The following is a 57,671-nucleotide window of genomic DNA, read 5'->3' on the forward strand; positions in this document are numbered from 1 at the left end:
AAACCAACCTGCACCCCAATACCTACCAGCTGACCTATTTCTAAGGCCATACGATCGAGCACAACAGGATCAATACCAAACCCCTGCTCACCCATTAAAGCCTCACCACTGAGCTTTAATAAAATACGTTTGTATTTCCTATCTCCGACCGGACTTTGACTCATACCGACTCCTATATTGGGTTTTAATGATGTGGTTTTTACAGACAAAAAAATAGGCGGCTAAGCCGCCTATTGAAGGTCTTACTTAGAAGCTGCTAACTGCTCAGCAACCTCGGCAGCGAAATCGACTTCTTCGACCTCAATACCCTCGCCAACCTCAAAACGGACAAAACCAACAACTTCAGCACCGGCCTGAGCAGCAAGCTTAGCAACGGTGAACTCAGGGTTCTTAACGAACGCCTGCTCAGTCAAGCTGATTTCAGCCAAGAACTTCTTAATACGACCGCCAATCATTTTCTCGACGATGTTCTCTGGCTTGCCTTCCATATCAGGCTGAGCCTTGATGATGTCAGATTCCTTGTCGATAACGTCCTGCGACACATCGGCAGGAGATACAAACTGAGGATTAACAGCGGCAACATGCATCGCGATATCTTTCGCCAGCTCAACATCACCACCTTTCAAGGTAACCAATGCTGCAATCTTGTTAGTTGAGTGAACATAGCCACCAACAACATCACCGGAAGAGTCAGCGGCGCGACGAACACCAATGTTCTCGCCAATCTTCTGAACCAAAGCCTCACGAGCAGCCTCAAGGTCGCCCGCCATGATAGCAGCAACATCAACTTGCTTCTCAGCAAATGCCTTATCAGCAACAGTATCCACGAAAGCCAGGAAGCTATCATCACGAGCAACAAAATCTGTCTCGCTGTTCACTTCGATTACCTGACCGTAGCTTGCATCGTCAGCAACACGGATAGCAACCACACCATCAGCCGCAGTACGACCAGCTTTCTTAGCCGCTTTCATGCCGCTAGACTTACGCAGGTTTTCAATCGCCTGCTCGATATCACCACCTGTTTCTTTAAGCGCCTTTTTACAGTCTAGTAAGCCCAGACCAGTACGCTCACGAAGTTCTTTAACCATTGCTGCAGAAATTGCTGCCATCAACCTATCCTCGATAAAGAGTTTTAATACTCCCGCCCACTATTCACTGGGGCGAAAGCCAAGTATTCGATTCAAAAAGGGGGGCTAAGCCCCCCTTCTTAGTCGCAAATTAATAAGGGCAAGCCTTATTAGCCTGCTTTTTCTTCGCTAGAAGTTTCTTCTACGAATTCGTTCTTAGCGGCTTCGCCAGCTTCGCTCTCACCCTTGCCTGCAGTCACTGCATCGGCAATAGTTTTCACGTACAAACGGACAGCGCGGATAGCATCATCGTTTGCAGGGATAACGTAATCAACGCCATCTGGGTTTGAGTTAGTATCAACGATACCGATAACTGGGATGTTCAATTTGTTAGCTTCAGCAATCGCGATACGCTCGTGATCAACATCGACAACAAAAAGTGCGTCAGGTAGACCGCCCATATCCTTGATACCACCGATAGAACGCTCAAGCTTATCCATCAAGCGAGTACGCATCAGAGCTTCTTTCTTAGTCAACTTGTCGAAAGTACCATCCTGCGCCTGAGCTTCGAATTCACGAAGACGACGGATAGACTGACGAATAGTCTTGTAGTTAGTCAGCATACCACCCAACCAACGATGACTAACGAAAGGCATGCTAACGCGAGAAGCTTCTTCACGGATAGCCTTGCCCGCTGCACGCTTAGTACCAACGAACAATACTTTATTGCCGTTAGAAGCCAAGTTTTCAACCAGCGCAAGGGCTTCGTTGAAAGCAGGAACAGTGTGCTCTAGGTTAATGATATGAATCTTGTTACGTGCGCCAAAGATGTATTTACCCATCTTTGGGTTCCAGTAACGGGTCTGGTGACCGAAGTGTGCGCCAGATTGAAGCAAAGCGCGCATGCTAATAGTAGTAGCCATAGTTTTACCTAATATATATTACGGGTTATTCCTCCACGTGCCCCATCTTTAAACCCTTACGGGCACCCAAAAAGAATGTGACGACACGTGTGTGACGTTTACCGTTCAATGACGGCGTGCGCTTTATACCACAGCGGCGGCAAAACTGAAAGGCAAAATCGCTGCCACAGCCCACACAGTACCTGACTGTTTTTATCAACTTTCGCCTTTTTCGCTAAAAAATAGGGTACAATGCCGCCATTCGTATTTCTGTCACAGCCTCTGCCGGACGGCCTCAAGCATTCTTCGCCGCCTCCATACAACGCAACAGGCCAACGACTAAAGACCAGTATTATCGGCAGATTGCCGAGGGAATTCATTGGAACCACATATGACTGTTAGCATCAAAACCCCCGAACAAATCCAAAAAATGCGTGTAGCCGGCAAGCTCGCTGCCGATGTCCTTGAAATGATCGAACCCTATGTCAAGGTCGGCGTCACCACCGGCGAACTCGATCGCATCTGTCATGAATACATTACCAAGGAGCGCGATGCCATTCCCGCACCGCTCAACTACCATGGCTTTCCCAAATCTATTTGCACCTCAATCAACCATGTGATCTGCCACGGCATTCCCTCCGACAGCAAAAAACTGAAAGAGGGTGACATTCTCAACATCGACATTACCGTGATCAAAGATGGTTTCCACGGCGACACCAGCAAGATGTTCTATCTCGGTAATGTACCGAACTATATGAAAAAATTGGCCGAGCGCTCACAATTCTGCCTGTATAAAGCACTTGAGATTGTCAAGCCCGGCACCACGCTTGGCGACATCGGCGCAATTATTCAAAAACATGCCGAGAAGAAAGACGCCAATGGTGTCAGCTATAGCATTGTTCAGGAGTACTGCGGCCACGGTATTGGCGAAGTATTCCATGAGGAGCCTCAGGTCTTACACTACGGTGTAGCCGGACAGGGCTTGGCGCTAAAAGAGGGAATGACCTTTACCATCGAGCCGATGCTCAATGCTGGCAAGCGCCACACCAAACTTAACAACAAAGACGGCTGGACCGTCACAACCAAAGACGGAAAGCCGTCCGCCCAGTGGGAACACACCATTGTGGTCACCGCCGACGGCTGTGAGATTCTCACCGCCCGCCAAGAAGAGCTGGAGGCCTTTAGTGGCTGCGCCATCTTCCGCAAAGACTAGCACTCGACATCCGCCCAGCCTTTGCGCTGGGCAATCGGCCAGCAAATTAGCCAGCCCCTCCCAAACATAAATAATGACGGCGATATGACGACCACGTTAATAGATATCTACCAAGTCACCGAGCAACTCATCGACAATCCAACGCCTCAGCTGCCGCTGAAGGCCGCGATAAAAGAAGGCTCCGAGTTACTCAACCAGCAATTTTTAGAGGGTAGAAACGTCACCGAGTTGGTAAGAGAACGCGCCGTACTCATTGACGCTATTATCGACCTCTGCTGGAAAAACTGTCAACTACTCGGCCAACAGATGACCCTAGTGGCTGTTGGCGGCTACGGCCGCGGGGAACTTCACCCCTTCTCCGATATCGACATTCTGGTGCTACTAAAAACCGAGCCCGACGCCGAAGCTCAGGCATCACTGGAAAAGTTTATCACCCTGCTGTGGGATCTCGGTCTGGATATCGGTCACAGTGTTCGCACCAGCGACGAGTGCGTGGCCGAGGCCAGTAAAGATATCACCATTGCCACCGCGCTGATGGAATCTCGAGTACTCAGTGGCAATTGCGAACTGCACGAGCAAATGAAACAAGCCACAGATCCGAGCAACGTCTGGGACAGTCGGGAGTTCTTCCAGGCCAAATGCCAGGAGCAGCAAAATCGACACGATAAGTTTGCCAACACCGAATACAATCTTGAGCCCAATGTGAAGTCATCACCGGGGGGCTTGCGCGATATACAGGTCATCGACTGGGTGACCAAACGCCACTTTGCCACCAGCGATCGCTCGCAATTGGTCAGCAATCAATTCCTCACCGATGAAGAATTCAAAATAATTGAAGATGGTCGCAATTTTATGTGGCAGGTCCGCTGGGCACTTCACATGGTGGCCAACCGAGCTGAAGATAGGCTGCTGTTCGACTATCAGCGCCAGCTTTCCGAAATCTTTGGTTTTACCGACGGCGACGAGCGCCATAACATTGAGCAATTTATGCAACGCTTTTACCGTTGGGCTATTGCGCTATCGGAGCTCAACGATCTAATTATTCAGCACTTCAACGAGGCAATTATTCAGGCCTGCGAGCCCGAAGAAGTAATGGAGATCAACACCCGCTTCCGCATTCGCAACAATCTCATTGAAGCGGCTAACGAAACTGTTTTTCAAAAACACCCCTCGGCCCTGCTTGAGGTGTTCGTACTGCTCGCCAACAACCCCCACATCGAAGGCGTAAGAGCAGCGACTATTCGATTGATACGCGATGGCCGTCACCTGATTGATGACGCCTTTCGCGAGAACCCTAAGAACCGACAACTATTTGCCGAATTACTGCGCGGCAATCACTTGCTGGCCACCTCACTACACCGAATGAAACGCTACGGCATCCTCGGCAACTACCTGCCAGAATTTGGCAAAATTATCGGCCAGATGCAGCACGACCTCTTTCATATTTACACCGTTGACGCCCACACCATTCAAGTAGTGCGCAATATGCGGCATTTTGGCTATGATGAGTATCGCGAGAAGTTTCCCCTCGCCTCCTCTATCCACAACAGAATGGACAAGGTTGAGCTGCTCTATACCGCCGGTCTCTATCATGATATTGCCAAGGGTCGCGGTGGCGATCACAGCGAACTCGGCCAGGAGGACGCCAGACAATTTTGCATCAACCACGGCTATAGCAAATCTGATACCAACCTCGTCGTCTGGATGGTCAAGCATCATCTCACCATGTCGAGTATTGCCCAACGCAAAGACATTTCCGACCCCGAAGTCATCCGCGACTTTGCCAACCTGGTCGGCGATCAACGCCACCTCGATTATCTCTACGCTCTGACAGTCGCCGATATCAACGCCACCAATCCAACACTGTGGACAAGTTGGCGAGCAGCGCTGATGCGTCAATTATATTTAGAGACCAAGCGCGCGTTGCGACGCGGCCTAGAAAACCACGTCGACAAAGAAGAATTGGTTGCCGACATTAAAGAGCGGGCCATCCGGCTATTAGAAGACAAGGGCTTTGATGCTGAAGACGTTCTAAACTTCTGGGACAACCCCGGTGACGAGTATTTTCTGCGTCACTCACCGCGCGAAATTGCCTGGCATACCGAGGCAACCGCCGGCCATGGCGATAGCACTAAACCGCTGATTTTGATTGAAGACACCCTCGATAAACTTTACGAGGGAGCCACCCACATTTTTATTCGCACCACAGAACATAAGTACCTGTTCGCCAATGTCGCCGCCTGTTTCGAGCAGCTCAACCTCAGCATTCAAGATGCCCGTATCATTACCACAGAATCAGGCCTGTGTATGGACACCTTTATCGTTCTTGACGCCAACGGGGAAGCCATCGGCACCTCGCCTCAACGTCTCAAAACCATCCGCAAAAAACTCAACGAATACCTCAGCACGCAACAGCAGGTAATCGATAACGTGTCGCGCTTTATCCCGCGTCAATTGAAGCACTTCAACAACCCAACCAATGTCACCATCATTACCGACACACAAAAAGAACAGACCATTATCGAAGTGATAACACCAGACAGACCTGGGTTACTGGCTCTGGTCGGTTTAATTTTTGCCGAGAACCAATTGATGTTGCAAAACGCCAAGATATCGACGCTCGGTGAGCGAGTAGAGGATGTATTCTTTATCACTGACAACAATGGCAAAGCGATAGAAGATGCCGATGTCAGCGAGAGAATTTGCCAGCAACTGCGCCTTCAGCTCGACCAGAATGTCAACGATCAATAATTTAACCATCGATACTAAACTGCTATGAATAACGACTTACAACATCTGCACCGCTACCCCTTCGAAAAATTGGCTGCGCTCAAAGCCCAGGTAACGGCACCGAATCATCTTGAGCACATAGCCCTGTCGATCGGCGAGCCAAAGCATGCGCCACCTCAATTTGTGCTTGAAAACCTGACTAACAATCTCGATAAAATATCTGGCTACCCGACGACTGCCGGTATTTTACCACTGCGCCAGGCCATCGCTGACTGGGCCACAAGCCGCTTTCAATTAGCACCGCAATCTCTGACTGCGCAATCTCATGTATTGCCGGTCAATGGCACCCGTGAAGCACTTTTTGCCTTGACACAGGCCGTCGTCAACAGAGCCGACAAACCTTTAGTACTGATGCCCAATCCTTTCTACCAGATTTACGAAGGCGCGGCGACGCTGGCCGGGGCAGAACCCTATTACCTCAACTGCCTTGCCAGCAATAATTTTCAACCAGACTACGATACAATCCCCGCCGACGTATGGCAGCGAACACAGCTGTTGTTTCTGTGCAGCCCGGGCAACCCAACAGGAGCAGTCACTGATGCAGAGACGCTTAAAAAGCTTATCGTACTAGCCGATCAGTATGATTTCATCATCGCCAGCGACGAATGCTATTCAGAACTCTACTTCGACGAGCAGCAACCCCCTATGGGTTTATTGCAGGCCTGCGCCGAATTAGATCGTAACGATTTTAAGCGCTGCGTTGTCTTTCACTCGCTGTCCAAACGTTCGAACCTGCCCGGTCTACGTTCGGGTTTCGTAGCCGGTGATGCCGACATCATCCAACCATTTCTGCTCTACCGCACCTACCATGGTTGTGCCATGCCGCTGCATCACCAACACGCCAGCATTCAAGCATGGGGAGACGAAACCCATGTCAAACTGAACCGCGATTACTATCGCCAAAAATTTGACGCGGTCATCGATATTCTGCAAGACGTCATCGATATCGAGCAGCCTGAGGCTGGCTTCTATCTCTGGCTCAACGTCGATGGCAGCGACAGCGAATTTGCCCAGCAGCTGTTTGCCGAGCAAAACATCACCGCGCTACCCGGCAGCTTCTTAGGCCGTGAAGCCAATGGTGTCAACCCTGGCGCAGGCAGAGTAAGAATGGCGCTGGTGGCGGAGCTGGCGCAATGTATAGAGGCGGCACAACGCATCAAAGCTTTTCTCACGCGGCGACAGCAGCCATGACCTGCGCCAAAAAAAATATGCTTAAGGGTGAGCGGGTCAATTATATCTTGCGGCGACTACAAAGCCTCTATCCCAATCCGCCTGTCCCCCTCGACCACAAAGATCCTTACACCTTGTTAGTCGCGGTTTTATTATCGGCACAGTGCACCGATGCACGAGTCAACCTGGTCACACCGGCGCTATTCGACCGTGCCGACAACCCCTTCGATATGGCCAAGGTTCCCGTCGAAGAAATCAAGGCTATTATTCGTCCCTGTGGGCTATCTCCGCAAAAATCAAAGGCAATATCGGTACTGTCACAGATGCTGGTCGATCAATACGATGGCGAGGTACCGGCAGATATGGCAGCACTGGAAGAGCTCCCCGGAGTAGGCCACAAAACCGCCAGCGTCGTCATGTCGCAGGCTTTCGATATCCCCGCCTTTGCTGTCGATACCCACATCCATCGGCTGGCCCAGCGCTGGGGGCTGACCAATGGCAAAAATGTCCAACAAACTGAAAAAGACCTTAAGCGCCTGTTTCCTAAAGAAAGCTGGAACCAGCTTCACCTGCAAATCATCTATTATGCCCGCGAATTTTGCTCAGCCCGTGGCTGTGACGGCCGAATCTGTGAAATCTGTAGCACCTGTTACCCGCAGCGTAAACACCCCAAAAAAGTGTTAAAGCCTTGATCAACAATAGCCTCTAACGCTATGCTTGCCCTTTTTAAATGACCGCGACGATGACTATGACAATACTGTTCGGTATCAACAACTGCGACACCGTCAAAAAAGCCAGAAAATGGTTTGATAGCAACAGCCTAGATCACAGCTATCACGATTTCAGAAATGACGGACTGACAGAGAATCAACTCCAGCAATGGATTGACGCTATCGGCTATGAAACACTGGTCAACAAGCGCTCTACCACGTGGAAACAGCTCGGCGATGACGCCAAGCAGAGCCTTGATGGCGACAGCGCAAAAGCACTGATGCTGGCCAATCCAACACTGATCAAACGCCCTGTTGTTATCGATGACACCGGCGTGGTCAGCGTTGGCTTCAAAGAAGCTGACTTTCAGCAACGCTTTTTATCACTCGATTAACTATTTCACCAGGACTCACCCATGACAAATTCAGTATTCAGCCTCGGCCTCGGTGTCGGCACCCAGAACAATAAAGGCGAGTGGTTAGAAGTGTTTTACGCCCAACCGCTACTTCAGCCCAGCGAGCAGCTCGTCGGCCTTATCGCTGAAGCCGTGGGCTACGAAGGCGGCAACCAAGCCATTACCGTCGCCAAGGCTCAGCTGCAAAAGCTGGCCGGCCTATTGTTTGATGCCGAAGAAAAATCACAGGCTAAAATCGCTGCGACACTGGCAGAAGGCAACCAGCCTGCAGTTATTACCATCTTAGCCAGTGATGCAGCACCGGAAACTGTAGCCGAGTGCTACCTCAAGCTGCACCTACTGTCCCATACTCTGGTCAAGCCACACGGCGTCAACCTCACCGGTATGTTTGGTGTATTGCCTAACGTCGCCTGGACAAACAAAGGCGCCATTGATCTTGCTGAGCTTGACGATGCTCAACTCAAGGCACGCTGCAACGGTGAAATCATCGATGTATTGTCCGTCGATAAATTCCCTAAGATGCTTAACTATGTTGTCCCTGCCGGCACCCGTGTTGGCGACGCCTCTCGCGTCCGCCTAGGTGCTTATCTCGGCGAGGGTACCACCATTATGCACGAGGGTTTTGTCAACTTTAATGCGGGCACAGAGGGTCCCGGTATGATTGAAGGTCGCATCTCTGCCGGCGTTTTTGTCGGCAAAGGGTCTGACCTTGGCGGTGGCTGTTCAACCATGGGCACCCTCTCTGGCGGCAACTCAGTGGTCATCAGCGTTGGTGAAGAATGCCTAATCGGTGCCAATGCTGGTATCGGCTTACCGCTGGGCGACCGCTGCACCGTGGAAGCGGGCCTCTATATCACCGCAGGCTCAAAGCTCAACCTGCTCGATGAGGATCGCAATGTGGTTGAAGTCGTCAAGGCACGTGATCTCGCCGGTAAATCTGATCTGCTGTTCCGTCGCAACTCAATCTCAGGCGCTCTCGAAGTACTGAGCAACAAATCAGCAATCGCATTAAATGCTGAGCTTCACAGCAACAACTAAACCCGTTGTTTTTAGGGGAGAGGCGACAGAGCTCGCCTCCCCCCCCCTATCCCCCCCTCCGGTGTTTTCTCTACAATGACTTTCTTCGAATAAAACAACAGTTATTTTGCACCCGCTATACTGAGCTAATGCGATAGTAAAAAAGGCATTTAGCATAGTGAATATGCAGTCAGATGATGACGACACAATACAGCAACCGCTGACAAGCAAACTGATTAAGTCTGACCTGTATATCATGCTGATCGCAGTCATGACTGCGGCCGTCATCTTTGCCTTTATCGCCAGAATTGAACACTATCAAGAAGAACAAAATTTCAACCGCCAATCAGTCAATATCTATAACGCGATCAGCTATCAATTCCAACGTAACCTCGACGCATTATATTCAGTTTCCGATTACATCAGTAACTCTCAACACGTGAGCCGAGAGGAATTTTCTCGCTTTGGGCTGGCAACACTGGCGCGCTATCATGGGATAAAAGCACTGTCGTGGAATCCTGTTGTAGCGGGAGAAGAGCGTGAGGTATTTATTGAAAACGCGCGCGAGGACGGCCACGACGATTTCGATATTACCGCGCGCAACCATCAGGGAGACTTAATCTCTGCCCCTACCAGCCAACAGCATGTGCCTGTGCTTTACATCGAACCTCTAGCCGAAAACAAGCCCGCCCTTGGCTATGATATAGCGTCCCAGAAAAATCGCCTATCGGCAATCGAGCTCGCCTTCAACAGCGGCCAAACCGTCAGCACCACCCGCATAAAACTCGTGCAAAATAGCGATGAGCAGTTTGGCGTCTTGATATTAAGCCCGGTCTTCTATCCCGCGGCCAACGGCAGCAGTCTTAGCGCCACCCCAAAAGGCGTTGCCGTCGAAGTGTTAAGAATTGGCGACGCCATCAAAAACGCAACGTCAGATTTTGATACCTCTGCCTTAATCATTCAGCTAATCGACCTCGACGCCAAGCCCGAGCAACAATTACTCTTTGCCAACCGCGACCGGGTAAATCATAGTTTGTCGTGGCAACAGGACTTTCAGTTCTCTCAGCGCCAATGGCGTATCTTGGTTGCAAAGGCGACGTCTCCGCCATTCCAGCATATACATGTATTTGCCATCCTCAGTGCGATTACTACCTTGCTGGCATTCTACCCGTTAATTATTTATCGGGTTAAAAGCCGGCGTTATATTGAACATATCGAACACCGGGTTGAACGCCGCACCTGCGAACTGGCCTCCGCTAAAGAGACGGCTGAAGCCGCCAACATGGCCAAAAGCCAATTTCTAGCCAATATGAGTCACGAGATTCGCACCCCTATGAACGGCGTGTTAGGTATGTCTGAAATGCTAGAAGAAACTGTACTCGATGAGGAGCAGCGACAATATTTAAGTATTATTCAGGGCTCGAGTAAATTACTGCTGACAGTACTTAACGACATTCTCGATTTATCTAAAATTGAGGCCGGGAAATTCAACATTGAGCGAAAATCATTTAACCTCAAACAGCTCATCAGTGAATCACTATCCCCCTTTCTTATTACCAAGAATAACGATATCGAGCTGTTGTCCAGCATCGCAGTCAACTGCCCGCTATTTTTAATCGGCGATAAAATTCGCATCCAACAAATCATCACCAACCTACTCAGCAATGCGGTTAAATTCACTCACCAGGGCGAAGTAATGCTATCGGTTCGATGTCTATATAGCAAAGCAGGGATCGCCTATGTAGAGTTCGCAATCCGGGACACCGGCATCGGTATCAGCCCGAACAATCAGGCGCGACTATTTCAAGCCTTCAGCCAAATAGATGGCGGCCACAACTTAGGCGGCACCGGTTTAGGGCTAACCATTTGCCAAAATTTAGTCGAATTGATGGACGGAGAAATACACCTCAAGAGCGACAAAGAAACCGGCACCACGGTTTCTTTTATCCTGCCTCTGCAAATTGATTTAGCACCAAGATCGAGTAATAAAAATATTATTCTTGATTTTAAGCAATCACTACGGGTATTAGTCGTAGAAGATAATAAGGTGAACAGATTGGTGGCGGAAGGCCTATTAAAACAGCTGAACGTCATCTGTGACACAGCCATCGATGGACAGCAAGCAATCGATCTAATTTGCCACCAGCAGCAACGATATGACCTGGTGTTGATGGACTGCGACATGCCGATTGTCGACGGCTATACCGCCAGTAAGAAAATCAGAGACTGGGAGACGCTCAATCAGTCTCCCGCCACCAGTATTTACGCCCTCAGTGCCCATGTATTGTCCGAGCAGTTAGAGAAGTGCTACGACTCGGGAATGAACGGACACCTCGCCAAGCCAATCACTCTTAACATACTCAGCCAAACACTGACTGATCTCTGCCGCTAAAGTGCGTTTAGATATGCCTTCATAGAGGTTAGCCGTACCGTGGCTGCGCCAATGATATCGATAAAGCCAAACAATGGATGGGGCTTTGTCGCAGATACCCAACCCGCGCCCGTGGCGCCGATAGGCACGGTCATCCCCTCGGGTTCCTCAAATTCCAGCACTATTGTACGGCCATGCGAGCCCATATTTTGACCAACATGCTGCCTGACCTGCTGCTCACCGGCAAGCCTTCTAACCTGTGCTTCACCGGTACCGGTAGTCAACGAATGCACCTTGCCGCGAAATACATGACCGGGATAAGCATCGACGTAGAATTCAGCAAACTGCCCTACCTCAATATAGTTATAGGCCTGATCAGGAATACGCATTTCTACAAATTTCTTACTGGTATCGTAGATCTGCATATTACCCACCCGGGTACCCTTGGCAATATTAACAATTGAGATTTGACCGTCAAACGGCGCTCTGATTTCCCGCCTGCTACTCTCCCACACAGCCACATCCTTATCCGCCTGCAGGGCAGATATATCCGCATGCAACTTGGCGATATCGGCCTCGTTTTGCTCGACCTCGGCCCCGAGATCATCACGCTCTTTTTGGCTGGAGAACTGATCGAGCTCGGTCTGACGCTGGAAGTTTAACTGGTTATTCGACATCTTCGTTTCTAACGACAAAATAGATTGTTGATTGGCGAAGATCTTGGCATCGATAGAGTCAATCTTACCCTGGCTGTCGACATCGACCAGGGTGTAGATCAACTCGCCCTTCTTTACCTCTTGGTTGTGATTAACGTAAACATTGTCAATCTCTTGCAAGAAAGCCGGGGATAAAACCGCATGCGGTGCCTTTACCGTCGTTGAGTTGCTCAAGTCAGCGGGGGAATAGAAGCGATGGCTGGTAAACAGCATAAACGACAAGAAGACACCAATGGCCACCGACCAGAAGCCTGACTTCATATTCCACTTAATGACACCAAACTTAACCAACAGCCAAATAATGAGAATATAGGGAATCATAATTTCTTTCATTTGCTCACCTCATCGTTGTTGTTGCCCTTGCGAATACCCTGTGAAATCATGTCACTGATTTGTTGCGATATAATATCCCAGCGTGTGAAAGCAATGACAATCGCCAACACCCACCATGTTTTGTTGATAAATAATCCACACAACGACAGGGCAAAGACCAAGGTGGTTTGCGCCGACTCAGCGGCCATCGCCTTGTGAGTGGCGACCTCATGCAAATCCCACAGCAGCTTTATCACATAAATAATAATAAACAGAGTGACGACGCTGATGACCCCCATAAACAATTCAGAGTTCAACAACCCCAAAATACTGGGCATCGGGCCCGAGAAATACTCAGGTGCCAATTCGACGCCATGAATATGTGCGCCTTGGCTAAAAAACCACGACAGAGCAACAAATAATACGACAAACATCAGTCGCGTCATTATCGTCGCCAGTAAACTTTTTTGCTTAGCCTGCATAGACAAAACTCTCCCCGCCAATAAAAGATCTGTATCGATGATATGTCTCAGCACAAATACCCACAAACTACTTGTGGACATACCACTCATGCATGAAAGTCATAATCAACTGAAATGTATTAGTCACTGTATATACTAGTATTAAACAAGCAGACTAACGTACTTATACGTATACTATCGCAGATAATTTCGAGTAACCTTGAAAGATTATTAACGCTGGTTATCAACGGAAGATTCAACAATGAAAAAAAACAACAAAACTAAAGACCTTTTTACCAGCCTTGATCTCAATTTACTGCGCGTTTTTTTAATCCTCTCACAGGAACTCAATACACGAAAAACAGCAGAACGGCTGCATGTCAGCCAACCCGCAATCAGCCGCTCTCTTCAGAAATTAAGAAACCACTTTGGCGATGAACTCTTTGTCAAAAGCCTCAACGGTATGAAGCCGACAGGCAAGGGGGAGCAATTGATGCAGACCCTCCCCCCCATTCTCAACAGTCTGTCTGATATCGTTAATTACCATAATGACTTCAACCCCAGCGAGTTAACGGGAACGCTAAAAATAGCAATCCACCCACTGCTAAGCATTGCTATGGCCAATACATTATTTGAAGAGATTCAGAAGCAGGCGCCCAAGTTGTGTGTCAATTTCCTCAGCTGGAATAATCAAACGCCGGAACTGTTGATGAAGAACGAGGCCACCTGCGGCATCAATTACTTTCCCATCGACATTTCCAAAGAGATTATCCAGAAGCCTGTTGGCAACGATAATTTCTGTATTTATGTGGCCGAGGACCACCCGCTAAAAGGCCCTTACATATCGCCTCAAGATTTCATCAACTACCCACTGGCCACTATTATTATTCCAGGCTGGAACCAAGCATACCCTCTCGCCGAAGTCGTCCTGTCACGATATGGCATTACGCCGACGATAAAATTGCGCACAGAAGTCCCCAAAGTCGCCTTCGACATTCTTGCTCACAGCGATTTATTACTCCCTGCATCCAGCCTCATCAGCCCTGAGGACACCAAGGGACTGCGCAAACTTAAGATTTCAAAAGAAATTAATATGGAAGATATACCCAGTCAATTTGCCGTTTTTTACCACTACCGCAACCGCCAAAACCCTTATCATCTTTGGCTTACAAAGCTAATCGAGAACGAGCTACGAACCCTTGAGCAGGGTGCTTAGTCCTGACTGTCATCGCCGACCCGCTCCGCTAGTGAGCTGTTGCTTTGTTTGATCTCACCAGACTGCAGCAGCGCTTCAAAGCTATCGCCACTGGCACTGTTTTGATAGTCTTCCATCTGCTTAACCAATAATGATTCATACTGCACTTTGTCATTGCTGCGCTGCCAAAGCACATCGACGGCCTGCTCCTTTTCACGCTCAACAATACGTTTTATTCCACGCTGGCCGAGCACCACGCACCAAGATTTCAAGCTACTGCTCGTTTTGTTTTTCATTTTGACAACAAGAATGACATGGTGAACGCGCTGAGAACGTATTTTTACTGGTGTCAGGCGGCCCATCGCCCAAATATTGTCATCGCTGGGAACAATATTCCTGAGGAATTTTTCGATATTAAAAATATTAATATCGACCAACTGCCTTGGCAATTGCAATAAAAATCCTGAACGAAAGAACTGATTATTGACTGAAATTTTTCGTTTGTAGTGCATAATATTATGCTCTAACCCATAGTCAGCCATATCTCCGATACGACTTCTCTTTGCCATATCGAGTACCTCGCTCTCGCATTTTTCTCTCGCGATAAAGCGAGCCGATTGCCGGCTCTCACCCACTACCGCCCCCCGACCACCTCGCAGCAACTTGGTTCGATAATCACCAATTCGATACATCAAATTACTGTGGGCATAGCTTCGTGTCAGCTCCTTTAATCGATCTTTGAACACATAGGAAACAACCAGTGCAACGAAGAAAGCCTGACTGAAATCACCATATTTCTGTTGAGTGTAGAACGCGATGGTCGTCGCAAAGGTCATCGCCAAGCCCGCTGCCAAACCATATATTAATTGCTGTCGGTACTCGCCTACCTTAGCCGTTAGGTTGGTCATGTTTAATGGTTGTTCTGCAAAACGGCGCAGGCCTTTGAAGCGGTATATAAAGTATTCATTGATGCCATCAGTATCTGCAATAGAGCGATAGCCATGATTGATTCGGTCATAATGCAGGCGATTGACCAGCAACAACAAACAGTTTTGATTGCTCGGATTTTGCCCAAAATGAGACTGCAATAATTGATACGCCTCTTTCTCCGCAACTAAGTTGCAATACTCTCGCAACGAGTGCAGCTCTTCGAACTGACGTTTGCCGTCGGTATCACTATGCTGTGACTCCAACCGCTTCAATGAATTGGCGAAAACACGTAAAAAACAATCAACTTCATCGCTAAAGGCACCACAGCGCGTTTCATTCTCTTTTGGCTCACAATGAGACAGGTAGCGCACCGTCGACTGGACATAACGATGAAAGGCGCAGCTGAGCAATTTTGTTTCGATCAACCGCCTATCATTATCAATAATTTTTTCCGCATCTGTAATTGCATTGTACAAATACTGTGGCTTATCTAATGCTATGTGTGGTGCTCTTCGCCTAACGATACTGTCTAAGTTTCGATAGAAAATCGTTTTAGGATAGTGGTCTGCATCTATACCAAGCTGCTTAGGAATAAAAAAATAGTAATCTACCTCCACGCTATCTTTACGACTTTCATCGCTACGATATACAAACTTACTCTGTAAACGTCTCGGACCATTTAACGTTATACGTAACCAAAACGGTGAGGTTTTAGCCACTAGACGTTGCCGACGAAAGCGCTTAAAGCTCACTACAAAAACTCCTGAAAAAGAATCTAACTACCATTAGCATAGCTATGAATATTACTGACAAAGGTTTAATCATCTGAGCGAATTAAGAAAAATCGCGCCCCAATGACAAAGACCAGCAACAATACCGACACTGTTAACAACTCTTGTAGAAAGTGAACATGGGGCATAAAGACATAAAACACAGCCAGCACACTTATTGCTATAATAAATTGTGGAGAGAAAGTGATGACCTCCATACAATGGAGGCACTGCTGTCGCCAATTGAACAGAATCTTCACCGATAATCGTTCACCACAACAGGGGCAGCGGTACTGCATAGGTATATCCTTTAAAGAGAAATGGGACAATCTTCTACAGGGCTATTATTGATCACAGCACAGGTATAATAAGCCCACCAATACATCGCAACATTATACAGCATGACGACCACACATCTATGACCCAACTTAGCTCTCGATTCCTCAGTGTAATCTTTATTATTCTCCTGCCATTAGATGCCCTAGCGCAGGGCAGCTATCGCAACCTTGACCCTGAAGACCGCAGCGGTGAGCTCTCTCTGGGCTTTAGCTTACGACCCCAAACATCACCCTATCTAGGTGAAGACTATCGCCGCGACTGGCAACCCATGTTCATCTATACCGGCGAAACTTTTTTCTTCAACACCAATGAGGCCGGCTGGCATTTAATCGATAACGATGACTGGCAGCTTGATCTCTACGCCGGCTATTTTTATGGCGGCTATAACGAGCACAGCATATTTTGGAGCGAGACCGGACGTGACGACGACGATGCTCTCGATGGCATGAGCCGAAGAGATGCCTGGGAGTCGGGCTTTGCCCTCACCCGTAAAACCGATTATGGACGTTTTAAATTAGATCTCAACGCAGATATCAGTGGCGCCCACGAAGGCTATACAGCCTCTGCCGAGTGGTCAAAGGTGTTTCGCTTTAACCGCTGGCAGGTCGAACCATGGTTTGCCTATCAACTGTTTAATGATGACAAATCCAATTATTACTTTGGCGTAAGAGAGGATGAGGCAACCGATACCCGTAATGCCTACAAAATTGATGAGGCAACCGATAACTGGGAGATCGGCACCGCCTTCCGCTACCAAGCTGCTCAACACCATTATTTCGGACTAAACCTCTATTACACCATCTATGACAATAAAATCCTCGACAGCCCGATTGTAGAAGAGTCCACCATATTGACGGCTAATATAAACTACCGCTACGAATTTAACGACCTCTCCAACCCTGGACCCGATGGCGATGTTTACAACTTTTTCTTCAACAACCCCAACCCCTGGTCTATGCGTGTTGCATACGGATATACCACCGACAGCTCCTTTATGGATATTGTCCGCGGCGAATTCGAACGTAACGATGATGGTACCAGTATGGGCAGTGTTTTCCTAAGCCGGCAGCTCACCGAACGCTTCATGTGGCTGCCGATAGAGGGCTGGGCTCAAGCCGGTGTCGCACGGCGATTTGAAAATGATATTCAGGGCGATTTTAATGAATACGTCTTTGCCTTTAAGGCCTACTTCACTAAGTTCCCCTGGTCAAATACTGTAAAAACACGATTTGGCTTTGCTGAAGGGCTTTCATACGCGACCAAAGTCCCCGCAGTTGAACAACGACGCAATGATGACAGAGACAGAAACACCAGCCACTTATTAAACTATTTGGATTACAGCTGGGATGTCAGCATCGGTGATATTTTTCGACAAAAAGATCTAAAGGATTGTTTTTTTGGTTTCTCGATACACCATCGCTCTGGCATTTTCGCCAGCTCTGACCTCTATGGTAATGTCAACGGCGGCTCGAACGTTAACACTCTGTATGTCGAATGCATCAGAAGCTAATGATTACAGGGCGTCTATTGCGGTCGCCCTGTACTTTTCAGCATTAGCGGACAGTCTGTGAACCGGAGGCAATAGAGGGCTTGACTGACTTGGCCTTAACCTCAATTTGACGCTTACAATGCCAAGCATATCGACCACATGGGCTTGTTGCATAATTAGGGCTGCCATCACTGCTCAAATTTAGCGTCAACTGCATTTTCATTTTTTATCTCCAACACCGCTATCGGTAAAGTCTAGTAAGACCAAACAATCATCGTTTGCTTGAGATAAAAGTTACTGCAAGTAAGTCATAAATAAAAATTTAAAATATTTATAAAATCATCACCAGAAAAAATGATGATTAAAAACAGTAAGATATAGCACAACCTTTGTTTAACCCCTCAACAAAAGTTGACAAAATCACCTATTTCCAATGATATAGTTGAGCCCCAAAAGACTAAAACAGCCTGTTCACCCCGCTATATCCACCACAAACAGCGCACCAATATCTGGCACAAAAAACGCGGGCGCCAAGTTTTGGCACACATCGCCTCATCATCTTAAGGCCACTAAGCGCCGCCACAACCCATCAACTAACAACAGGGCGACCACGATACATTTTCTGTCTTCTCTGGGGCAGGCTCTCGGACAGCTGACCGGTACGTTCAGAAATTGATAAAGCGCCCAACTCCTGCTTGGACTGTTTCACCACACTTTGCCCCCGATAAGTGCCCGTCTTAGCCAGTTCTTCTTGGTCGAAGCTCACCCCGCGCATTTCCTCGATGTCAGCAACAATGGCCACGGTTTTCTCATCCACAGTAGTGTTCTTCACTCGCGTCAGTTGCTCAGCCAACTCATCGTCTTTAAACCGTAAGGTAAAACCAAACTCTGCTTTAACCCGCTTCCTCAACTGCTGCAATAAGTGCATTGCATTGGGTTTGAAAACCCAATTCGTTGCCAGCGTCATAGCCTATCTCCTATTATCGACGAATGTAAAAAATCATTCTTATAATAATCACTTAGGCAATTTGCAGGCCAACAACAGCACTGAAAAAATTCATTTTTATCAGGCATAAAAAAAGGCAGCCTAGGCTGCCTTTTTTATCCACCGTGTTTTATATAGCAACGTACTCTGGGCCTACACCCGCAGACCATACAATCACCGTGGCAACGCGAAGCGTCACCAGCATCACCAACGCCACCGTAATCACCGAGGATGAATACATAAAAGCCCTCTCCTCGGGGATGTTCATCAATATGGGCATGCCTCGGTAAATCAAGAACACCGAATAGGCACCAGCCACCAGCATTGCCGCGGCATTAAACCAGATAGAGGGAAATGCACCAGCGGCACCAGCCAGCATGATGGGCGTGGTGCTGTACACAGACAGCGCCATGCCGTGATGGCTGTTAATTTTTTCATCCGAATAAGTTTCAGCCATCCAGTTAATAAACATGCCAAAAACCCAGATACCGACGAGCGCCGCACCATAACTTAATACGCAAAGCACCATAGCGCTTTCACTCGACAGGCGAATAACTTCACCGCCTTCCGTCGCCGTCCAACCAACCTGACTAACGCCGTAGTAAAAACAAATGGTGGGAATGAGTACCAACAGCGGTACATGGGTTAAAAACTCGGCAAGCATTGAACGATCCTGCTTTCGTATTGCTGCCCACTCTTTATCAGGGTTGGTGAAAATACCAATTGTGTGATCCAAAATCATAGCTGACCTCCAGTCTTATAATATGCTGGGTAATTGTTGGAATATCCGACCATCAAATTCAGGCGATAGCTAATCGCTTAAATACTGGATCCATCATTACCAATCTTTGTCGCTGCTTATTCCTTGGTTATACGCCGCAGATGACCTGCGATAACCCAAAAGCCATCGTGGCTATGGGAACAAGAACCACCTCGAACAATGCTACTGATTGTAGTTGAGACTACAAATGGTGCGCTGTCACGAGATAACCTCTTACCTATAAATTACTCATGAATAAGGTCTTTTATCAACCTCTTTCTTATACGCAGAAAACAAGAGATTAGACTGCCAGAGCCTGAAAAATAAGCAAAAAGCTGTGATACCAAGGCTTTCAGAGCGGTTGCCACCGAATGAGACCATAAGCGCCGGAGGCTGTTATTCGCATTTATTCTAAAGATAGTCAGGACACCTCCGCCGTGGCGGGCTGAAGCCCGCCGAGTATAATCCTCGAAATCAATTACCGTAGCACCTACATTAAATTTCTGTATAGAACAGATCTGCATATTTTCAGTGACGCTATAACCTGTATTATATGAGCACAATCAAGCCTGTCTTGGCGTCACCGGCCCAACAGGCGAACACATAATAAGAACTGGCTCGGGCTACTGTTTTAACTAGCGATAGACCGGCAGCAACAGCAAGTTGGAGATTGACATGACGGCGCAAGAAACATTGCCTCCTATCGAGCAGGTATATAACCCCACCTCAAAAGAATACTGTGAGAACCCAGTACCGCAGTGCCTGGCTCTGGGTAACAGAGGCCCGTTAGTTTGGTATGAGCCTTGGCAGGCTTGGATTATGACCCAAATGCCTGACATCATGGCCTGCTGGAAGCAGGAATACCTGTCCTCCGATTTCTACGACTGGGAATTTGCCCCCGCCCGCCCGGCAGAAGAGTCCTGGGGGAATTTTGAGCGCGCTCTTATTGGCCACAGCCTGGTTGCCGACCACGACCACCATCGCCTGGTACGACGCGTTACCGCACCCGCCTTCTCGCGCAATGTTGTCGATGAGATACAACGTCGTATTGAGCCGGATATCCAAAAGTTATTTGATGATCTTGGTCAACCTGAAAGCTTCGATTATATCGAAGAAGTCGCCCAGCACATCCCCTTCATCTCGATTACTCGCATGGTCGGCATCCCCGAAAAATATTGGGAGGCCATCAAACCGGTTATCATGAATTTCACCGAGACCTGGAACCCAACGATTTCCGAAGAACGCCGTAACGCCGCCGTTGAACAGAGCAACCAGGCAATTGAGATACTCAAAACCATCATCGATGAACGTCGCAGCCAACCGGCAGAAAACGATTTTCTCAGTGTGCTACTGAAGATTGAAGAAGAGAACGATAAATTTGACGAATGGGATATTATCACGCTGATTCTTGCCTTGATTGGAGCCGGCGCAGATACCACCTTGGTCGGTCAACAGTGGACTATTTATTCGCTGCTGAAGCACAAAGATCAAATTGAAACGGCATTAGCCACCCCCGATGCCTTTGCCAATACCTTCAGTGAAGTCAGCCGTTGGGGCGTGATTTCCAAGATGGGGTTTGCCCGTTATGCACCTGAGACAATGGAAATTTTGGGGCAGCAAGTGCGCAAGGGGCAGATGGTACTGATGATGCCCCACCTCGACAGACACAACCCAGAGCTGTTCCCCGAACCGGAAAAATTCGACGTCACCCGTAAATTTGATCCCGACGTGCTATTCGGATACGGCCCCCGCTTCTGCGTCGGTGCCGCCCTCGCCAAGCGCCAACTCTATCTCACCGCTCAAGAGCTCCATAAGCGCTTCCCCAATGCTGAGCTAGCGTATGAGCCAGAGCGTGATGATACCGACCATAATGCCATTGTTTTTAAGAAGCTGATGATCAAGACTAACTGCTAATAATCATTCAACGATCAAAAGACCGGCTTCATGCCGGTTTTTTTATTGTCGCTGAATACTCAAAAAACCTTTTAACGTGTCGTGACACAAACCTGTTAGACTTAAGAATAAGCCTGAATAACACGGTATTCAGTCAACACCTTACTCTAATGCTTCGTTGTTTTTTGCCATGTTCAATTTTTTTGAAAAACTGATTAACCCGTTCCCCGCTGAGCACCCGACCGAGCCTCCCAAGGGGATGGTGGCTTTTTGCCGGCATTACAGTCGAGGCATGGAACCCTATCTGATTATCATGGCAGTGCTTACCGCCTTTACCGCCATCGGTGAGGCCATGTTATACGGTATTCTCGGCCAGTTGGTCGACTGGTTTAGCAGCCAAGATAAAGAAAACTTTATCGCCAACCAATGGCCACTACTGCTGACCATGGCCATTTTTGTCATGGTCGTCATGCCTATTGCCGTCATATTAAAATCAATGATTGTCCATCAAACACTGCTGGGCAATTACCCTATGCGCATACGCTGGCAAGCGCACCGCTATATGCTGAACCAGAGTTACAACTTCTTTCAACATGAATTTTCAGGCAGAATCGCCACCAAGGTCATGCAAACCGCCCTCGCCGTACGCGAGTCGGTGATGAAACTGCTCGATGTCATGCTATTTGCCATTATCTACTTAACCACCATGGTCATCTTGGTTGCCGCTGCCGACTGGCGACTCAGCATTCCGCTGCTTATCTGGCTGTTGGGCTATATCACCACGCTGCGTCATTTCTTACCCAAGTTGAAAGATATATCAACCACCCAGGCCGATGCTCGCTCGCTGATGACCGGCCGTATTGTCGACAGCTATACCAACATCCTCACCCTCAAGCTGTTTTCCCACCACCGCCGTGAGGCCGATTATGTGAAAGAAGGCATGAGGGGGTTTCTCGACACCGTCCACCCTCAAATGCGGCTGGTCACCAAGCTCAACGCCAGTGTTTGGATCCTCAATATGCTGTTAATTTCCTCAACCACGGCACTGGGTATCCATTTCTGGCTACAGGACCTGATCAGTGCCGGCGCCATTGCTATCGCGCTGAGCCTAGCGCTACGGCTGATGGGAATGTCAAACTGGATAATGTGGGAGGTGAGCAACTTATTCGAACAGATCGGCACCGTGCAAGACGGTATTAACACTTTGTCTCAGGGTAATGAAGTCAGCGATGCAGCCACTGCCAAAGCACTGAAGATCGACGCCGCGGCAATTGATTTCAATCGTGTTGATTTCGCCTATAACGAACAAAACATTGTCTTCAAGAGGCTTAACATAGCCATCGCTGGTGGAGAGAAAGTCGGTATTGTTGGGCGCTCCGGCGCGGGGAAATCCAGCCTGGTCAATCTGCTGCTACGGTTTTACGATATACATCAGGGCGAGATTTGTATCGATGGACAAAACATTGCCGAGGTACAACAGGAAAGCCTGCGCAGCCAGATCGCCATGGTCACCCAGGACACCTCACTGCTGCATCGTTCGGTGCGTGAAAACATATTATTCGGTCGCCCCTCTGCCAGCGAAGAAGAGATGATTGCCGCCGCCAAAAAAGCCGAGGCCCATGAGTTCATTCTCAGCCTCAGCGATAATGAAGGCCGTAGCGGCTATGATGCACAGGTTGGCGAGCGGGGTGTTACCCTTTCTGGCGGCCAGCGCCAGCGCATTGCCATCGCCAGAGTATTGCTCAAAAACGCGCCCATTTTGATCTTGGATGAAGCCACCTCGGCATTGGATTCCGAGGTTGAGAGCTTTATCCAGCACAACCTCAATCAGCTGATGGACGGGAAAACAGTGATTGCCATCGCGCATCGGCTCTCGACCATAGCCGCTATGGACCGACTCATTGTGTTCGATGATGGCGTGATTGTCGAACAGGGCAGCCACCAGGAGTTGATCGCACAACAGGGGATTTATGCCCAGCTGTGGGCCAAACAATCTGGTGGCTTTGTCTAGTTCTGTGACGGTGGTGTAATACAGAGAGCAGCCTCAGCCCTGCAAACTAATCTGTCTTGTTAGACTTATCAGCTTTCTTCTTCAAAATGATAGCAACAACAACCACACTGCCGATGGCAGCAACGGTCAGCCAATGGATAGGGTTTGAAAGCCAGTGACTGTGGTCGTGTCCGGGGTGAGCAAGTGCCAGCTGCGGCAAAGAAAATAGCGCCGCGGTGGCAGCAATCAATTTATTCATTATGTCGTCCTAAATATGAAACCAGCGACCAAACTAAAACCAGTCGTTAGCCTCTTCTATATGTAAGTGATAAAACTTGGCAATAAAGCCGTGCTGAAATATACCATATTGCAGATTAAATGGCGCAAATGCTCTAAAACCAGCCAATATGCTAACTACAAAAAAACTAATTTCATCTTTATTTCACTCTCCCGGGTATTTTTTGACAGCTGTAAAGCACTTTCAGCCCCCTCTATCTCAAGCGCTGAGAGGCAAATGCGATAAAGCAGGCTCGTTGTAGTTTTTTTACAAGCGAAATAACTGGCAAAACCCCCTTAGCGAGCTACCCCTTTTTGGGTATTCTAGGCGTCGATTAAAAAAATATAAGGCTTATAAAAAGTCAGTTTTTAACTGGGAAACACCGATTTTCGTTCGTTAAACACAATTAGGGCAGCACCAATGATAGTTGGAATACCAAGAGAAAATATCGCCGAAGAGACCCGGGTCCCAATGATACCTGATTCGGTTAAACGCCTTGTTAGCCAGGGGGCCAGCGTACAAATTGAAGCGGGCTTAGGCGACAGCCTCGGCATTACCGATGAGCAGTACACCAAAGCCGGTGCCACTGTTAGTGACAGCAGAGCAACACTGCTGGCCAACGCCGATATGGTATTGCGTATTCGCAAACCCGAACTGGATGAAGTACCACTACTGAAGAAAGGCTCTATTCACATCTCGTTCCTTGACCCATTCAATGAAAATGAATTAGTCGACGCCTTTGCCGCTAACAACATCACGGCAATCAGCATGGAAATGATTCCACGTACCACCCGTGCACAAAAAATGGATGCGCTGAGCTCTCAGGCCTCCCTGGCTGGTTACGCCATGGTTATTCTGGCAGCAGAACGCCTCGATAAGATTCTACCGATGATGATGACCCCAGCTGGTACTATCTCCCCCTCACGCGTCTTTATTATCGGAGCCGGTGTTGCAGGCCTTCAGGCTGTCGCCACTGCTAAGCGCTTGGGCGCAAGAGTCGATGCCTTCGATACCCGCCCTGTCGTTAAGGAGCAGGTTGAATCACTCGGCGGCAAGTTTGTTGAGATCGATCTCGGCGATACCGGCCAAACCGCCGGTGGTTATGCCAACGCACTGACCCCAGAACAGATCGAGTTACAGCGTCTTGGCCAGAAAAAAGTGATGGAACAAGCCGATATCGTTATCACCACAGCACAACTGTTTGGCCGCAAGGCACCCGTTGTTGTCACCAAAGACATGATCGAGGTGATGAAGCCTGGCTCTGTCATCATCGACCTAGCCGTTGAATCCGGCGGTAATGTCGAAGGCTCTGTAGCCGGTGAAGAAGTAGATATCAACGGCGTTAAAGTCATCGGCCTAAAAAACATGCCTGGCCGCGTCGCCAACAATGCCAGCCAGATGTACTCAGCCAACCTACACAACCTGGTACTCGATTACTGCAACAAAGAGACAGGCGACTTCGAACTCAACCTCGAAGACGACATTCTCAAGGGCTGTGTCATCACCCATGATGGCCAGCTGGTCAACGAAATGATTATTAATGCGAGGGCAAAATAATGGACGCCATCTATCTTATCTTTATCTTTGCATTGTCTATTTTCTTAGGCTTTGAACTTATTTCTAAGGTACCCGCAACACTGCACACACCGCTGATGTCTGGTTCGAACGCGATCTCAGGCATTACCGTTGTCGGCGCACTCGTCGCTGCCAACCAAGGTAGCAGCAGCATTGCTCTCTGGTTAGGTACTGCGGCTGTTGCACTCGCAACCATCAACGTTGTTGGCGGTTATATGGTTACCGATCGCATGCTTGGCATGTTTAAGAAGAAGAAATAAGGAACGCTCACATGAACGCAGCATTTGTAATCAACCTCGCCTACGTTTTATCGGCTGTCCTATTTATTATCGGCCTGAAAAAACTCAGCTCACCGGCCACCGCACGTCAGGGTAATTTAATCTCTGCCATCGGCATGCTTATCGCCATCGTCGCGACGCTAATCAGCGAACTTAAACTACCCTGGGCCAATATTATGATTGGCCTGGTTATCGGTAGCCTGATTGGTGGTATTGCCGCCAAGCGCGTACAGATGACCGGCATGCCTGAACTCGTCGCCGTCTTTAACGGCTTCGGTGGTGCAGCCTCACTATTAGTCGGCTGGGTTGCCCTCTTCCCCGCCACAGGCCTTGACGGCATAGTCGCAAGCGCACAGGGTATCTCTACCTTTACCGCCATTACCATCGTACTATCGATTCTGATTGGTGGCGTTACTTTAACAGGCTCGTTAGTTGCCTACGGCAAGCTGTCTGAGAAGATGAGCAGCGGCGCTATTCAGTTTGGTGGTCAACAAATCGTCAATGCCTTGATTGTCGCCGGCATTATTGGCTCGGCTATTATGCTCTGCCTGAACCCAAGCCACGACAGCATCTGGCTGTGGTCGGTACTGATACTTTCATTGATCTTCGGCATCATGGTTGTTATCCCCATCGGTGGCGCCGATATGCCCGTCGTTATTGCTCTGCTTAACTCGTACTCAGGCCTTGCCGCCTGTGCCGCCGGTTTCGTGCTCAACAACAACCTGCTGATTGTTGCCGGTTCACTGGTCGGCACCTCAGGTATCATCCTGACCAACATCATGTGTAAGGCAATGAACCGCTCATTGACCAACGTCTTGTTCTCAGGTTTTGCCGCCGCCAAGCAGTCAACCATGGTCATCGAAGGCGAAGTGAAGCCCATCGTTGCCGAAGATGCCTACTTGATTCTTGAAGCCGCTCAGCGCGTTGTAATCGTGCCTGGTTACGGCATGGCTGTTGCCCAGGCACAGCACGTGGTGAAAGAGTTGATGAATCACTTAGAGGCCAACGGTTGTGAGGTGCAGTTTGCCATCCACCCAGTCGCCGGTCGTATGCCTGGCCACATGAACGTATTGCTGGCCGAGGCCAACGTACCTTATGAGCAACTGGTAGAGATGGACGATATCAACCCACAGATGAGCAATATGGATATCGCCATTGTTATCGGCGCCAACGATGTTGTTAACCCGGCCGCTAACGAAGATGAAGGCAGCCCGCTTTACGGCATGCCAGTTATCAACGTGACCGAAGCGCGTACTGTATTCGTTCTTAAGCGTTCGATGGGGGCTGGTTTCTCCGGCGTTGAGAACCCATTATTCTTCGGTGAAAACAGCCGTATGTTGTTTGGTGATGCCAAGGAATCACTGGGCACCATTGTGACCGAGTTTAGCGATTAAGTTGTTAGTTCGATGAAAAAGGCCTGCTAACGCAGGCCTTTTTTTTGTCATTAAATAATCATTGCCACATCACCATAATGGCGGCAACGGCGATTAACACCAAGCCCAGTATATCCTTCACCTTTACCTTTTCTCCCAGCCACAATAACGAAATCAGCATAGTAAAAAAGATCTCCACCTGCCCTAACGTTTTAACATAGGGAACAGCCTGTAACGACATCGCACTGAACCAGCCGATAGAACCAAGACAACTGGCGATGCTGGTTAATAACGTCAGCTTAGGCCGCTGCCAAAGCGCCACGACCGAGGCCTTGTCTTTGAACGTTAAATACGCAAGCAACAACACCGTCTGCAAGCTGATCACTAACAACAGCACCCAGGCAGCACGATGAGGGAACGGTAAATCGAGATTGAGACTGGCCTCGCGCACCCACAGTGAAGTCAGCGCAAACGCCGTACCACTGGCCAAACCAATGGCAACAATATTGACCGACAAGCCCTTAAAACCATTGACGCTGCTGAGCATAAAGACGGCTACACCACCGATCATCACCCCGACCCAGCCCAACAGCGACAACTGGGTGCCAAAGAAAAACACCCCTAATATTGCCGCCACCAGCGCCTCGCTCTTGGCAAGGCCAGCACCGACAGCGTAGTTCTGATACTGAAACAACTTCACCATCAACGCTGTGGCCAATATTTGCATCAGCGAGGCCGAGACAATAAAGGCAAGAAATTTTGCGTTGAAATTCGGCAGAGCTGCCGGCTGCCATAGATATAAACCGATGAGATAACAGAGCGCTATTGGGCTGGCCCATAAGAAACGCGCCAGCGTCACACCTAGCGCACTAACATCCTTGCTTAACTTGCTTTGAAAGGCATTGCGCCAGGACTGCATAAAGGCAGCCAACACTGTAAATCCGACCCACAACATCGTTTATCCCCATCAGACTTGCTGGCCACCGCGGCCAAATCGAGCACAGCATAACGTTTTGCCAAGTCAATATCAGCGGCGACCAATTATACCGGCAATAAAAAAGGCGGAGCCAATGCCGGCTCCACCTCCAATGCGACTACCTGTTTTTGCAGGCGCCTATGACGAGGCGCCGCCAACATACTCCGAGTTGGACAGGTGCAGATAGTGCAGGTATTTCTCATACTGCGTCACTACATCAGCTAAGATTTGCTCCTCGGTAAAGCCCATCACATCGTAGTACTGACCGCCGTGCTCCAGGAACACCTCAACACGGTAGAACTCATCGTCATCACTGCTCTCCTGGGCCTCGGCACCACTGGCCATGCTAAAGGCGCGAACCCGCAGGCCATAGACAAAATCATCGTGCTCATCATTGGCGATAACAAAGCGTAAACGGCCTTCAAAATTAAGCAGCTCGGCGGAGATACCCCGTCTGACAAAGCTCTCACAGACCTTGGTCAGCGCCGGTTGCGCCACATCATCGAGAAAGCTTTGTGCCTGCTGCGGGCTGGGGTGAGAAATCAACACATCGAGGTGATCCTCCCAGCTGACATTAGTCTTACTGAACTGCACACTGGTATTGTGTGACTGCACACTGTTGATCTTCAACCAATCATCCTGCAGCGCTCTAAACAAACCAAAACACATCAGCAGCATCACTAACAAAAACGGTAAGGCACTGGCGATGGCAGCCGTTTGCAGTGCCTGCAGGCCTCCAGCCAACAGCAGCACTGCGGCCACGACACCCTCTAATACCGCCCAAAAAATCCGCTGCCAGACCGGCGCATCGAGGTCACCGCCAGAGGTAAGATTATCGATAACGAGCGAGCCCGAATCCGAGGAGGTGATAAAAAAGGTAGCCACCAAACACAGACCGATAGCGGATAACAGCGTCGACAGCGGCATATGCTCAAAGAAGACAAACAGCGCCACCGACACATCACTCGATACAGCATCGGAGAGATAAGTAGCGCCATGATGCATAATGGCATCGATGGCAGTATTACCAAATACCGTCATCCATAAGAAGGTAAAAGCCGCGGGTACGAACAACACTCCAACCAAAAACTCACGAATAGTCCGGCCACGGGAGATGCGGGCAATAAAGGTGCCGACAAAAGGAGACCACGAAATCCACCAACCCCAGTACAGCAATGTCCAGCCGCCCAGCCAATCGTTCTTGTTCTCATAGGCATAGAGATTAAATGTCTTGCCGACAATCTCACTAAAATAAGCACCGGTATTCTGCACAAACGACTGCAACAGCACCACCGTGGGGCCAAACACCAACACAAACAACATCAGCAGCATCGCCAAACCCAGGTTGACCTCGCTAAGCCGTTTAACGCCCTTATCCAGGCCAGAAAACACCGACAGCGTGGCGATCATGGTAATGACGATAATCAATGCCACCTGCACACCGGCGCCAACGGGAATATCCAACAGATAATTTAACCCGGCATTAAGCTGCAAAACGCCAAAGCCAAGAGACGTTGCCACACCAAACATCGTACCCAACACCGCAAAAGTATCGACAGCGTGGCCGATCGGCCCATAAATCCGTTCGCCAATCAGCGGATATAAACCACTGCGAGGCAACAACGGTAGCTTATGACGATAGGCAAAATAGGCCAAACTCAACGCCACCACAGCATAGATGGCCCAGGCATGAATGCCCCAGTGGAAAAAGGTAATCTTCATCGCCTCTTTCGCCGCCGCAATCGAGGCGGGGTCGGCATCGGGTGGCGCCATATAGTGCATCACCGGCTCGGCAACACCAAAAAACATTAACCCAATACCCATGCCGGCGGAAAACAGCATGGCAATCCAGCTTTTATAGCTGTAATCGGGCTCGGAATGATCCGGTCCCAGCTTAATATCACCAAAACGACTGACCATGACGAAGATAATAAAAATCAGGAAGACCGCCACGCCTAGGATATACAACCACCCCGCCTGAATCTCAAACCACGAGCGAATCGTTTGAAATAATGATTGGGTCTGCTGAGGCCAGATGGCGGCCACAAAAACCAGCAGTACGATAAGAAAAACAGAGGGGTAAAAGACAGCTGAGTTGATACTCGCTTTTTTTGACATATGACTCTCAGTAAGTGGTTGGCGTAGTCGGTTATCACTCTTTACCCAGCAATACACTGAAATACTGCGAAAGAACCGATCACAACCTTTGGCGAACAGTAGCCGATGCTTGGACGCTATAATACTCTCGATACCATAACACTTTTGCGACAGTATTGCTGACCCCCAAAAAATCACCAACGCAGGGACCACCCGCTCAGGGTCAGGTCTTTGATTTAGACCACCCGCTCAGGGTCAGGTCTTTGATTTATGATGCTTCACCAAGCCACTCACGGTGGAATAATGCAAACCAAAGTAATCACCGATGTTTTTTAGCGTATAACCGCCACTGCCATACGCTTCGACGATTGCCGAATTTCTGCTGTCGTTGGCCTCCTCATACTCACTGAGCGACTTCGGCGGCGCACGCCTTTGCGAGGACGGTATTTCACCGAGTGTTTTGTCACCGTCGATCAATGACTGCATGTTTTCAATAAACGGGTCGTCGCCTAGAAACACCTGATTACGTAAGGCGCCCCAAGGTGACGGCTGCCCCTTACCGGCGGCAACAAACACTTTATAGCGTGCTACTGCCGTTGCTTTACGCTTAGCAAAAGTCGATAAGATCCACTCAGTGTATAGGAAGGCGGGGCTCTGAATCTGCCCAACCATGGCTCGATAACTGCTCCAGCGCCAATCCCTGGCTGAACGCACCATGCCCGCTCGCACAGGATTAAGTACGATATAACGCGACAACGCCAACAGATAGCTCTGTTTTTCAACCAAAATAGCCTTATAGCGCCCCTGAAAAACATGCCCAACACGGCCATGTGTACGATTGAACGCTTGCGTATAGACGCCATTCAACTGCCGCATCCCCTTGGCCAGATTTGCCTCAGGGGTTTCGATCAAAAGATGGTAATGGTTGTCCATTAAACAGTAGCCATGACACAACCAATGATGCGCCTGACAGACATCAGCCAGTATCGACAAGAACGCCTTAAAATCAGCCGCCGACTCAAAAATATTCTCACGCCGATCACCGCGAGACGTAATATGATACAGCGCACCCGAGAACTCCAACCGCAGAGGCCTAGCCATGATTCATCACCTTAATATCACTCACATAACCTCAAGACTAGTAGAGCAAAATCATAAATCAAAGACCTGACCCTATTGATGACCTTGAAGCCGCCAGCGATAAGTATGACAAGAGAGCTTGGGCGTGCTTCCCGCCTAAAAGACTATGCAAAAGCCGAAAGATACGGTGCCCGCTATACCAAATTAACGGCAACAGGCAATCTGCAGGCAAATCACAGGCACAAAAAAGCCCACCATGAGGCGGGCTTCTAAGCGGTTGATTTAACAACCTAATTTGGTCGGAGTAGCAGGATTTGAACCTGCGACCACTACACCCCCAGTGTAGTGCGCTACCAGACTGCGCTATACCCCGATAACGTATTGTTAGAGCTTATCGGCTCAACCAAAACGTGGCGGCAACTATAACGCAGCAATGGCCTGTTGTGAAGTATTTTAAAGCGTTAAAGGGGGTTTTACGGATTTTTTTTACCATCGCCAACAACCATAAACAACAGTGGTTATTTATCGTCCAATATCGATAAAATAGACTCTAATTCGTCGATTAATTCACTGTTAGAAAAAGCATCCTCGCCGGCTGTCTTTTCAGACTTTTGCGCAGCCTTCTTATGCCCTCTTAGCCATTGTCGGGCACCACTGATGGTATAGCCTTGCTCATAGAGCAGCTGATAAATAGTACGAATGGTTTCAATGTCGTGCTGTTGGTAGTAACGGCGGTTGCCTCGACGCTGAATGTTGCTCAGCTGGGGGAACTCCTGTTCCCAGTAACGCAGAATATGAGGCTTAATATCACACAGGTCACTGGCTTCACCGATGGTAAAGTAGCGCCTGCATGGTATCTCAGGAAAAAGTCTAGCTGACTTCTGGTCCTTTATAGGTCTCAACACGTGCCTTTAGTTTTTGGCCCGGCTTAAAGGTGACTACACGACGTGCGGTAATCGGAATCTCTTCACCAGTTTTAGGATTACGACCGGGGCGTTCACTTTTATCGCGAAGATCGAAGTTGCCAAAGCCCGAGAGCTTGACCTGCTCGTTATCCTCTAACGATAAACGAACCTCCTCGAAAAATAACTCAACAATATCTTTAGACTCACGCTTGTTTAAGCCTAAGTCATCGAACAGCTTCTCAGCCATATCTGCTTTAGTTAATGCTCCAGCCATATTCATTTACCTTAACGATGCGCCAAACTTTTCAGCCAATGCGGTAACTACTTGATCAATAACGCCATTAATGTCGTCATCGTTAAGAGTGCGCGATGGATGCTGGAAGGTCAAGCCAATTGCCAAACTTTTCTGATTGGTTTCAACGCCTTTGCCCTGATAAACATCAAACAGAGTAAGGTCGACTAGGTTGTCACCCGCATGCTTATGCATCTCGGACAGAATATCTCTACTTTCAATACCCTGCTCAACAATAATAGCTAAATCTCGACGAACTTCCGGAAATTTAGACAATTCTTTGAAAGATGGCAGATTTGCGGCAAGAATAACGTCAAGCTCAACCTCAAAAACATAGGTTGGCTGGTCGATACCCAGGTCTTTAGCCAGGCTGGGGTGTAGCGCACCAATAAAGCCAATGCTTTGACCGTTTAACTCGATGGTCGCCGTTTGACCCGGATGCAATGCTGGGTGCTCACCACGGGAGAAACTGTAATCAGAAAGCTGACCGCCAAGCGACAATACCGCCTCCAAATCCCCTTTAAGGTCGTAGAAATCACTGACCTCACTGTCGCCAGACCATGATTCGGGGCTGCGGCTACCGGTGAGCAAGCCACCAAGGCTACGCGCCTGCCTCAAATCACCGTCGACCTGGGGTACGAAACACTGGCCAATTTCGAACAGACGAACCCGTGATTGCTGACGGTTCAGGTTATGTACTGCTGTGGAAAGCAGCCCTGCCAACAGTGTTGTGCGCATCACACTCATATCGGCAGAGATAGGATTGGTCAGCTTAACCGGGTCAATAGCTGGGGCAACCTTGGCCAACAACGACGGCTCGACAAAGCTATAGGTAATCGCTTCCTGGTAACCGTGATCCACTAACAGGTGACGGATTGTCGTCGCCGACAGCTTTTGCTCTGGCTTGGCCTTCAGCGGCAGGGCAACAGCAGGCGTACGCACAGGCAGGCGGTTATAACCGTAGATACGGGCAACCTCTTCCAGCAAATCGGCCTCTATTGCCATATCGAAACGGTAGCTTGGCGCCACTACTGACCAGCCCTCGGCCGTGGTCGTTACGTCGAAACCAAGGCGGACAAAGATTTCACTGACTTCCTCATCACCCATCTCCAGGCCTAATACCTGTGAGATGCGCGCCTTACGAAGCACAATAATCGCCGCCTTAGGCAGCGTCTCGTCGCTGCTGATTACCGTGGTCGGGCCGGCTTCGCCGCCGACAATCTCCAGTAATAGCTGGGTGGCTCGTTCAATAGCACGACTCTGACCAGCATAATCGACGCCGCGCTCAAAACGCAGTGATGACTCAGTATGCAAACCGTAAGAACGGGCGCGACCGGCAATCTTAACATTGTCGAAAAAAGCCGCCTCTAAGAAGATATCAGTGGTCTCAGCAGTCACCGAGGAGGCTTTGCCACCCATGATTCCGGCCAGCGCCTGCGCACCATTGCCGTCGGCAATAACCAACGAATTAGGCTTAAGAGTGACCTCACTATCGTCGAGCAATACCAGTTTTTCATCGGCGCGGCTTAAACGCACGTCGATGGCACCGCTGAGCTTGTTCAAATCGAAGGCATGCATGGGCTGACCCAGCTCAAGCAAGACATAGTTGGTCACATCGACGACGGCATCGATGCTGCGAATACCAGAACGGCGTAGCTTCTCTTGCATCCACAAAGGGCTGGGACGGCTGAGGTCAACACCTTTGATGACACGACCCGCATAGCGGGGACAATCGTCGATGGCGTTTAATTCAACATCAACAGTGTCGTCAATTGTTGCGGCGACATCATCAATAGCCGGCGTCGTTACCGCCACCTGATTAATCACGCCCACTTCACGTGCCACACCCATAATGCTGAAACAGTCACCACGGTTGGGCGTCAGATCAACGTCAATAATCTGATCATCAAGCTTTAGGTAGTCACGAAGATCGGCGCCAACAGGGGCATCGGCTGCCAGCTCGAAAATGCCCGGCGACTTCACGTCACTGAGGCCGAGCTCGTCATCAGCGCACAACATACCAAAGGACTCTACCCCCCGCAGCTTGGCTTTTTTAATCTTGAAATCGCCAGGCAATACAGCCTTAACCTTGGCAAAGGGAATCTTAATACCGACGCGAGCATTGGGTGCACCACAGACAACCTGAAACTGCTCGGCACCATCACTGACCTGACAGACCCGCAGTTTGTCTGCGTCTGGGTGCTGTTCACAGCCAACAATCTCGCCAACAACAACGCCACTGAAGGCAGCAGCAGCAGCTTCAAAGCCGTCAATTTCAAGGCCGGCCATGGTCAGCTGATCGCACATCTCTTGTGTTGCAACCGCTGGATTAACCCACTCACGTAACCACTGTTCACTTAATTTCATTTTCTATTCCGTCTGATTCGTTAATGTCTTTTAAAGGGATTTACTGACCGGGTTAATTAAATTGGCCGAGGAATCGTAAATCGTTTTCAAAGAACAGGCGTAAATCATTAACGCCATAACGCAACATTGCCAATCGCTCCACGCCCATACCGAAGGCGTAACCGCTGTATTTTTCGGTGTCGATACCGGATTTTTCGAAGACCTGGGGGTGAACCATGCCGCAGCCCATGACCTCTAACCAACCGGTGTGCGAGCAGACCCGACAGCCTTTACCGCTACACATCACACACTCGATATCGACTTCTGCCGACGGCTCGGTGAACGGGAAGTAGGATGGACGGAAGCGAACACCGAGGTTATCTTGCTCGAAAAACACCTGTAGAAACTGCTCAACAATACCCTTGAGTTCAGCAAAGCTGGTGTTTTCGGTCACGACCAAACCCTCTACCTGATGGAACATCGGGGTATGCGTTAAATCCGAATCACAGCGATAAACACGACCCGGACAGACGATACGAATTGGCGGCTCTGTCGATTCCATCACCCGCGCCTGTACCGGTGAGGTATGGGTTCTTAATACCGTTGATTCACCAATATAAAAAGTATCGTGCATGGCACGTGCCGGGTGATGGGCGGGAATGTTTAGCGCTTCGAAGTTATGGTAATCATCTTCAATTTCTGGCCCCTCAACCACATCGAAACCGACGGCGGCAAAAAAGCCCTCGATACGCTCGATGGTGCGAGTAACCGGGTGCAAGCCACCGACAGCCTGACCGCGACCTGGCAGCGATACATCGATGGTCTCCGCGGCCAATTTAGCATTGACGGCTGCAGTCTCCAGCGCTGATTTTTTATCATTCAACAGGGCCTGCACTTTCTGGCTGGCCTCATTAATCAACGCACCGGCAGCGGGGCGCTCTTGTGCCGACAGCTTGCCAAGAGTCTTGCGCAGCAGGTTGATCTCACCTTTCTTACCAAAGTATTGAACGCGAACCTGTTCCAGTGTTTGGCTATCTTCGGCATTTTCAATCGCCGAGATTGCGGCTTCGCAAATGGCATTAAGGTTTTCCATCTATCACTCCAACTGTCGGGGAGAACTCAATTAACGCCCGGCCAATAATTGCCGAGCATTATCCTAATTCGTATTTATTACAGTGGTAAATATTGTCAGCCGGTGGGGTACTCTTCAACACCGCTGTTTTACCACAAGGTATAACGCAAAAATGGGGAGAGAGCCGAAACCCTTTCCCCATTTCGGCCGACCGCTGGCGGCCGGCTGTACAAACGCTGTTAGCCCCCAATAACATTGGGAGCAACCAGCTTATAGTGCAGCTTTAGCTGCAGCTACGATTGCACTGAAAGCCGCTTTGTCATAGACAGCGATATCGGCAAGAACACGACGGTCCAATGCGATATCAGCCTTCTTAAGACCAGCAATCAATCGGCTGTAGTTCAGGCCGTTAGCACGTGAAGCCGCATTGATACGGGTAATCCACAGTGCGCGGAACTGACGCTTGCGCTGACGACGGTCACGATAGGCATATTGACCGGCTTTGATAACTGCTTGCTTAGCAACGCGGAATACACGTGAACGTGCTCCGTAGTAGCCTTTAGCTTGCTTAAGAATTTTCTTGTGACGACGATGGGCGGTAACACCACGTTTTACGCGAGGCATAATGCACTCCTTAACTTAAAATGATTAATCAGTCGATCTCTATTAAAGAGCGAATTAGATATTACGTAGCATTCTGTTGACAAGAACCATATCGGACTTGTGAACCATGCTACAACCGCGAAGCTGACGCTTACGCTTGGTGGTCATTTTGGTTAGGATGTGACTCTTATGAGCGCTTTTACGCTTGTAGCCAGAACCCGTCTTTTTAAAGCGCTTTGCAGCACCGCTGTGTGCTTTTAACTTAGGCATTTCTTACTCCAGTTTGAGTGGTTAATATCAAGTGTAAACACCCTTCGGTCCTAGGCAGCCTTAAGCCCAGGCCCGTCGGTTAAGCATTTACTTCTTTTTGCGGGGTGCTATCACCATAGTGAGTTGGCGGCCTTCCATTTTCGGAAACTGCTCAACACCACCAAGTTCGGCAAGATCTGTCTCAATGCGTTTAAGTAAATCCATACCTAATTGCTGGTGAGCCATCTCGCGGCCACGGAAACGTAGTGTTACCTTGACCTTATCCCCATGTTCCAAGAACTTCGTCAATGCCTTCAACTTAATGTTGTAGTCACCGATATCAGTACCAGGACGGAACTTCATTTCTTTGATCGTCGTACGTACCTGCTTGCGCTTGGCTTCTTTGGCACGCTTCTTCTTCTCAAAGTATTCTTTACCGTAATCCTGCAATTTGCAGACGGCTGGCTCATTATCGCTCATTTGAACGAGGTCTAAGCTGGCTTCTTCTGCAGCAGCTAACGCTTCACGGATTGACATTACGCCAAGCTTTTCGCCTTCCGCGCCGATCAACATGACTTGGTCGGCCTTAATGGAACCGTTTATCTTAGGGCGCTTATCGCCCTTTGCGTTATCTCTTTTAATCGTTTTTCTCCATAGAAACACGGCCACGACGAGCTACATCAGCTTGCAGATGAGCAATAAAGTCATCAACGCTCATTACACCGAGGTCTTCACCACCTCGCGCTCGAACAGCCACGGTCTGAGATTCAAGCTCTTTATCACCAATGACTAGCTGATAAGGAACCTTCTGAATTGTGTGCTGGCGAATTTTAAAGCCGATCTTCTCATTTCTCAAGTCCGCTTGGGCTCTAAATCCTAATTTATTTAATTTTTCTGCTAATTTGCTGCAATATTCGCTCTGAGAGTCGGTAATATTCAGTATTGACACCTGCTCTGGCGCTAGCCACGTTGGGAAAACACCCTCGTAGTGCTCGATCAGAATACCGATGAAGCGCTCAAACGAACCCAAAATGGCACGGTGTAACATCACCGGCGCCTTGCGCTGATCATCAACACCGACATATTTTGCATCTAAGCGACCCGGCATCGAGAAATCGACCTGAACCGTACCCAATTGCCAAATACGGCCGATACAATCTTTTAGTGAGAATTCAATCTTGGGACCATAGAACGCACCCTCGCCCGGCAACTCCTGCCAAGGCAGACCTTTGTTGTCCAGCGCATCGGCCAAGGCCTTCTCGGCGGCATCCCAATCCTCATCCGAACCCACACGATTCTCTGGGCGGGTTGATAGACGATAAATCACCTCATCAAAACCGAAGTCTTTATAAACATCGTGCAGGAAGTCGATGAAATCGGACACCTCTGGTTGGATCTGCTCCTCTGTACAGAAGATATGCGCATCATCCTGGGTGAAGCCACGCACGCGCATAATGCCGTGCAGCGAACCGGAGGGCTCGTTACGGTGACAGGAACCAAACTCAGCCAAACGCAAGGGCAGATCACGGTATGAGCGCAAACCCTGATTAAAGACTTGCACATGGCAGGGGCAGTTCATTGGCTTAACAGCAAACTGACGCTCATCACTGTTCAACATAAACATATCATCGCTGAACTTATCGGCATGACCCGAGCGCTCCCACAAGCTGAGGTCTACCAGCTGGGGCGTTTTTATCTCCTGGTAACCGTTCTGGCGCTGCTGCACCCGCATATAGCTTTCGATGGTGTTATAGACACTCCAACCCTTGGGATGCCAAAAGACCATGCCCGGCGCCTCTTCCTGCATATGGAAGAGATCCAGCTTCTTGCCGATTTTACGGTGATCACGCTTCTCAGCCTCTTCAATACGACGGACATACTGCTTAAGCTGCTTCTTATTAGCCCAGGCCGTGCCGTAAATACGCTGCAACATCTCGTTATTTGAATCGCCACGCCAGTAGGCACCGGCCACCTTGGTCAACTTAAACACCTGCAGCTTACCCGTGCTTGGTACGTGCGGGCCGCGACAAAGGTCCATCCAGTTGCCCTGTTTATAAACAGAGATCTCCTCACCTTCAGGCAGCTCATTAATAATATGAACCTTGTACTCTTCGCCCATCTCGGTAAAGGTCTCGATCGCTTGTTCGCGAGACATCACAACGCGTTCGATGGCCAGGTTTTGCTTGGCCAGTTCAGACATCCGCACCTCGATTTTCTCAAGATCTTCCGGCGTAAAGGGGCGTTCGAAGGCGAAATCATAAAAGAAACCGTCGTCGATAACGGGACCGATAGTCACCTGCGCACCGGGGAATATTTCCTGGGTTGCCATCGCCAATAAGTGGGCTGTTGAGTGACGAATTGCCTCGACACCCTCTTCGTCGCGATCGGTAATAATCGCCAAGGTCGAATCAGATTCGATAACAAATGAAGCGTCAACCAGCACATCGTTAACGCGGCCAGCCAGCGTCGCTTTCGCCAGGCCCGCACCAATATCGGCAGCAACCTCAAGCACAGTTAAAGGGGCGTCAAAGGAACGCTGAGAACCATCGGGAAGAGTAATAATAGGCATGATTTTTCCTTGGTCAGTGGTGACCCATACTAGAGGCCACTTGGACAAAAAATGTAGTGCTCACCCAAGCTTAAGAAGGGAGCAGATAAAATAAAGAGCGGGGATTATAAGCGACTTCAACTGAAGATCCAACAACCATCTATATTGAAGAGGACATGGGACAGTCAACTATCTATAGCATAGCCACAGACTGCCCAGAGGCTGACAATTAAAACAAAAAAACCCCGACATCGTGAGATATCGAGGCTTTTGAATTGGTACGACCGAGTGGATTCGAACCACCGACCCCCACCATGTCAAGGTGGTGCTCTAACCAACTGAGCTACGGTCGTAAAACACTTCTGCTATGCGCTGAAGTTGGTGGGCATTATATAGAGACTGCCCTTAGTGTCAACAGGTATTTATCGAGTTTTTTAGCTTATCGAATAAACGCTTTCGCCCTTAGTTTTTGCAGTTCATCTCGCAACGAGGCAGCCTCTTCAAACTCCAGGTCACGAGCATGCTGCATCATTTTTTCTTCCATTGCGGCAATGGCCTTGTTCAACTGCTGCGGCGTCATCTGCGTTGGCTCTATCGCACTACCCACTTCGGCTCGCTTACCGTCCTTGCCACGTCGCTTACCCCCCTTGCCTGGCGCCTGCCCCGCCTCTAGAATATCTTTCACCGACTTATTAAGCCCCGTCGGAGTGATATTATGCTCTTTGTTAAATAATTCCTGCGCCTGTCGGCGTCGCTCGGTTTCTTTCATTGCTCGATCCATCGAGCCAGTTATTTTGTCGGCGTAGAGTATCGCCTTGCCGTTGAGGTTACGGGCGGCACGACCAATAATCTGAATAAGCGCGCGATCAGAGCGTAAAAAACCCTCCTTATCCGCATCGAGTATTCCCACCAACGACACCTCGGGCATATCCAAACCCTCCCTCAGCAGGTTAATACCGACCAGCACATCAAACTCACCGAGGCGAAGATCACGAATGATTTCAACCCGCTCGACGGTGTCGATATCCGAGTGCATATAACGCACGCGGACGCCGTGCTCATCATAATAATCCGTTAAATCTTCGGCCATCCGCTTGGTCAGCGTCGTGACCAATACTCGCTCTTGCTTCGCTACACGCTGATGGATCTCCGACAGCAAATCATCTACCTGAGTCTGTGCCGAGCGCACCTCAATTACCGGATCCAACAAGCCCGTTGGCCGCACCAACTGCTCAACCACCGCCTGGGTATGGGCCTCCTCATACTTAGCCGGTGTCGCCGAGACATAAATCGCCTGCGGCACCTTCGACTCCCATTCCTCAAAACGCATCGGCCTGTTATCCAGTGCCGATGGCAGACGGAAGCCAAATTCAACCAGCGTCTCTTTGCGGGAGCGGTCGCCCTTATACATCGCCCCTATCTGCGGAATCGATACATGCGACTCATCGATGACGACCAGGGCGTTCTCAGGTAAATAGTCATAAAGGGTTGGTGGCGCCTCTCCGTTACCTCGCCCCGACAAATAGCGGGAGTAGTTTTCAATGCCGTTGCAATAACCCAGCTCACGAATCATCTCCAAGTCATATTTGGTGCGCTGCTCTAAACGCTGCGCCTCAACCAACTTATTGTTCTCTCGCAGCTGCTGTAGCCGGCCAATCAACTCTTCTTCAATATAATCAGTAGCCTTGAGCAATTTATCCCGTGGGGTCACATAGTGACTCTTAGGAAAAATGGTCACCCGTGGCAGCTTCTTTAATACCTCTCCGGTGAGCGGATCAAATAATGATAACTTCTCGATCTCCTCATCAAACAGCTCAACCCTTACCGCCTCCATCTCTGAATCGGCGGGATAAATATCGATGACATCGCCACGCACGCGATAGGTCGCTCGCCGGAAATCCATATCATTGCGGGTATACTGCAATTCCGCCAGTCGCCGGAGCAACTCACGCTGATCGATTAAGTCGCCACGATCAAGGTGCATCACCATGCCAAGAAAGGACTTCGGATCACCCAGACCATAAATCGCCGAGACGGTCGCCACAACAATCACATCCTGACGCTCTAATAACGCCTTGGTTGCCGACAAGCGCATCTGCTCGATATGCTCATTAACTGCCGCATCTTTTTCGATAAAGGTATCGGACGAGGGAACATAGGCCTCAGGCTGATAATAATCGTAATAGGAGACAAAGTACTCGACGGCATTATTGGGGAAGAAGTCTTTAAACTCACCGTATAACTGCGCCGCCAGTGTCTTATTATGCACCATGACAATAGTCGGCCGCTGAATCTTTTCGATGACATTAGCCACCGTAAACGTTTTACCCGAGCCCGTCACACCCAGCAAGGTCTGCGCCGTCAAGCCACTTTCGATGCCATCGACCAGCTCAGCAATCGCCTTCGGCTGGTCCCCCGCCGGCTGATAATCAGAAACCACTTTAAAGGGACGCCCTTTTAACTTTTTATTCTCTTGCTGGCTTTGCTGACCCGACATCGACACCCTACCTATCACACTGACTAGCGCTGCAGCACAGACTGCAATCCAATCACCCATGATACCACTGACTGGCGGCTAAATTGATGGCAAAACAACCAATTCACACACAATTTAACGAATCCTAAAAAAACAGTTGACCGCCCCCCTGCTTCTGCATAATATACGCCCCGCACACCGCAGCGCGGTAAGCCGTTCCGACTTAGCTCAGCGGTAGAGCAGTAGACTGTTAATCTATTGGTCGCTGGTTCGATCCCAGCAGTCGGAGCCATATTTAAAAACCAGCCTTTTGGCTGGTTTTTTTTCGCCTAAGATTTGTCACTACTGATGTGAATTAGTGCGAATTATAAAAAACACTATTTTTATAGCTTTTTCTTGAATCAGGGCTTGACCCACTTGCCACTTCTGCATAATATACGCCCCGCACACCGCAACGCGGTAAGCCGTTCCGACTTAGCTCAGCGGTAGAGCAGTAGACTGTTAATCTATTGGTCGCTGGTTCGATCCCAGCAGTCGGAGCCATATTTAAAAACCAGCCTTTTGGCTGGTTTTTTTTCGCCTGTCATTTTTCATTCTCGGCAAACCAACTTGCCTCAGCCAAAAAAAACGCCTGCAAAGGCAGGCGTTAATCAACAAGCATCTTTCGCCGCTATCAGAACGGCCAAATTAATGGCACCAAGCACACGGTCAATATACCAACCAGCAGCGTCAACGGCCCACCCATGCGCATAAAGTCGACAAACTTATACCCGCCCGGACCGTACACCATCAGATTGGTTTGATAGCCAATTGGCGTGGCAAAGCAAGTAGAGGCCGCCACCATCAGCGTGATCACAAATGGCGTCATATTAACTCCCAGGCTTTCACTCAAGGCTATCGAGACTGGAAACAGCAACACCGCAGCGGCAACATTGGAAATCAGCGCCGAGAAACCCGCTGTCAGCAGGAAAATAGCCGCCAAACTCAGATAGGTAGAGCCAGAAACCACATTAAACAGCGAGGCGGCCACAGCCGCAGCCAGGCCACTTTCATGCACCCCTGCGCCCAAGCCTATCGAGGCAGCAATCACTAACAGCACCTGAAAATCAATGCTGTTTCTGGCGTCAAACACAGACAAGCAGCCAGTCACTACCATCGCCGTCGCCGCGATAACAGCTGCCCCCAACATGCTGACACCAAAACCACTGACCGCAACAATCATTGCCACCATGATAGAGATAGCCCACCAGCGTTTACCGTGGCGCAACGGTTCGGAGTTGGCCACCTTGCTGACTAACAGAAAGTCCTTCGAGTAGGCATACTGATCAACAAAGTCATTGGCTGTTTCGAGCAGAATATTATCGCCGGCACGCAACTCAACATCACCCAGCCGCCCTTTAACCTTCTCACCCTCTCGTGAGATGGCAATAATCGCCGCTTGATAAGTCGCCCGAAAGCGGCCATCACGAATGGTTTTGCCAACCAGCGGGTTATTCTGCGAAATAACAACCTCTACCAGGCAGCGCTCATTATCGGCGTTATCCAGCTTAAATACTTGCTCTTCAGCACTGCGCAGACCGTGGATTTTCTTCAGATCAACCACCGCCTCAACATCACCGGCAAAAACCAAACGATCATCGGCATAGAGTATTTCAGAGGAGGCCACAGCCGGCATAACCCGGTTATTACGCACAATCTCAATCAAGAATAAACCCGGCAAATGGCGCAGCCCAGCCTGCTCGATATTTAAGCCGGCCAGCGGGCTAAAGCGCTCAACCACCATTTCGACCACATATTCTCGGCCACCCTCCAGTTTGGCCGTGACACCCCCGCTATCGGGCAAGAAGCGCTTGCTGAAGAGCAAAATATAGACAACGACCAAGATGACACAGGGCACGCCGATCCAGGCGATCTCAAACAACGACAGGCGAATGTCACCCTGATAACTATTGAACATGTCGTTCAATACCAAATTGGTACTGGTACCAACCAGGGTGCAGAGACCGCCAACAATAGCCGCAAAGCTTAACGGCATCATCAGTTGCGACACCGCTAAATTATTGCGCCGCGCCCAGTCGCCGACCGCCGGCACCATCATCGCCACAACAGGCGTGTTGTTGAGCACCGAGCTAACCGCCGCCACCGGCAGCATCAACCGTAGCTGGGCTCGCTTAACACTCTTGGGGCGCCCCAATACCGATTGCGACATCCAATTTACCGCACCACTTTGCGACAACCCTCGGGCGACAATATAAAGCACTCCGACGGTTACCATGCCCTCGTTCGACAACCCTGTCAGGGCTGACTCGATGCCAATAACATCAAATCCAACCAATGCCGCCACCGACATGATTAGAATCACATCGGCGGGCAATGTCGACAACACCAAAAAGGCAAAGGTAACAACAACAACGACAAGCGTTGTCCAAGCTTCAAATCCCATAGAAATCAATACTTTTACGAATAATATGCGGTTAATGTAGCAATAAACTGAGTCAATTGCTCGGCTGGCAGATCATTGATTCCCGCCGCTGCCTTGCGGCCGCCACCGGTGGGGAACTGCCTGACGACTTCATCCGCACCGGTCTTGTTATTGAGCGGCGCCCTGACACTGACTAAATAATTTCCATTGGCTTTTTCTGTTAGCACAGCGTGCGCGCGGTCCGGGCTGGCATTCGCCAAGTCGTTGCTATAAACACCACTAACCCGTCGCGCCCACTTTTCATTGGGCAGAATAAAGATACCGGCAACATCGCTGACAAACTCAGGTTCAATGGCCGCCGCGCTGGCCATATCTTGATGATAGCCCTGCTCTAAGCGCTGAAAAGTTTCGACCTCTGCAGCCATAAAATCAAAGGGTGAGGCGTATGGGCGGATTTTTTCAAATAGCGCCGACGGGGTAAAATGTAAATCATCGAGGTCAGAGCCGTAGCCATTATAATTCAGATAAACGCCAAGGTTATTCAACTGCTGCAACTGCTCGGCCGACAGACTTAAAGGCCTGGCCAATATCTCGGCACTGTTCTTGAGATTATCGCCGTAGGCACCAGTAATTGCCCACTCGACAAAGCGACCCTGTAAATAGTGATTAACCAAAATAGCCGTACAAACATCAGCGGCAGGATTGATAATAGTTGTCAGCGCTTCATGCTCTTCAATCTCGCCGGCGAAGTGATGGTCAACATAAAAAATTTCAGCACCCTGGCTCAAAGCCTGCGCCACTGCATCGCGGTTTTTATCGAACGAGATATCTAACACAGTCACTTTGTCGCCCGACTTAATCCCGGCCTGCCCAACAAGGGCGATATCACGCTTAACGCCAGTAACCAGACGGCTTTCTAGCGGCTCAGCATTTCGCAACTGCACCAGCGCACATAAACCATCGGCATCACCGTTAAAAATATCAATTACCGCCATAACCTCGCCCACTTTCTTTAGAAAATTTATTAGGGCGCAAGTATATCACAGCACAGTAAAAGCTCTCGCCCCCTAAAAGAACGAGAGCGCACGGCTAATTTAAACGAATTTTCGCCCGGTTATCGGCCACAGTTTTGTCACCAATACCTTTGACCTCAGTCAGTTCTTCCACCGATTTAAAATCGCCATGAACCGCCCGATAAGAAACGATAGCCTGCGCCTTGCTCAGGCCGACACCGTCTAACACCTCTGCTATTCGCTCAGGCTCTGCACTATTAATATCGATAATTTCTTTACCGCTATAGGCGTCATCGGCGGCAGCCATGACAGGAGACAAGGCGACAGTCATCGCCAGCAAAACTGCTGTTACTAGATTTTTCATATTCACATTCCTTGTGATTGTTTTTGATCTTCCATAAAGCAGAAAACCCGATCAGATGGGCTGATCAGGTTTTACCATAGTCTATGATTTTATTACTCGGCAAGTAAGCCAAGCAATTAAATATCGTCCAGTATCGACCTTAGCGCAGACAGTGGCTGTTCCTTACCGGTGATAGGACGACCGATAACCAGGTAATCACTGCCATCTGCCAACGCCTGCGCCGGCGTGACAATACGGCGCTGATCACCAGCCGCATCGCCAAGCGGTCGAATGCCGGGGGTCACCAACTTGAATGCTGGCGCTACCAGTTGACGCAGCACTGGCGCCTCTTGTGCCGAGCACACTACGCCATCCAATCCACAGGACTCAGTCAGCAGCGCCAACCGTTTAACATGATCGACAGGATTCACCGTATAGCCGATCTCTGCCAAGTCACTCGCCTCCATACTGGTCAATACGGTCACCGCGATTAATAACGGGTTATGGCTGGACTTATCTATCGCCTCTTTTGCCGCCTCCATCATACGACGACCACCACTGGCATGGACATTCACCATCCATACCCCTAACTCTGCCGCGGCACGTACAGCACCGGCACAGGTATTTGGAATATCATGAAACTTTAAATCCAAAAAAACATCAAAACCGCGCGCCACCAAGGCTTCTACCAACTGAGGTCCGGCAGCAGTAAACAACTCTTTACCCACTTTTAAGCGGCATAAATCAGGGGACAGTTGATCCGCCATTGCTATCGCCAAATCGGCTGCAGGGTAATCGAGCGCAACTAATATTTTAGGGTCGGACACAGTTTTTCTCCAAACGATTAAAACAATTTTAACAAGATAGAACAGATGCAGTACTGGAATTACTGACCATCGATACCGATGACAGGGGCAACACCACCCCATGCTTTACAAGAGGGGCACTGCCAGTGCAGCTGCTTGCCAGCAAAACCACAATCACCACAACGATATAGCGGGTTTCTTGCCACCAAGGCATCCAGCATCTCTGTCAACAGATCCAGACTAGATTGGTCATTAACTTGACCACGATACATCTCAACCAGCGCAATAATACCCAATAATGTCGGGCGCCGCTTCATATAAGTCAATAAACACTCTCTGGCCTGATCCTCACCCTGCTGAGAACGTATAGCCAGCACCAGCTGCATCAGTACTGACGTTAACACTTGCTGTCGCAATAACCGCTCTGCAAACCGGATAAAGCCACTGATATCGTTCGACTGTTGATAACAATACGCCAGCGAATCAACAACCTCGTTGATATAAAGCGGATCTTGTTCCGCTATCTGTTCCAGCACCTTGATCGCCTGACGGTAGTGCCCCGCCTCGATAGACAGCCGCCCACTAATCATGTTTGAGCGTACACATTTTGGGTCGAAATCCAACGCTTGACGCAGCAACGCCCTCGTCTCACGCCAGTTTTCTGCCAGAATATGCTGCTCAGCTAATTCACAGCAATAATGCGAAATCGCCACCGACAGCGCACTGCTCGGCAGGCGTTTAGATCGCAGCAGCCGCTTGGGTATCAGGCGCCTTCCTGCATCTATCGCCAACTGCCAGTCGCGCTGCTCTTGATAGATACCGACTAACTCCTTCAGCGCAGTGTTAAGATACTCACTCCCCTCTTCCACCAGGGCGTCGAGTAGACTCTCGGCACGGTCGAGCAGACCAGCCTGGGCATAATCTTTGGCCAAAGCAATATGCGCCTGATGCTGTTCGGCGATAGACAGATTGGTTCGGGCCAAAAGGTTTTGATGAATCCGGGTTGCGCCCTCAGTATCGCCACGCTCACGCAATAAATTACCCAGAGATATATGGGTGGCCAAGGTCGATGAATTTACCTCGAAGCTCTCGATAAAACTCTCGACAGCATCATTGCTATCATCATTGCTAATCAGCAGATTGAGGCTTTGATAGTAACTGGTGGGAATGGCATTAACCGCGGGCAACAAACTGACCTTTTTACTGCGACGATAACGCCCTAACAGCCAGCCGATTGAGACGGCAGATAGCAGCAATATAAAAGTGGCAAAATCCTGCATCACCAGCCTTTCGATGTCGAACGACGCAACTTATCCAATGTCCGTTCAAGCTTAAGCACCTTGCGGCGCAGCTGTGCCTGGCGACCATACATACGCACAAACACTCCCGCCGCCGCCGCAAGCCCAGCCACAGCACCCACCACAAACGACAATACTACCCAGCTACCGCTGCTCAAGGTTAAATCGAAAATGAACAGATCAACCGTCATCGCCATATTGTTTTCAACCATAAACAACAGCGACATGACAACCACAACGATAACAAGCAAAATCAGCAATAGCAGTTTGATTATTCTCATAAAACCTTATGCACCAAACGAGGGGGAAGCGGCAACATAACCCGTAGCCGAATCGAGCGCAATAAAAAGGCCGCTATTATCGGCGACCCTCTTTAAATACATCAACTAAAGCTTGGTTTAGCGAGAAAGCTGAGCTGAACTATCGACCCGCTCGCGCAACTGTTTACCTGGCTTGAAGTGAGGCACATACTTACCCGTTAACTCAACCGATTCGCCGGTTTTTGGGTTGCGGCCCTTGCGCGGTGCCCGATAGTGCAAACAAAAGCTACCGAAGCCCCGAATTTCAATACGATCACCGCCTACCAGCGATTCAGACATCTGCTCCAAGAGAATCTTTACAGCCGTCTCTATATCTTTGATCGCCAATTGAGGCTGTTTTTCTGCAATTCTTTCGATTAGTTCTGACTTTGTCATACGAATTCCTTGAATACACTCTCTATCAAGACGGTCAATTTACGTACAGTGTAACGCGAACAATAGCGCTTTTCACTTATTGTAGAATAAAAAGTAGAATTTAATCATTAATTTAGCAAGCATTTGCAGGAAATAAATTCATCCTTGCTGCGACACAGCAACCCCGCAGACAACAAAACTCCAGCCACCAAATCACAGACATAAAAAAACGGAGCCTAAGCTCCGTCTTTTCGACTCAAAACCTAAAGTAATAAATTACTTATCTTGGCTCTGCATCTGCGCCTTGATCAAGTCGCCAAGCGTTGCAGGAGCAACAGCTTCCTCAGTCTTTAGAGACTGAATAGCTTCTTTCTCTTCAGCGGCATCCTTACCCTTGATAGATAGAGATAGAACGCGGTTCTTGCGATCGACGCTGCTGATGATAACCTCAACAGAATCGCCTTCTTTAAGAACATTGCGAGCATCTTCAACCTTATCACGGCTGATTTCAGAAGCGCGAAGTGTACCTTCAACTTCGTCAGCAAGAACAACAATAGCTGCCTTGGCATCAACTTCTTTAACAGTACCGGTAACAATGGTGCCCTTATCGTTGTCAGCAACGTATTCAGCGAACGGATCGCTTTCTAGCTGCTTAATACCTAGAGAGATACGCTCACGCTCTGGGTCGATAGACAGGATAGTTGTTTCGATCTCTTCGCCTTTCTTGTACTTGCGAACAGCTTCTTCGCCAGTTTCATTCCAAGAAAGATCAGAAAGGTGTACTAGGCCATCGATGTTGCCTTCAAGACCGATGAAGATACCGAAGTCAGTGATTGACTTGATAACGCCATTAACCTTGTCGCCCTTGGCGAACTGAGAAGCGAAAGCATCCCATGGGTTCTGAGTACACTGTTTAACACCCAGAGAGATACGACGACGCTCTTCGTCGATATCCAATACCATGACTTCAACTTCGTCACCGACGTTAACAATCTTAGATGGGTGAACGTTTTTGTTAGTCCAATCCATTTCAGAAACGTGAACAAGACCTTCAACACCTTCTTCTAGCTCGGCGAAACAGCCGTAGTCAGTAAGATTGGTAATAACTGCCTTGATCTTAGCGCCTTCAGGGTAACGCTTAGTGATTTCGACCCATGGATCTTCACCTAGCTGCTTAAGACCTAGAGAAACACGATTGCGCTCGCGATCGAACTTCAAAACTTTAACGTCGATTTCGTCACCAACATTGACGATCTCGCTTGGGTGCTTAATGCGCTTCCAAGCCATATCGGTAATGTGTAGAAGACCATCAACACCACCTAGGTCAACGAAAGCACCGTAGTCAGTCAGGTTCTTAACGATACCCTTAACAGACATGCCTTCTTGTAGGTTAGACAGTAGCTCTTCACGCTCGGCGCTGTTAGCTTCTTCTAATACAGCACGACGAGAAACAACAACGTTGTTGCGTTTCTGATCTAGCTTAATCACTTTAAATTCTAGCTCTTTACCTTCTAGGTGAGCAGTTTCGCGTACTGGGCGAACGTCAACCAGAGAACCAGGTAGGAAGGCACGGATGCTGGCGACGTCAACGGTGAAACCACCCTTAACCTTGCCAGAAATAACACCCTTAACAACTTCTTCAGCTTCGAAAGCCTTCTCAAGTTCTTTCCAAGATTCAGCGCGCTTGGCTTTTTCGCGAGACAGTTTGGTTTCACCCCATCCGTCTTCAACAGCCTCAAGTGCTACCTGAACCTCATCGCCAACAGCTAGAGTTAACTCACCGCTTTCATTAACGAATTCAGAACGAGGAATAATACCTTCAGACTTAAGACCTGCGTGTACAGTTACCCAATCGCTATCGATATCGATGACGATACCCGTAACAATTGAACCAGGTTTCATGTCGATGGTTTGTAAACTTTCTTCAAAAAGTTCGGCAAAGCTCAAGCTTTCGCTCATATTAATTACCTATGATTAGACGGGCAAAACGCCCTCATCCGTACTTACCAGCTAATACGGGCTAGTTTTAATAGCAGTACACAACACCTTTCGCTGGCTACGTGTTGCGCCACCACTGTTTGTTACTCTGTTCGCCAACCAGCAACCGCCAATCGGCTAAATTCTCTACGTCGAAACTAGGTTCTTGCGGCGAGTAGCTGCAGCACCTGATCTTTTACCTCTTCGATAGACATTTCAGTACTATCAATAACCTGCGCATCCTCAGCAGGCTTTAGAGGTGACGTCTTACGGTTTGTATCCCGCTCATCTCGAAGATTTATCTCTTCTAGAAGACGCGCGAGGGTACCACTTTGACCATCGCCTTGCAACTGCTTTTCACTTAGCACCCCTTTGTCTTTGAGCTGCAAATAGCGTCGCATCGCCCGCTCTTTGGCGCCGGCAGTGAGAAAAATTTTGACGGTTGCTGCGGGGAAGACAACCGTACCCATATCGCGGCCATCGGCGACCAAGCCCGGAGACTGGGCAAAATCACGCTGGCGCTGGAGCAACGCTTCACGCACTGCTGGTACTGCTGCCACAACTGACGCCTGGGCACCAGTTTTCTCGGTGCGCAGTTCAGCACCTACCTGCTCGCCCTGCAACCAGGTTGTCACTCCCTGACCAGGTTCGCCGGCATCGAAGCGCACATCCAGCTCTGCCGCCACCGTCGCCAAGGCTTGTGCATTGTCAAAATCTACAGCCTGTTTATCGGCGGCAAGTGCCGTCAGACGATAGAGTGCGCCGCTGTCTAACAGAGCGAAATTCAACTCGGCGGCCAACAACTGGCATAGTGTTCCCTTGCCCGCGCCACCAGGGCCATCAACGGTTATGATGACTGTGGGTTTATTTTGCATCGGGGTCGACCACCTCAATATTAAAGCCCAGCGAGTTACACAACTCGGCAAAACCGGGGAATGATGTGGCTACCGCGCCACAGCCATTAATCGTAATCATCTCACAGGCGCGCAGACTGGCCACCGCAAATGACATGCCGATACGGTGGTCGCCATGGGTGGCAATCGTCGCTGCCTTAAAAGGCCTCACACCCTCGCCCACACCATTAATGACCATACCGTCCGCCGTCGGTGTGGCATCGATACCACAGTCGATCAGGCCGTCAGCCATTACCTGTATACGATCACTCTCTTTCACTCGTAACTCCTCGGCGCCGGACAGAATAGTCTGCCCCTCGGCACAGGCCGCCGCGACGAACAATACGGGGAACTCGTCGATGGCCAGCGGCACCTGGTCTTCAGGAATGTGAATCCCCTTGAGGCCACGGTAGCAGACACGAATATCGGCAACAGGCTCACCACCGACCTCACGCTGATTAGACAGAGTGATATCGGCATTCATCGCCTGCAAAATATTAATAATACCAATGCGAGTCGGGTTAATCCCCACGTGCTTCAGGGTAATATCAGCACCCGGTGTGATACTTGCCGCCACCATAAAAAAGGCGGCGGATGAGATATCAGAGGGCACATCGATATGGCAGGCGGTCAATTTTCCACCGCCCTGTAACTTGGCGGTATCGCCCTCGGTGACCACCTCATAGCCAAAGCCACGCAGCATTCTCTCGGTGTGATCACGAGTTGGCGCCGGCTCAGTCACCGAGGTCTCGCCGTCTGCATACAAGCCAGCTAGAAGCACACAGGATTTCACCTGGGCGCTGGCCATGGGCATCGTGTAATGCATTGCCTTGATATCACTGGAGCCACCCACTGTCATCGGTGGCCGTCCCTCGGCGGCGGTCTCAACTGTCGCCCCCATTTCCCGCAGCGGGTTGGCGACTCGACCCATCGGGCGCTTGCTTAACGACGCATCACCAATCAAGGTAGATGAAAATGGCTGTGGCGCTAACAGGCCGCTCAACAGACGCATGGAAGTGCCTGAGTTACCCATGTCCAGCGCTTTACCCGGGGACTGCAAACCATGCAGACCAACACCCTCTATCGAGACCTTGCCATTATCGGGACCGGTAATATTCACCCCCATGGCGCGGAAAGCATTGAGTGTCGCCAGCGCATCCTCGCCCTCTAGGAACCCCTCAACCGTGGTCGTGCCCTCAGCCAGTGACCCCAGCATAATAGAACGATGCGACATCGACTTATCGCCGGGCACACGAAATTCACCGTTTAAGCGATCGGCCGGCTTGGCTAAAAATTGAATATTGTTTTCTGACATTATTAGCTTCTCTCTTAGTCGAGCAACGACTAAACGTTCAATAAATTGAGGCTGCCGGCAAAGCCGGGGAGCACATGTTATTAACTTATTGCTTACCCTGCTGGCGCTTAAGCAATATTTCGGAAAAATGATTTCGCGCCTGTTGCGCACGCTCGAAGCTGGCCATAATATCGTCACCATTGCCCTCGGCGATATCCTGACGCAACACCTTTAACTGATCGGTAAAGCCATCCATCATCGACAGCACGGCCTCTTTGTTAGCCAGTACTATATCGTGCCACATTTGCGGGTCACTGGCGGCGATGCGAGTGAAATCGCGAAAGCCGCCGGCGGCATTGTCGAATATTTCGTAGCTACAATCCTGTTGCGCCAGCGCATCAACCAGTGAATAAGCCAATAGATGCGGCAGGTGCGAGGTCGCCGCCAACACCCTGTCGTGCTTATCGACATCCATCGACACCACCTCAGCACCGCAACCCTGCCACAACTGACGCACTGTCTCCTCAGCCTGGGCACTGGTTTCGACGGTCGGGGTTAGAATCACTCGATGATTAACATAGAGTTCAGCATTCGCCGCCTCTACACCGGATTGTTCAGAGCCGGCAATGGGGTGAGCCAGCACCAAATTAGCCGGTACTTGGCCAAAAATACGCTGCGCAGCACGATAGAGATTACCCTTAACGCTGGCCCCATCGGTAATAATCGTCTCGGCGCCAACCAAGGGCGCCAATTGCGCTAGCATTTTCTCGGCAATCAACGTGGGCGTGGCGATAAAAACAACATCGGCAGATTCGACAGCGACGGCTAAATCCAGCTCATAGCGGTCGACAACACCGAGGTCGACGGCCTTTTGCAGGTTAACCTCTTTACGCCCCCAGGCAACAACCTCTCTGGCCAAACCTCTTTCTTTACAGGCCTTGGCCAGGGAACCACCAATTAAACCCACACCCAGTACCACGAGCTTATCAACTATAAACGTCATACCTGCTCACCCAACACCTTGGCCAAGGCTTGCAACAACAACGTGTTCTCGCTCTCCAAGCCAACCGAAATACGCAAATGCTGCGGCATTTCATAGACGCCTACCGGACGTACGATAACTCCTTGCTCGAGCAATTTTTGATAGATGGCCATCACATCACCGCGAAATTCAGCGGCAATAAAATTACCGGCTGAGGGAATAAAAGTGACGCCGAGTTTCTCTAAACCAGTGGTTAGCTGCTGCATACCATCGTGATTCACCGCCCGGCTTTGCGCCAGATAGTCGGCATCAGCCAACACCGCCTCGGCGGCCACCAATGCCATGCTATTAACATTAAAAGGCGCCCTGACACGGTTGAGCAAATCGGTGATCTGCTGGCCAGCTACCGCATAACCAACACGCAAAGCCGCCAAACCCCATGCCTTAGAAAAGGTACGGGTGACAATTAAATTATCATACTGAGGCAACAACGTGACGCCATCCAACTGGTCTTCACCGTCGTTGAATTCAACATAGGCCTCATCGAGCACCACCACGACATGAGCCGGGACCTGTGCCATAAAATCAGTAAATTCTGCCCGCGCAAAAGAGGTGCCCGTTGGGTTGTTCGGGTTGGCAATAAAAATCACCTTGGTATCGACCTCAACCGCCGCCGCCATGGCTGTTAAATCATGCCCCCACTGTTTTGCTGGGGTGACGATTGCTCTGGCACCGCAGGCTTTAACAGCAATCGGGTAAACAATAAAACCATGCTGAGAATAAACCGCCGAGGTACCCGGTTGCAGAAAAGTTCTGGCAATTAGATCGAGTACATCATTCGAGCCATTGCCCAGGGTAAACAGCTCGGCATCCACCGACAAATAGGCCGACAAGGCCTTTTTCAGTTCGAAACCACTGGCATCAGGGTAGCGACATATATCCTGCGCTGCAGCGCTGCAAGCCGCCACTACTTTAGGGCTTGGCCCCAGCGGATTTTCATTGCTGGCGAGCTTAACAACATGCTCTACACCCAACTCCCGCTGCAGCTCTTCTATCGGCTTACCCGGCTGATACGGATGCAAGCCCTGTACACCGAGATTCGCTTGGGCAATAAAATCACAACTCATTCTTAACTCCAACGACGGCGACAACACAATGCCGTCAAAACACTTAACTCAAATGATTTACAGTGCAGCCTTAGGATACGAGCCCAAATGCTTAATCACCACAGACTGCTCTGTTAAGGCTTCGATAATCTCTTTCACCTTCGGGTCTTCGACATGACCTTCGAACTCCATGAAGAAAACATAGGTCCAGGTTTCGGTACGTGAGGGCCGTGTATCGATACGGGTTAACATCACCCCTGCATCTTGAAAGGGCTGCAGCAGATGAAACAGCGCACCCGGCTTATTGCGTGTAGTGACAGCAATAGAGGTCTTGTCGCTGCCACTGGCACCGACCGGTTCTCGACCGATAATCAAAAAGCGCGTGGTATTGTTAGAGAAGTCTTCAATACTACTCGACAGGCTGACGAGGTTATATTCCTCCAGCGCCATATTGCCGGCCACGGCCGCTATCGTCGGGTCATCCGCTGCCATCTTGGCGCCTTCACCATTACTGCTAACGGCTACTCGCTCAACATGCGGCCAGTGTTTATCAAGCCACTGCCGAGACTGAGCCAATGCTTGCTGATGAGCCACGATGGTTTTAATCGCCCCGGCTTCAACACCCTCCTGCGCCATCAGATGAAGCTCGATACGCAGTTCAACCTCACCGATGATTTTCAGCGATGAATTCAAGAAGCTATCGAGGGTGTGCGTCACCATACCCTCGGTGGAATTTTCAACCGGCACCACGCCATAATTAGATTCCCCAGCTTCCACCTGGGAAAACACATTGGCAATGGTTTGCTGTGGCTGTGGTATCACCCCGTGACCAAAATGCTTAACCGCTGCGGCCTGGGTAAACGTTCCCTCCGGGCCGAGATAGGCAACCTGCATCGGTTTTTCCAGCGCTAAACAAGCCGACATAATTTCACGGAAAATGTGAGCAACAACCTTACCGTTCAGCGGCCCCTCGTTGCGATCAATCACCTTGCGTAAGACTTGCGCCTCACGTTCGGGGCGATAGAACAACACCTCTTGTGGGTCTTCACCGGCGGCCTTGGCCGCCTCAAACTCAATAAACTTTGCATCGGCTACTTGCTGGGCGCAGACCGCACGCTGGTTTAACAACTGATGAATTTGTTGATCGATACCATCGATGCTCACGCGCAACTCTTGCAGGCTGGGAACATCGTTATCGACAGCTGAACCGCTGGGCTTATCACTCATGATTAAAACTCTGTGTTAGGCGGGGCAGCCCCGCGCCATCAAAACTTATGGTAAGGCAATTATGCGCTATGTCTGGCCGCAAAGTCCGACATAAAGGCAATTAACGCATCAACAGCAGCCTCTGGCACCGCATTATAAATACTGGCTCGCATACCGCCGACACTGCGATGCCCCTTCAAATTCAACAGACCCAACTCCTCAGCCTCGGCCAAGAATGCCTTGTCGAGATCACTGTTGGCCAAGGTAAATGGGATATTCATCAGCGAACGACTCTGCTTTTCAACCGGGTTGGCATAAAAGCCTGAGCCATCGATATAATCATAGAGCTTGGCAGCTTTACGGCGGTTGATCACTTCCATCGCCTCAATGCCACCCTGCTCTTTCAGCCACTGAAATACCAAGCCCGAAAGATACCAAGCATAGGTCGGGGGAGTGTTGTACATAGAGTCGTTGTCGTCGGCAACCTTGTAATTCAGCATCGCCGGACAAATAGGCAGGGCGCGATCCAGCAGAGTCTTACGAATAATCACCAGCGTCAAACCGGCGGGACCGATATTCTTCTGGGCGCCGGCATAGATCATATCGTACTTGTTAACATCAATTTTGCGCGACAATATAGTGGAAGACATATCGGCCACCAGGGGCACATCAACCTGTGGTTCCTCAAAGAACTCGACACCGCCAATAGTTTCATTCGGGGTGTAGTGAAGATAGGCCGCATTAGGGTTTAGCTGCCAATCGGCAAGCGGTGGTATCGTCGAGAAATTCGTACCTTCAGAACTGGCTACGACATTAACATCACAGTAGCGCCCAGCTTCTTTAATCGCCTTCTTTGACCACTGGCCGGTATTGACATAATCAGCAGTCCCCTTATCACCCAACAGGTTTAAAGGAATAGCAGCGAACTGAGTGCTGGCTCCGCCTTGTAAAAACAGTACCGCGAAATCGTCACTGATACTCAACAACTCTCGCAAGTCGGCCTCGGCCTGCTGGGCCACACCCACAAATTCTGGCGAGCGATGGCTCATTTCCATAATAGAAAGACCCTTACCCTGCCAATCCGCCATCTCTTGTTGGGCGCGATTCAACACCGCTTCGGGTAATGCTGCCGGTCCTGCACAGAAATTATATTTACGTGACATGCCACTCATCCTCAATCTTTTAAAATGCAAAAGTGAGGACGCATAACGCCCTCACTTCTTTTCTTTTTTATCGTGTCTTAAGCGTGAAGCTAGTTATTCTGCATCATCGTCGGCCGTAGCTTCACCGTCGATCGCGTCACCAGTAGCAACAGGCGTTGCTTCAGCAGCAGCGGCTTGATGCTCTTCTTCTAACAGCGCCAATTCGTCCTCATCCGGCTCTTCGATACGGGCGACACTGACCAGTTTTTCACCGTCTTTCAATCGGATCAAACGCACACCTTGGGTGTTTCTGCTCAGTACCGAAATCTCGGTGGTACGAGAACGAATCATGGTGCCTTGGTTGCTGATTAGCATCAACTCATCGCCCTCGAAGACCTGAACTGCACCAACGAGGTTACCGTTACGGTCACTGCATTGCTGACCGATGACGCCCATATTGCCACGCCCCTTAGTCGGGAAGTCTTCCATCGCCGTCTGCTTACCGTAGCCATTCTCACTAACACTTAACATACGGCCGCCTTGCGCAGGAATCATCAATGAGATAACGCGGTTAGCCTCATCCATTTTAATACCGCGAACACCGCGACTGGTACGACCGAGAGGACGCAGGTTGGACTCATGGAAGCGAACCACCTTACCGGCATCGCTGATCAACATAATATCATCATCGCCATTGGTAATAGCAGTACCGACCAAGGCATCACCCTCATCCAGGTTAACAGCAATCAAACCACTGCTGCGTTGACGTGAGAAGTTGGTCAGTGCTGTCTTCTTAATGGTGCCGAAACCGGTCGCCATGACCACGAACTGGTCTTCGCGATACTCGCTCACCGGCAGGATACTGGTAATAC

At 49.6% G+C, this 57,671-nt stretch carries 51 protein-coding genes and 4 tRNA genes (2 of these 55 only partly in view); 16 read left to right on the forward strand and 39 right to left on the reverse strand.

The features are described from left to right. The 3 genes from pyrH to rpsB all read right to left on the reverse strand — a co-directional run. On the reverse strand, positions 1–164 hold the start of the coding sequence (gene pyrH, locus L9P87_RS04010) for a UMP kinase (protein ID WP_237443389.1). It extends 574 nt beyond the left edge of the window; the window shows 164 of its 738 coding nt (coding positions 1–164); its start codon is at positions 162–164; its stop codon lies beyond the left edge, outside the window. Between the two features lie 78 nt (positions 165–242). Beyond that, positions 243–1,109, reverse strand: a complete 867-nt coding sequence (gene tsf, locus L9P87_RS04015; RefSeq protein WP_237443390.1) for a translation elongation factor Ts — start codon at positions 1,107–1,109, stop codon at positions 243–245. Positions 1,110–1,237: 128 nt separating this feature from the next. Beyond that, positions 1,238–1,990, reverse strand: coding sequence for a 30S ribosomal protein S2 (gene rpsB, locus L9P87_RS04020; protein ID WP_237443391.1), 753 nt, complete (start codon positions 1,988–1,990; stop codon positions 1,238–1,240). Positions 1,991–2,360: 370 nt separating this feature from the next. Here rpsB and map point away from each other — a divergent pair, with 370 nt between their 5' ends. The 7 genes from map to L9P87_RS04055 all read left to right on the forward strand — a co-directional run bounded on the left by map (position 2,361) and on the right by L9P87_RS04055 (position 11,677). Continuing rightward, positions 2,361–3,182, forward strand: a complete 822-nt coding sequence (map, locus tag L9P87_RS04025) for a type I methionyl aminopeptidase (protein ID WP_237443392.1) — start codon at positions 2,361–2,363, stop codon at positions 3,180–3,182. A gap of 84 nt (positions 3,183–3,266) precedes the next feature. Then, positions 3,267–5,933 (forward strand): [protein-PII] uridylyltransferase, encoded by a 2,667-nt coding sequence (gene glnD, locus L9P87_RS04030; RefSeq protein WP_237443393.1) that lies wholly within the window; start codon positions 3,267–3,269, stop codon positions 5,931–5,933. 24 nt (positions 5,934–5,957) lie between these two features. Continuing rightward, positions 5,958–7,163 (forward strand): succinyldiaminopimelate transaminase, encoded by a 1,206-nt coding sequence (dapC, locus tag L9P87_RS04035; protein WP_237443394.1) that lies wholly within the window; start codon positions 5,958–5,960, stop codon positions 7,161–7,163. Next, complete coding sequence (gene nth, locus L9P87_RS04040) at positions 7,160–7,834, forward strand: endonuclease III (RefSeq protein WP_237443395.1); 675 nt, start codon at positions 7,160–7,162, stop codon at positions 7,832–7,834. Before dapC ends, nth begins: the two co-directional genes overlap by 4 nt. A gap of 50 nt (positions 7,835–7,884) precedes the next feature. Further along, a complete protein-coding gene (locus L9P87_RS04045) occupies positions 7,885–8,247 on the forward strand; it encodes an ArsC family reductase (protein ID WP_354001880.1) in 363 nt (120 codons plus the stop codon). 21 nt (positions 8,248–8,268) lie between these two features. Then, a complete protein-coding gene (dapD, locus tag L9P87_RS04050; RefSeq protein WP_237443396.1) occupies positions 8,269–9,306 on the forward strand; it encodes a 2,3,4,5-tetrahydropyridine-2,6-dicarboxylate N-succinyltransferase in 1,038 nt (345 codons plus the stop codon). Positions 9,307–9,469: 163 nt separating this feature from the next. Beyond that, positions 9,470–11,677 (forward strand): CHASE domain-containing protein, encoded by a 2,208-nt coding sequence (locus L9P87_RS04055; RefSeq protein ID WP_237444368.1) that lies wholly within the window; start codon positions 9,470–9,472, stop codon positions 11,675–11,677. Here the strand turns inward: L9P87_RS04055 and L9P87_RS04060 are convergent. Both L9P87_RS04060 and L9P87_RS04065 read right to left on the reverse strand, forming a co-directional pair. Continuing rightward, positions 11,674–12,705 (reverse strand): HlyD family secretion protein, encoded by a 1,032-nt coding sequence (locus tag L9P87_RS04060; protein ID WP_237443397.1) that lies wholly within the window; start codon positions 12,703–12,705, stop codon positions 11,674–11,676. The two genes, L9P87_RS04055 and L9P87_RS04060, sit on opposite strands and share 4 nt — an antisense overlap. After that, on the reverse strand, positions 12,702–13,166 hold the full coding sequence (locus L9P87_RS04065; protein ID WP_237443398.1) for a hypothetical protein: 465 nt from the start codon (positions 13,164–13,166) through the stop codon (positions 12,702–12,704). The genes L9P87_RS04060 and L9P87_RS04065 overlap by 4 nt, the downstream gene beginning before the upstream one ends. A 241-nt stretch (positions 13,167–13,407) precedes the next feature. Here L9P87_RS04065 and L9P87_RS04070 point away from each other — a divergent pair, with 241 nt between their 5' ends. Then, entirely contained in the window at positions 13,408–14,361 is a 954-nt protein-coding gene (locus tag L9P87_RS04070) for a LysR family transcriptional regulator (protein ID WP_237443399.1), read from the forward strand. Here L9P87_RS04070 and L9P87_RS04075 read toward each other — a convergent pair. Then, complete coding sequence (locus L9P87_RS04075; RefSeq protein WP_237443400.1) at positions 14,358–15,695, reverse strand: hypothetical protein; 1,338 nt, start codon at positions 15,693–15,695, stop codon at positions 14,358–14,360. The two genes, L9P87_RS04070 and L9P87_RS04075, sit on opposite strands and share 4 nt — an antisense overlap. 392 nt (positions 15,696–16,087) lie before the next feature. Then, entirely contained in the window at positions 16,088–16,339 is a 252-nt protein-coding gene (locus L9P87_RS04080; protein WP_237443401.1) for a hypothetical protein, read from the reverse strand. Between the two features lie 119 nt (positions 16,340–16,458). On the opposite strand from L9P87_RS04080, the gene L9P87_RS04085 reads away from it, so the two are divergent. Next, positions 16,459–17,889 carry a MipA/OmpV family protein gene (locus L9P87_RS04085; protein WP_237443402.1) on the forward strand — a complete coding sequence of 477 codons (1,431 nt, stop codon included), beginning with the start codon at positions 16,459–16,461 and terminating at the stop codon, positions 17,887–17,889. Positions 17,890–18,457: 568 nt separating this feature from the next. Here L9P87_RS04085 and L9P87_RS04090 read toward each other — a convergent pair. Continuing rightward, positions 18,458–18,835, reverse strand: coding sequence for a hypothetical protein (locus tag L9P87_RS04090; protein ID WP_237443403.1), 378 nt, complete (start codon positions 18,833–18,835; stop codon positions 18,458–18,460). 148 nt (positions 18,836–18,983) lie between these two features. Further along, a complete protein-coding gene (locus L9P87_RS04095) occupies positions 18,984–19,595 on the reverse strand; it encodes a Yip1 family protein (RefSeq protein WP_237443404.1) in 612 nt (203 codons plus the stop codon). A 693-nt stretch (positions 19,596–20,288) separates the two neighbouring features. Here L9P87_RS04095 and L9P87_RS04100 point away from each other — a divergent pair. After that, on the forward strand, positions 20,289–21,527 hold the full coding sequence (locus L9P87_RS04100; protein ID WP_237443405.1) for a cytochrome P450: 1,239 nt from the start codon (positions 20,289–20,291) through the stop codon (positions 21,525–21,527). Between the two features lie 169 nt (positions 21,528–21,696). Beyond that, a complete protein-coding gene (locus L9P87_RS04105) occupies positions 21,697–23,517 on the forward strand; it encodes an ABC transporter ATP-binding protein (protein ID WP_237443406.1) in 1,821 nt (606 codons plus the stop codon). Between the two features lie 46 nt (positions 23,518–23,563). On the opposite strand, the gene L9P87_RS04110 is transcribed toward L9P87_RS04105, so the two are convergent. Further along, on the reverse strand, positions 23,564–23,755 hold the full coding sequence (locus tag L9P87_RS04110; protein WP_237443407.1) for a hypothetical protein: 192 nt from the start codon (positions 23,753–23,755) through the stop codon (positions 23,564–23,566). 438 nt (positions 23,756–24,193) lie between these two features. Between L9P87_RS04110 and L9P87_RS04115 the strand changes: the two genes are divergently transcribed. From L9P87_RS04115 to L9P87_RS04125, 3 genes are read left to right on the forward strand one after another with little or no spacing between them, the layout of a single operon-like run. Further along, the gene (locus L9P87_RS04115) at positions 24,194–25,330 is read left to right on the forward strand and encodes a Re/Si-specific NAD(P)(+) transhydrogenase subunit alpha (protein ID WP_237443408.1); all 1,137 of its coding nucleotides are present in this window, start codon (positions 24,194–24,196) and stop codon (positions 25,328–25,330) included. Beyond that, the gene (locus tag L9P87_RS04120) at positions 25,330–25,608 is read left to right on the forward strand and encodes an NAD(P) transhydrogenase subunit alpha part 2 (RefSeq protein ID WP_237443409.1); all 279 of its coding nucleotides are present in this window, start codon (positions 25,330–25,332) and stop codon (positions 25,606–25,608) included. Before L9P87_RS04115 ends, L9P87_RS04120 begins: the two co-directional genes overlap by 1 nt. Positions 25,609–25,619: 11 nt before the next feature. Next, complete coding sequence (locus tag L9P87_RS04125) at positions 25,620–27,020, forward strand: NAD(P)(+) transhydrogenase (Re/Si-specific) subunit beta (RefSeq protein ID WP_237443410.1); 1,401 nt, start codon at positions 25,620–25,622, stop codon at positions 27,018–27,020. A 58-nt stretch (positions 27,021–27,078) separates the two neighbouring features. Here the strand turns inward: L9P87_RS04125 and L9P87_RS04130 are convergent, their stop codons facing one another. The 14 genes from L9P87_RS04130 to uvrB form a co-directional block, all read right to left on the reverse strand. Beyond that, entirely contained in the window at positions 27,079–27,954 is an 876-nt protein-coding gene (locus tag L9P87_RS04130; protein WP_237443411.1) for an EamA family transporter, read from the reverse strand. A 159-nt stretch (positions 27,955–28,113) separates the two neighbouring features. Further along, positions 28,114–30,093, reverse strand: a complete 1,980-nt coding sequence (locus L9P87_RS04135) for a BCCT family transporter (protein ID WP_237443412.1) — start codon at positions 30,091–30,093, stop codon at positions 28,114–28,116. 234 nt (positions 30,094–30,327) lie between these two features. Continuing rightward, complete coding sequence (locus L9P87_RS04140) at positions 30,328–31,173, reverse strand: REP-associated tyrosine transposase (protein WP_237443413.1); 846 nt, start codon at positions 31,171–31,173, stop codon at positions 30,328–30,330. A gap of 275 nt (positions 31,174–31,448) precedes the next feature. Beyond that, positions 31,449–31,525, reverse strand: a tRNA-Pro gene (locus tag L9P87_RS04145). Positions 31,526–31,670: 145 nt separating this feature from the next. Further along, the gene (locus tag L9P87_RS04150) at positions 31,671–32,045 is read right to left on the reverse strand and encodes a MerR family transcriptional regulator (RefSeq protein ID WP_237444369.1); all 375 of its coding nucleotides are present in this window, start codon (positions 32,043–32,045) and stop codon (positions 31,671–31,673) included. Continuing rightward, positions 32,023–32,331 (reverse strand): integration host factor subunit alpha, encoded by a 309-nt coding sequence (ihfA, locus tag L9P87_RS04155; protein ID WP_237443414.1) that lies wholly within the window; start codon positions 32,329–32,331, stop codon positions 32,023–32,025. Before ihfA ends, L9P87_RS04150 begins: the two co-directional genes overlap by 23 nt. 6 nt (positions 32,332–32,337) lie before the next feature. After that, on the reverse strand, positions 32,338–34,716 hold the full coding sequence (gene pheT / locus L9P87_RS04160; RefSeq protein WP_237443415.1) for a phenylalanine--tRNA ligase subunit beta: 2,379 nt from the start codon (positions 34,714–34,716) through the stop codon (positions 32,338–32,340). A 52-nt stretch (positions 34,717–34,768) separates the two neighbouring features. Continuing rightward, positions 34,769–35,788 (reverse strand): phenylalanine--tRNA ligase subunit alpha, encoded by a 1,020-nt coding sequence (gene pheS, locus L9P87_RS04165; protein ID WP_237443416.1) that lies wholly within the window; start codon positions 35,786–35,788, stop codon positions 34,769–34,771. 249 nt (positions 35,789–36,037) lie between these two features. Beyond that, entirely contained in the window at positions 36,038–36,391 is a 354-nt protein-coding gene (gene rplT, locus L9P87_RS04170) for a 50S ribosomal protein L20 (RefSeq protein WP_237443417.1), read from the reverse strand. Between the two features lie 54 nt (positions 36,392–36,445). Next, on the reverse strand, positions 36,446–36,640 hold the full coding sequence (gene rpmI / locus L9P87_RS04175) for a 50S ribosomal protein L35 (RefSeq protein WP_237443418.1): 195 nt from the start codon (positions 36,638–36,640) through the stop codon (positions 36,446–36,448). An 87-nt stretch (positions 36,641–36,727) separates the two neighbouring features. Further along, complete coding sequence (infC, locus tag L9P87_RS04180) at positions 36,728–37,288, reverse strand: translation initiation factor IF-3 (protein WP_435531784.1); 561 nt, start codon at positions 37,286–37,288, stop codon at positions 36,728–36,730. Then, on the reverse strand, positions 37,257–39,188 hold the full coding sequence (gene thrS, locus L9P87_RS04185) for a threonine--tRNA ligase (protein WP_237443419.1): 1,932 nt from the start codon (positions 39,186–39,188) through the stop codon (positions 37,257–37,259). The genes infC and thrS overlap by 32 nt, the downstream gene beginning before the upstream one ends. Before the next feature lie 255 nt (positions 39,189–39,443). After that, a tRNA-Val gene (locus L9P87_RS04190) sits at positions 39,444–39,520 on the reverse strand. 86 nt (positions 39,521–39,606) lie between these two features. Then, positions 39,607–41,664 carry an excinuclease ABC subunit UvrB gene (gene uvrB, locus L9P87_RS04195; RefSeq protein ID WP_237443420.1) on the reverse strand — a complete coding sequence of 686 codons (2,058 nt, stop codon included), beginning with the start codon at positions 41,662–41,664 and terminating at the stop codon, positions 39,607–39,609. Between the two features lie 196 nt (positions 41,665–41,860). Here uvrB and L9P87_RS04200 point away from each other — a divergent pair. Together L9P87_RS04200 and L9P87_RS04205 are read left to right on the forward strand one after the other, a co-directional pair. Next, a tRNA-Asn gene (locus L9P87_RS04200) sits at positions 41,861–41,935 on the forward strand. Positions 41,936–42,111: 176 nt separating this feature from the next. Then, positions 42,112–42,186, forward strand: a tRNA-Asn gene (locus L9P87_RS04205). A gap of 130 nt (positions 42,187–42,316) precedes the next feature. Here L9P87_RS04205 and L9P87_RS04210 read toward each other — a convergent pair. From L9P87_RS04210 to gyrA, 15 genes are all read right to left on the reverse strand, one after another. Next, on the reverse strand, positions 42,317–44,086 hold the full coding sequence (locus L9P87_RS04210; protein ID WP_237443421.1) for an SLC13 family permease: 1,770 nt from the start codon (positions 44,084–44,086) through the stop codon (positions 42,317–42,319). 14 nt (positions 44,087–44,100) lie between these two features. Next, positions 44,101–45,060 carry a DHH family phosphoesterase gene (locus tag L9P87_RS04215; protein ID WP_237443422.1) on the reverse strand — a complete coding sequence of 320 codons (960 nt, stop codon included), beginning with the start codon at positions 45,058–45,060 and terminating at the stop codon, positions 44,101–44,103. Between the two features lie 94 nt (positions 45,061–45,154). Then, a complete protein-coding gene (locus tag L9P87_RS04220; RefSeq protein WP_237443423.1) occupies positions 45,155–45,442 on the reverse strand; it encodes a ComEA family DNA-binding protein in 288 nt (95 codons plus the stop codon). Positions 45,443–45,558: 116 nt separating this feature from the next. After that, entirely contained in the window at positions 45,559–46,248 is a 690-nt protein-coding gene (gene pyrF, locus L9P87_RS04225) for an orotidine-5'-phosphate decarboxylase (RefSeq protein ID WP_237443424.1), read from the reverse strand. 59 nt (positions 46,249–46,307) lie between these two features. Next, positions 46,308–47,507, reverse strand: a complete 1,200-nt coding sequence (lapB, locus tag L9P87_RS04230; protein WP_237443425.1) for a lipopolysaccharide assembly protein LapB — start codon at positions 47,505–47,507, stop codon at positions 46,308–46,310. After that, the gene (locus L9P87_RS04235) at positions 47,507–47,806 is read right to left on the reverse strand and encodes a lipopolysaccharide assembly protein LapA domain-containing protein (RefSeq protein ID WP_237443426.1); all 300 of its coding nucleotides are present in this window, start codon (positions 47,804–47,806) and stop codon (positions 47,507–47,509) included. Before L9P87_RS04235 ends, lapB begins: the two co-directional genes overlap by 1 nt. A 117-nt stretch (positions 47,807–47,923) precedes the next feature. Next, positions 47,924–48,220 (reverse strand): integration host factor subunit beta, encoded by a 297-nt coding sequence (gene ihfB / locus L9P87_RS04240; RefSeq protein ID WP_237443427.1) that lies wholly within the window; start codon positions 48,218–48,220, stop codon positions 47,924–47,926. A 255-nt stretch (positions 48,221–48,475) separates the two neighbouring features. Next, positions 48,476–50,158: a 30S ribosomal protein S1 gene (gene rpsA / locus L9P87_RS04245; RefSeq protein WP_237443428.1), complete on the reverse strand. Its 1,683-nt coding sequence runs from the start codon at positions 50,156–50,158 to the stop codon at positions 48,476–48,478. Between the two features lie 176 nt (positions 50,159–50,334). Continuing rightward, positions 50,335–51,051, reverse strand: a complete 717-nt coding sequence (gene cmk, locus L9P87_RS04250) for a (d)CMP kinase (RefSeq protein WP_237443429.1) — start codon at positions 51,049–51,051, stop codon at positions 50,335–50,337. Then, complete coding sequence (gene aroA / locus L9P87_RS04255) at positions 51,041–52,384, reverse strand: 3-phosphoshikimate 1-carboxyvinyltransferase (RefSeq protein WP_237443430.1); 1,344 nt, start codon at positions 52,382–52,384, stop codon at positions 51,041–51,043. Before aroA ends, cmk begins: the two co-directional genes overlap by 11 nt. A gap of 85 nt (positions 52,385–52,469) precedes the next feature. Then, positions 52,470–53,366 (reverse strand): prephenate dehydrogenase/arogenate dehydrogenase family protein, encoded by an 897-nt coding sequence (locus L9P87_RS04260; RefSeq protein ID WP_237443431.1) that lies wholly within the window; start codon positions 53,364–53,366, stop codon positions 52,470–52,472. After that, the gene (hisC, locus tag L9P87_RS04265) at positions 53,363–54,472 is read right to left on the reverse strand and encodes a histidinol-phosphate transaminase (protein ID WP_237443432.1); all 1,110 of its coding nucleotides are present in this window, start codon (positions 54,470–54,472) and stop codon (positions 53,363–53,365) included. Before hisC ends, L9P87_RS04260 begins: the two co-directional genes overlap by 4 nt. 57 nt (positions 54,473–54,529) lie before the next feature. Next, entirely contained in the window at positions 54,530–55,678 is a 1,149-nt protein-coding gene (gene pheA / locus L9P87_RS04270; RefSeq protein ID WP_237443433.1) for a prephenate dehydratase, read from the reverse strand. Positions 55,679–55,737: 59 nt separating this feature from the next. Further along, the gene (serC, locus tag L9P87_RS04275) at positions 55,738–56,820 is read right to left on the reverse strand and encodes a 3-phosphoserine/phosphohydroxythreonine transaminase (protein WP_237443434.1); all 1,083 of its coding nucleotides are present in this window, start codon (positions 56,818–56,820) and stop codon (positions 55,738–55,740) included. Between the two features lie 93 nt (positions 56,821–56,913). Then, positions 56,914–57,671: the 3' end of a DNA topoisomerase (ATP-hydrolyzing) subunit A gene (gene gyrA, locus L9P87_RS04280; protein WP_237443435.1), read on the reverse strand. 1,885 nt of this gene lie beyond the right edge of the window; the window shows 758 of its 2,643 coding nt (coding positions 1,886–2,643); its start codon lies beyond the right edge, outside the window — the gene reads right to left on this strand; its stop codon occupies positions 56,914–56,916.

It is taken from the genome of Sinobacterium norvegicum, assembly GCF_923077115.1.
In the GTDB taxonomy this organism is placed as follows: Bacteria; Pseudomonadota; Gammaproteobacteria; order Pseudomonadales; family Sinobacteriaceae; genus Sinobacterium; species Sinobacterium norvegicum.

What these genes read in the sequence shown, in the direction of transcription:
- tsf (WP_237443390.1), bottom strand. Translation starts at nt 1,109, where the DNA reads ATGGCAGCAATTTCTGCAGCAATGGTTAAAGAACTTCGTGAGCGTACT.
- rpsB (WP_237443391.1), bottom strand. Translation starts at nt 1,990, where the DNA reads ATGGCTACTACTATTAGCATGCGCGCTTTGCTTCAATCTGGCGCACAC.
- map (WP_237443392.1), top strand. Translation starts at nt 2,361, where the DNA reads ATGACTGTTAGCATCAAAACCCCCGAACAAATCCAAAAAATGCGTGTA.
- glnD (WP_237443393.1), top strand. Translation starts at nt 3,267, where the DNA reads ATGACGACCACGTTAATAGATATCTACCAAGTCACCGAGCAACTCATC.
- dapC (WP_237443394.1), top strand. Translation starts at nt 5,958, where the DNA reads ATGAATAACGACTTACAACATCTGCACCGCTACCCCTTCGAAAAATTG.
- nth (WP_237443395.1), top strand. Translation starts at nt 7,160, where the DNA reads ATGACCTGCGCCAAAAAAAATATGCTTAAGGGTGAGCGGGTCAATTAT.
- L9P87_RS04045 (WP_354001880.1), top strand. Translation starts at nt 7,885, where the DNA reads ATGACTATGACAATACTGTTCGGTATCAACAACTGCGACACCGTCAAA.
- dapD (WP_237443396.1), top strand. Translation starts at nt 8,269, where the DNA reads ATGACAAATTCAGTATTCAGCCTCGGCCTCGGTGTCGGCACCCAGAAC.
- L9P87_RS04055 (WP_237444368.1), top strand. Translation starts at nt 9,470, where the DNA reads ATGCAGTCAGATGATGACGACACAATACAGCAACCGCTGACAAGCAAA.
- L9P87_RS04060 (WP_237443397.1), bottom strand. Translation starts at nt 12,705, where the DNA reads ATGAAAGAAATTATGATTCCCTATATTCTCATTATTTGGCTGTTGGTT.
- L9P87_RS04065 (WP_237443398.1), bottom strand. Translation starts at nt 13,166, where the DNA reads ATGCAGGCTAAGCAAAAAAGTTTACTGGCGACGATAATGACGCGACTG.
- L9P87_RS04070 (WP_237443399.1), top strand. Translation starts at nt 13,408, where the DNA reads ATGAAAAAAAACAACAAAACTAAAGACCTTTTTACCAGCCTTGATCTC.
- L9P87_RS04080 (WP_237443401.1), bottom strand. Translation starts at nt 16,339, where the DNA reads ATGCAGTACCGCTGCCCCTGTTGTGGTGAACGATTATCGGTGAAGATT.
- L9P87_RS04085 (WP_237443402.1), top strand. Translation starts at nt 16,459, where the DNA reads ATGACCCAACTTAGCTCTCGATTCCTCAGTGTAATCTTTATTATTCTC.
- L9P87_RS04090 (WP_237443403.1), bottom strand. Translation starts at nt 18,835, where the DNA reads ATGACGCTGGCAACGAATTGGGTTTTCAAACCCAATGCAATGCACTTA.
- L9P87_RS04095 (WP_237443404.1), bottom strand. Translation starts at nt 19,595, where the DNA reads ATGATTTTGGATCACACAATTGGTATTTTCACCAACCCTGATAAAGAG.
- L9P87_RS04100 (WP_237443405.1), top strand. Translation starts at nt 20,289, where the DNA reads ATGACGGCGCAAGAAACATTGCCTCCTATCGAGCAGGTATATAACCCC.
- L9P87_RS04105 (WP_237443406.1), top strand. Translation starts at nt 21,697, where the DNA reads ATGTTCAATTTTTTTGAAAAACTGATTAACCCGTTCCCCGCTGAGCAC.
- L9P87_RS04110 (WP_237443407.1), bottom strand. Translation starts at nt 23,755, where the DNA reads ATGAATAAATTGATTGCTGCCACCGCGGCGCTATTTTCTTTGCCGCAG.
- L9P87_RS04115 (WP_237443408.1), top strand. Translation starts at nt 24,194, where the DNA reads ATGATAGTTGGAATACCAAGAGAAAATATCGCCGAAGAGACCCGGGTC.
- L9P87_RS04120 (WP_237443409.1), top strand. Translation starts at nt 25,330, where the DNA reads ATGGACGCCATCTATCTTATCTTTATCTTTGCATTGTCTATTTTCTTA.
- L9P87_RS04125 (WP_237443410.1), top strand. Translation starts at nt 25,620, where the DNA reads ATGAACGCAGCATTTGTAATCAACCTCGCCTACGTTTTATCGGCTGTC.
- L9P87_RS04130 (WP_237443411.1), bottom strand. Translation starts at nt 27,954, where the DNA reads ATGTTGTGGGTCGGATTTACAGTGTTGGCTGCCTTTATGCAGTCCTGG.
- L9P87_RS04135 (WP_237443412.1), bottom strand. Translation starts at nt 30,093, where the DNA reads ATGTCAAAAAAAGCGAGTATCAACTCAGCTGTCTTTTACCCCTCTGTT.
- L9P87_RS04140 (WP_237443413.1), bottom strand. Translation starts at nt 31,173, where the DNA reads ATGGCTAGGCCTCTGCGGTTGGAGTTCTCGGGTGCGCTGTATCATATT.
- ihfA (WP_237443414.1), bottom strand. Translation starts at nt 32,331, where the DNA reads ATGGCTGGAGCATTAACTAAAGCAGATATGGCTGAGAAGCTGTTCGAT.
- pheT (WP_237443415.1), bottom strand. Translation starts at nt 34,716, where the DNA reads ATGAAATTAAGTGAACAGTGGTTACGTGAGTGGGTTAATCCAGCGGTT.
- pheS (WP_237443416.1), bottom strand. Translation starts at nt 35,788, where the DNA reads ATGGAAAACCTTAATGCCATTTGCGAAGCCGCAATCTCGGCGATTGAA.
- rplT (WP_237443417.1), bottom strand. Translation starts at nt 36,391, where the DNA reads ATGCCTCGCGTAAAACGTGGTGTTACCGCCCATCGTCGTCACAAGAAA.
- rpmI (WP_237443418.1), bottom strand. Translation starts at nt 36,640, where the DNA reads ATGCCTAAGTTAAAAGCACACAGCGGTGCTGCAAAGCGCTTTAAAAAG.
- thrS (WP_237443419.1), bottom strand. Translation starts at nt 39,188, where the DNA reads ATGCCTATTATTACTCTTCCCGATGGTTCTCAGCGTTCCTTTGACGCC.
- uvrB (WP_237443420.1), bottom strand. Translation starts at nt 41,664, where the DNA reads ATGTCGGGTCAGCAAAGCCAGCAAGAGAATAAAAAGTTAAAAGGGCGT.
- L9P87_RS04210 (WP_237443421.1), bottom strand. Translation starts at nt 44,086, where the DNA reads ATGGGATTTGAAGCTTGGACAACGCTTGTCGTTGTTGTTGTTACCTTT.
- L9P87_RS04215 (WP_237443422.1), bottom strand. Translation starts at nt 45,060, where the DNA reads ATGGCGGTAATTGATATTTTTAACGGTGATGCCGATGGTTTATGTGCG.
- L9P87_RS04220 (WP_237443423.1), bottom strand. Translation starts at nt 45,442, where the DNA reads ATGAAAAATCTAGTAACAGCAGTTTTGCTGGCGATGACTGTCGCCTTG.
- lapB (WP_237443425.1), bottom strand. Translation starts at nt 47,507, where the DNA reads ATGCAGGATTTTGCCACTTTTATATTGCTGCTATCTGCCGTCTCAATC.
- L9P87_RS04235 (WP_237443426.1), bottom strand. Translation starts at nt 47,806, where the DNA reads ATGAGAATAATCAAACTGCTATTGCTGATTTTGCTTGTTATCGTTGTG.
- ihfB (WP_237443427.1), bottom strand. Translation starts at nt 48,220, where the DNA reads ATGACAAAGTCAGAACTAATCGAAAGAATTGCAGAAAAACAGCCTCAA.
- rpsA (WP_237443428.1), bottom strand. Translation starts at nt 50,158, where the DNA reads ATGAGCGAAAGCTTGAGCTTTGCCGAACTTTTTGAAGAAAGTTTACAA.
- cmk (WP_237443429.1), bottom strand. Translation starts at nt 51,051, where the DNA reads ATGCAAAATAAACCCACAGTCATCATAACCGTTGATGGCCCTGGTGGC.
- aroA (WP_237443430.1), bottom strand. Translation starts at nt 52,384, where the DNA reads ATGTCAGAAAACAATATTCAATTTTTAGCCAAGCCGGCCGATCGCTTA.
- L9P87_RS04260 (WP_237443431.1), bottom strand. Translation starts at nt 53,366, where the DNA reads ATGACGTTTATAGTTGATAAGCTCGTGGTACTGGGTGTGGGTTTAATT.
- hisC (WP_237443432.1), bottom strand. Translation starts at nt 54,472, where the DNA reads ATGAGTTGTGATTTTATTGCCCAAGCGAATCTCGGTGTACAGGGCTTG.
- pheA (WP_237443433.1), bottom strand. Translation starts at nt 55,678, where the DNA reads ATGAGTGATAAGCCCAGCGGTTCAGCTGTCGATAACGATGTTCCCAGC.
- serC (WP_237443434.1), bottom strand. Translation starts at nt 56,820, where the DNA reads ATGTCACGTAAATATAATTTCTGTGCAGGACCGGCAGCATTACCCGAA.